The following is a 56,135-nucleotide window of genomic DNA, read 5'->3' on the forward strand; positions in this document are numbered from 1 at the left end:
GTTGGGGCGGAAGCTCCGGCGGCTCCGGCGGTGGCTACTCGGACGAGCCGCCCTTCTAGGGCAGCTCGCACCCCCACTTCTTGATTTCACAGGAGAGACACAATGGCGAAGCCGCCTGTGCGCAAGCCTAAGAAGAAGGTCTGCGCGTTCTGCAAGGACAAGACCGTGTACGTGGACTACAAGGACACGAACATGCTGCGGAAGTTCATTTCCGACCGTGGCAAGATCCGTGCCCGCCGCGTCACCGGCAACTGCACGCAGCACCAGCGTGACGTCGCCACGGCTGTGAAGAACAGCCGTGAGATGGCACTGCTGCCCTACACGTCCACCGCGCGATAAGGAAAGGGTGACCGAATAATGAAGATCATCCTGACCCACGAGGTCTCTGGCCTCGGCACCGCCGGCGACGTCGTCGACGTCAAGGACGGCTACGCCCGCAACTACCTGGTCCCGCGTGGTTTCGCGATCCGCTGGACCAAGGGTGGCGAGAAGGACGTGGCGCAGATCCGCCGCGCCCGCAAGATCCACGAGATCGCGACGATCGAGCAGGCCAACGAGTTCAAGGCCAAGCTCGAGAACGTCAAGGTCCGTCTGGCCACCCGCGCGGGTGACGCCGGTCGTCTCTTCGGTTCCGTCACGCCCTCCGACATCGCCACGGCGATCGAGGCGTCCGGTGGCCCGAAGGTCGACAAGCGCCGCGTGGAGCTGGGCTCCCCGATCAAGACCCTCGGCTCGTACCAGGTCTCCGTGCGTCTGCACGCTGACGTGGCCGCGACCGTCGGCATCGAGGTCGTCGCCGCCTAAGGGCTGCGCATGAAGGGCCGCACCCCTCTGGGGTGCGGCCCTTCTTCGTTGTTTCACGTGAAACAGAGGCGGCGGGCGAGCCCATGTTTCACGTGAAACATCGCCTCAGGGCTGCCCCCCGCCTGCTGACGTCTAGCGTGTGGCTCCCGCGACCAGCCAGCGGCCCGAGCGGGCCCGCAGCTGGAGGGTGACCATCCGCACCAGCATCATCAGGGTCATGGCGCACCAGAGGGCCGTCAGCCCGCCGCCCAGGGCCGGTACGAGCAGGGCGGCCGGGGTGAAGACGGCCAGCGTCAGCAGCATGGCCCAGGCCAGGTAGCGGCCGTCCCCCGCGCCCATCAGGACGCCGTCGAGGATGAAGACGATGCCGGAGACGGGCTGCGAGACGGCCACCACGAGCAGGGCCGGCAGGAGGGCGTCCTCGACGGCGGGGTCGCTCGTGAAGAGCGGGATGAACACCGGGCGGGCGGCGATCACGAGGAGGCCCAGGACGATGCCGGAGACGATGCCCCACTGCACCATGCGGCGGCAGGCGGCCTTGGCCCCCTCGGTGTCGCCCGCTCCGAGGTAGCGGCCGATGATGGCCTGCCCGGCGATGGCGATCGCGTCGAGCGCGAAGGCGAGCAGGCTCCACAGGGAGAGCAGGATCTGGTGGGCGGCGATGTCGGCGTCCCCGAGGCGTGCGGCCACGGCGGTCGCGATCAGCAGGACGGCCCGTAGGGACAGGGTGCGGACCAGCAGGGGCGCACCGGCCTGCGCGCAGGCCCGGATGCCCTCGGCGTCGGGCCTCAGGGATGCGCCGTGCTTGCGGGCGCCCCGGACGACCACGACCAGGTAGGCGGCGGCCATGGCGCACTGGGCGATCACCGTGCCCCAGGCGGAGCCGGCGATGCCGAGGCCGGCCCCGTAGACGAGGGCGACGTTCAGGCCGCCGTTGAGGGCGAAGCCGCCGATCGCGACGTAGAGCGGGGTCCGGGTGTCCTGGAGGCCGCGGATGACACCGGTGGCAGCGAGCACCACGAGCATCGCGGGGATGCCGAGGGTCGAGATCCGCAGGTAGGTGATCGCGTACGGGGCGACGGTGTCGGAGGCCCCGAAGAAGGAGATCAGGGTGGGCGCCGTGGGCAGCACGAAGGCGACGACGGCCGCGCCGAGGAGCAGGGCGAGCCAGATGCCGTCCATGCCCTGCCGGATGGCGGCCTGGAGGTCGCCGGCGCCGACGCGGCGGGCCACGGCCGCGGTGGTGGCGTAGGCGAGGAAGACGAAGATGCTCACGGCCGTGGTGAGCAGTGCGGCTGCGATGCCGAGACCGGCCAGTTGCGGTGTGCCGAGGTGGCCCACGATGGCGCTGTCGGCCATCACGAAGAGGGGTTCGGCGACGAGGGCGCCGAAGGCGGGGACGGCGAGCGCGAGGATCTCGCGGTCGTGTCGTCTCGGGGCAGCCTTCGGCGCAGTGGGGGCCTGTCTCATGTGCTCAATCTAATCTTCCACAGGTAATAGACACAAGGTCTCTAGGCTCCTTACCGATACGCCGATTCGAGCGTTCGTCCCACCTCGTTGGAGGCGATCTTGAGACAGTGGCGAAGAATTTTCTCCCCCACAGCCGGTGGGGGGAAAAATGCCAGGTCAAGTGGGGTAAGGGGGTGGGGCGGGTGATTTTGTCCACAGCGCCGTCCCCCGGTCCGTGCACAGCTTCCGGGGAGTTACCCACAGCATTGGCGCCGTCATCCACACCTCATCCACACAGCCTGTGGATAACAAGATTGGCTGACGTCGCTCGCGGGCCTACCGTGGTGCGTTGTCCGACTCGCCGAGAGCCGATTCGGGTGCCCCAAATGTCAGAGCCGTGTCGTAGAAAGAGTGACACGGCAAGGTCCGCGTTGCGGACGGGAGGAGGCGGCCCGGTGAGCATGTCCGAGCCCATGGACGACCCCTGGGCCGACAGCGGTCCAGGTGACCGTCTGCCCGCCCGTCCGCGCCGCAACGGCGAAGGCCGTGGCCGCGGGGACGAACAGAGCGATCGGGGCCGCGAGGGCGGCTCCTGGGACGGCGGGGGCGGCGGCTTCGAGCGGGTCCCGCCCCAGGACCTCGACGCCGAGCAGTCCGTCCTGGGCGGCATGCTGCTGTCCAAGGACGCGATCGCCGACGTGGTCGAGGTGCTGAAGGGGCACGACTTCTACCGCCCGTCGCACGAGACGATCTACCAGGCCATCCTCGACCTGTACGCCAAGGGAGAGCCGGCCGACCCGATCACCGTCAGCGCCGAGCTGACCCGGCGCGGTGAGATCAGCAAAATCGGCGGGGCCCCCTACCTGCACACCCTGGTCCAGTCGGTCCCCACGGCGGCGAACGCCGAGTACTACGCGGAGATCGTCCACGAGCGGGCGGTCCTGCGCCGCCTGGTCGCGGCCGGTACGAAGATCACGCAGATGGGTTACGCCGCCGACGGGGACGTCGACGAGATCGTCAACAGCGCCCAGGCCGAGATCTACGCCGTCACCGAGCAGCGGACCTCCGAGGACTACCTGCCGCTCGGCGACATCATGGAAGGCGCCCTCGACGAGATCGAGGCGATCGGATCGCGCAGCGGCCAGATGTCGGGCGTCCCGACCGGCTTCACGGACCTGGACTCGCTGACCAACGGTCTGCACCCGGGCCAGATGATCGTCATCGCGGCCCGCCCCGCCATGGGAAAGTCCACCCTCGCGCTGGACTTCGCCCGTGCCTGTTCCATCAAGGCCAATCTGCCCAGCGTCATCTTCTCCCTCGAAATGGGGCGCAACGAGATCGCGATGCGCCTGCTCTCGGCGGAGGCCCGGGTGGCCCTGCACCACATGCGCTCCGGCACGATGACGGACGACGACTGGACCCGGCTGGCCCGCCGGATGCCGGACGTCTCCGCCGCCCCGCTCTACATCGACGACTCCCCGAACCTGTCGATGATGGAGATCCGTGCCAAGTGCCGCCGCCTCAAGCAGCGCAGCGACCTGTCGCTCGTCGTCATCGACTACCTCCAGCTGATGCAGTCGGGCGGCTCGCGCCGGCCCGAGAGCCGCCAGCAGGAGGTCTCGGACATGTCCCGAAACCTCAAGCTCCTGGCGAAGGAGCTGGAGGTCCCGGTGATCGCGCTGTCCCAGCTGAACCGTGGTCCCGAGCAGCGCACCGACAAGAAGCCGATGGTCTCCGACCTGCGTGAGTCCGGCTCGATCGAGCAGGACGCCGACATGGTGATCCTGCTGCACCGCGAGGACGCGTACGAGAAGGAGTCCCCCCGAGCGGGTGAGGCGGACCTGATCGTGGCGAAGCACCGTAACGGTCCGACGGCCACCATCACCGTGGCCTTCCAGGGCCATTATTCGCGGTTCGTGGACATGGCCAACACGTAGCATCCGCCCCATGGATGCCGTATCTGAAGATCTTGTCCTGCTGCCCGCGACCCGGCGTGCGCTGAGCCACCGGATCGCGGTCGCGCAGCGCGAAGGCCGTGCTCCGTCCCTGGTGGCGACCGTGGTGCGGGGTGGAGCGGTGGTCTGGGAAGGGGCCCGGACCATGGTCGAGGGGCACGGTCCCGACGGAAACGTGCAGTACCGGATCGGGTCGATCACCAAGACGTTCACCGCCGTGCTGGTGATGCGGCTGCGGGACGAGGGCCTGCTGGAACTGGGCGACCCGGTCGAGAAGTTCCTGCCGGGAACCGGAGTCGGCGAGGTGACGGTGGGGCAACTGCTGTCCCATACGGCCGGGCTGGCGGCGGAGACGCCCGGCGAGTGGTGGGAGCGCACGGCGGGCACGCTGCGGCCGGAGCTCTCGGACGTCCTGGGAGAGCGACCCTTCCGCTTCGAGCCCGGACGGCGCCACCACTACTCCAACCCCGGCTACACCCTGCTCGGTTCGCTCGTGGAAGCCGTCCGTGCGAGGCCGTGGGAGGAAGTGCTCCGCGCCGAGGTGCTGGAGCCGCTGGGGCTGGAGCGCACGTCGGCGCAGCCGGCGGCCCCGCACGCCGGCGGCTGGGCGGTGCACCCGTGGGCGGACGTGATGATGCCGGAGCCCCTGGAGGACCTCGGGCTCATGGCCCCGGCCGGCCAGCTGTGGTCCACCACCGATGATCTGGCGAAGTTCGCCGCCTTCCTCGTACGGGGCGACGCGCGCGTGCTGAGCGCCGAGTCGGTACGGGAGATGCGGACGTCGGCCACTCCCCCGGAGCCGGGCCTCGCCGATCTCGGATACGGGCTCGGGATGCAGCTGACGCTGAGCGGCGGGCGCCGGCTCGCGGGCCACAGCGGCTCGCTGCCCGGCTTCGTCGCCGGGCTGTGGCTGAGCGAAGCGGACGACGTGGCCGCGGTGGTGCTGGCCAACTGCACCTCGGGGCTGGCTGCTTCGACGCTGGCGGCACAACTGGTGGGCATCGTCGCCGAGGCGGAGCCGCGGATCCCCGAGCCGTGGCTGCCGCTGCGGGAGGCCGATCCCGTCGCGCTGGAGCTGTGCGGCCCCTGGTACTGGGGCACGTCGGCCCAGGCCGTACGGCTGACCTACGACGGATCCCTGGAGCTGGGACCGGTGGGCGGCAGCGGCCGGTCAGCGCGTTTCCGGCCGGAGCCGGACGGCAGCTGGACCGGACTGGACGGCTACTACGCGGGTGAGTCGTTGCGGGCCGTACGGCGTCCGGACGGATCGGTGAGCCACCTCGACCTCGGCTCCTTCGTGTTCACCCGCGAGCCCTACGACCCGCAGTCCCCGGTGCCCGGCGGGGTCGACCCGCAGGGCTGGCGGGGCATCGGCTAGCGGACCGCCCTCACCCCGCTACGAGTTCACGCTCCAGCGGGGTGCGCATGCGCGGGGTGATGCGGGCCTCCCCCACCCAAGTGGTGAGTCGGGCGGCTTCGGCGGCGATGGCCCGCTCGGCTTCGCCGCCGGGGTCGCCCAGTAGCCGGTGGACGATCTCGCCGTCGCCGCGCTGAGCCCAGCCGCCGACGATCCGGCCGTTCCACCACACGGTGGGGCCGATGTTGCCGGCGTAGTCGAAGAGGGCCGGCCGGTGGGCGGGGTCGAGGTGGAAGCCCCGGTCCGCCCAGCCCATCGCGCTCGGATCGAGGGCGGGCAGCAGGGCGGCCCAGGGCTCCTGGTCGGGTTCGGGCCCGGTGTCGCCGGGGCTGACGAGCGCGGTGGTGCCGTCGTCGAGCCGGACCGTGTCGGGGCCGACCGCGGCAAGGGCCTTGCGTACGTCGGTGAGGGTCCAGCCCGTCCACCACTTGAGGTCGGCCTCGGTGGCCGGACCGTAGGACCGGAGCCAGCGGCGGGCCAGCTCGGCGCGGGCCTCGGCCGGGGGTATGGCGGGCCAGGGCTCGGTGTGGACCCAGCGGTACTGGCTGGAGGTCCACGAGCCCCGGGGCCGGTCCCGGCGGATGCGGCCGTCGGCGGCGAGCAGCCGGATGACGCGGGTGGCGACGCCCATCTCCGTCTCGTACTTCTTGCCCCGCTCGATGGTGATCTTCTGGCGCAGTACGGGTACGGCCGCCGAGAGCTGGCTGCCGGTGGAGGGCCCGTGACTGTCCAGCGCGTCGAGCGCGGCGCTCTCCGCCCCGGCGAGCCAGTCGGCATCGAGGCCCTGACCGTCTTCGGCGAGCTGCTTGAGGAAGGTGCGCCGCTCCTTCGCGGCGATGGCCCGCGCGGTGGAGGAGTCGACGTACGGGGCGACTGCGGTGGAAACGGCGAAGAGCGTACGGCGCATGCTGAGTAGCCGTACGAGGCTCACGTCCTCGTACAGGGCCCGTTCGATCACCTCGGGTCCGCCTTCGGCGAGCCGGGCCCGGGCCGAGAGGAAGACCGTCGAGGCATCGGTGGCGTGCAGGCCGATCACGGCGTCCGCGGCCTCGGGCACGTTCGCGGCGCGGGCCGACGGTGCGAGGCGGTGGCGGCGGCCGAGGCGGCGGCGGCGCTCCGCGGCGGTGACGAGGGGGAGGCTGCTCATCCTCCCGATCGTAGGCCGGGCCGCCGACAGCGACCCGGCCCACACGGGGGCTCAGAGCTGGAGCTTGAACCCGACGTGGGAAGCGGTGAAGCCGAGCCGCTCGTAGAAGCGGTGGGCGTCGGTGCGGGTCACGTCCGAGGTGAGCTGGACGAGCGAGCAGTTCTCCGCACGGGACCGCTCGATCGCCCATTCGATGAACCGGGTCCCCAGTCCGCTGCCGCGTTCGTCGGCGTGGACGCGTACGCCCTCGATGATCGAACGGGTGCTCCCCTTGCGGGAGAGTCCGGGGACGATCGTCAGCTGGAGGGTGCCGACGACGCGGCCCCCGCGGACGGCGACGACCACGTGCTGGTGGGGGTCGTCCGTCAGCCGCTTGAGCGCCGCCCTGTACGGGGTGAGGTCGTCGGGGGACTCCCGGGTGGCGCCGAGCGGGTCGTCCGCGAGCATCGCGACGATCGCGGACAGGTCCTCCTCGGTGGCCGGCCGGATGAGCAGGTCGGAGCTGGTGTCGGTCATGGTGCGAGCCTCCTGGCTCAGCCGGCCGCCACGGTGAGCGGAGCCCAGCGGCGGCTCCAGTCACCGGGCAGGGCGGGGATGTCCCGGGTCATCACGGCATTGAAGGCCACGGAGCCGAGACCGCGGTCCTTGAGCCAGCCGAGCAGCTCTTCGTGGCGTACGTCGACATCGGTGCGCAGGGGCCGGTCGGAGGCCGCCGCGAGGGCGGTGACCAGGGCGCGGGCCGTGTCGGTGTCGCGGGCCACCAGCGGTCCGATGACATGGGTCTCCATGTTCGGCCAGATGGCTCCGTAGCCGATCAGCTCGCCGGACGGGTCCTCGGCAACGAGCAGCCGGTCCGTGAAGGCCGGCAGCCGGGTGATCAGATGGGTCCGGTCGACGCCGAAGACCTCGGCGTCCAGCAGCAGGATCCGAGGGATGTCCTCGCCACCGGCGGGCCGGACGCGGACGCCGTCCTGCGCGGGAGCGGCGGCATCCGGGCTGAAGGAGCCCCGGAGCATCTCGGCACGGCCGGTGGTGTCGAAGCCGAGCTCCTCGTAGAGGGGGCGGCCGTACGGGGTGGCGTGCAGGGTGATCGGAACGCCCTTGAGGAGGTCGTCGCAGATGTACGTCATCAGGCGCCGGCCCAGACCCTGGCGGGCGTAGCGCTCGGCGACCAGGACCATGCCGATGGCTGCGAGTTCGGGATCGGCCAGCGGAGGCCCGTAGCGGGTGACCACGCAGACCGTGGCGAGTCCGAGGCCGTCGGGGGCGTCGATGCCGTAGCCGTGTCCGGCGGCGAGCAGCAGCCCCCACTTGTGGTCCTCGCGGGGCCAGCCGCGGTCTTCGGAGAGATCGGCGCAGTGGCGGAGGTCGTCCACGGTCAGTGCGCGGATGGGGAGGGCGGTGAGATGGGGTGGTGTCACGGCCTCAGAGTGGTTCATGGAACCGGGGCCGGTCCAGGGGATTTGGGGCGGATGTTTCACGTGAAACATCCGCCTGCCGCGCGTCTCCCGCCCGTCCGGCTTCTGTGAGCGCGACCCACTGTTTCACGTGAAACGAACGTACTAGCCTCAACGGCTATGACCCTCCTGCACCTGTTCGACCTCGACGGGACCCTGATGTACGGCACGGCCTCGCCGGTCGAGATCTCCCGACAGCTCGGGCTGTCCCGCGAGATCGCCGAGCTGGAGCGGTCCTTCGCCGCGCGGGAGCTCCAGCCGCACCAGTTCGCACTGGCGGCGCAGAAGCTCTGGACGCACCTGACTCCGGCCCACGTCCGGGCGGCGTTCGACGGGGCTCCGTGGCTGTCGGGGATCCGGGAGGTCTGGCAGGAGATCCGGGAGCGCGGGGACTACTGCGCGGTGATCTCGCTGTCACCGTCGTTCTTCGTGGAGCTCTTGCTGGAGTGGGGCGCGCACGCCGCGCACGGTTCGGTCTTCCCGGAAGTGCCCTTCACTCGGCCGGTGGACCTGGCCGGGATCCTGACGCCCGAGGGGAAGGTCACGGTCGCCGACCAGCTGTGCGCGCGGTTCGGCGTGACCCGGGCCGACTGTGTTGCGTACGGGGACTCCAGCACCGACGTGGCGCTCTTCGCGGCGGTGCCGCTTTCGGTCGCGGTGAATGCCCGGCCCTACCTGGTGGAGCGGGCGACGCACGTCTACGAGGGTCGGGACCTGCGCGAGGCATACCAGCTGACAGGGGTGGCACGCACGGGAGTTGAGGCATCTTAAGGGGAAAGTGGGTTCGAAACGCGGATTTCCCGCATTTCCCCGCAGGCTCTGGGGCGGACTGGCACGCTGTGAAACCCGGAACCACGGATTCGAAGGCCGTGGCGTGTGCAGACCTACCGAGATGCTCGAAGCGAGGCACCGCATGGACGCTCCGCCCACCAGATCGGCAAGACGGGGGCCGTCCCGGATACCGTCCGGGGACGGTGCGCCCGAGCCCTCCCCCGATGCCGTTCTCATCCGCCGGACCCTCGCGGAGATCGCACCCGTCGCCGACAAGGTGACCTCCTACTTCTACGCCGTCGTGTTCACGGGACACCCGGATCTCCGGGGGCTGTTCCCCGCCGCGATGGACGTACAGCGCGACCGGCTGTTGAAGGCGCTGCTGACGGCCGCCGAGCACATCGACAACCCCGAAGTGCTCACGGCCTACCTGCGCCGGCTGGGCACGGGGCACCGCAAGTACGGAACCAGGCCCGAGCACTATCCGCTGGTCGGAGAGGCCCTGATCGGGGCGCTGGCCAAGTACGCGGAGTCCACCTGGGGGCCGGAGACCGAGGCCGCCTGGGTCCGGGCGTACACCGCGATCTCCCAGATCATGATCGACGCGGCGGCCGAGGACGAGCCCAAGGCGCCGCCGTGGTGGCACGCGGAGGTGGTCTCCCACGATCTGCGCACCTCCGACATCGCGGTGATCACCGTCCGCCCCGACCAGCCCTACCCCTTCCTCGCGGGCCAGTACACGAGCCTGGAGACCCCGTGGTGGCCGCGGATCTGGCGGCACTATTCCTTCGCCTCGGCGCCACGTGCGGACGGACTGCTGTCCTTCCACGTCAAGGCCGTACCGGCGGGATGGGTCTCCAACGCACTCGTCCGGCACGCCCGGCCCGGGGACGTGCTGCGGCTCGGGCCCCCGACGGGATCGATGGTGGTCGACCACAGCACCGACAACGGAATGCTGTGCCTGGGCGGCGGCACGGGGATCGCTCCGATCAAGGCGCTGATCGAGGACGTGGCCGAGCACGGAGAGCGGCGTCCGGTGGAGGTGTTCTTCGGTGCGCGCAGCGACGACGACCTGTACGACAAGGACACGCTGCTGGGGCTGCAACGCTCGCACCCCTGGCTGTCGGTGCGCCCGGTGGTGTGTGACGAGGGGCTCGCCGGACAACTGCCGCAGGCCGTCGGTACCCACGGGCCCTGGAGCTCGTACGACGCGTTCGTCTCGGGGCCGGCCGCGATGATCCGCAGTGGGGTGGACGCGCTGAAGAGGATCGGGATCCCCGGTGAGCGGATCCGGCACGACGAGGTGGAGGAACTGGCGGGCGTCGCCGGCTGATTCCGGCGGCGGCGCCCGCGTGAGGTGGGTCAGCCCAGGTCGGGGGCGTGCATCGCGCGCACGCCCTCGATGTTGCCGTCGAGGTAGTGGCGCAGGGACAGCGGGACGAGGTGCACCGCGGCGATGCCGACGCGGCTGAAGGGCACGCGGACGATCTCGTACTCGCCCTCCGGCTCGTCGATCTCGGGGCCGTGACGCTGGCTGGGGTCCATGGATTCGAGGTGGCAGACGAAGAAGTGCTGCACCTTGACGCCGGTCACTCCCCCGTCGGCGATGTGCTCGACGGTGTCGACGAAGCAGGGCACGACATCGGTGATCTTCGCGCCGAGTTCCTCGTGGAGCTCTCGGTGGAGGGCGTCGACGACGGTCAGGTCCGAGGACTCCACGCCCCCGCCGGGAGTGAGCCAGTACGGGTCGACGCCGGGTTTGGTCCGCTTGATGAGGATCAGGTCGTCACCGTCGAGCAGGATCGCGCGGGCGGTGCGTTTGACCACTGGACGTTCGGTCATGGGAGAAGAGTGGCCCAGACTTCCGCTTCTGAAACGCGTCCGGGTGAAACCCGCCGGGCGGAGATCCGGGCGGTCCGAGCTGCCGGACGGCGTGCTCGGACCGCCTTCGGCCGGCCGGTCAGCTCTTCGCGGCCGCCAGGTCGAGTGCCCGCAGCACGTCCGCGACCAGGTCTTCGGTGTCCTCGGCCCCTGCGGAGAAGCGGATGAAGCCCTCCGGAACGGCGTCTCCGCCCCACCGCCGGCGGCGCTCCGCGGTGGACCGCACGCCTCCGAAACTGGTGGCGTCCTCGACGAGCCGCAGGGCGGCCATGAACCGTTCCGCGTGTGCGCGGTCGGCCAGGGTGAAGGAGACCACGGAGCCGAAGCCCCGCATCTGGCGCGCGGCCGTCTTGTGGGACGGGTCCGACGGCAGGCCCGGGTAGCGCAGCCCGGTGACGTCACCACGGTCGGAGAGGGCCTCGGCCACCGCGAGCGCGTTGGCCCACTGGCGCTGCGCGCGGAGCTGGATGGTGGACAGGGAACGGTGGGCGAGCCAGGCCTCCATGGGGCCGGGGATCGCGCCGACCACCTTGCGCCAGCGGCGGATGCCCGCGGCGAGCTCGGCGTTGCGGCAGACGACGTAACCGAGCAGCAGGTCGCCGTGGCCGGTCAGCCCCTTGGTGCCGCTGGCCACCGAGAAGTCGGCACCCAGTTCGAGGGGGCGCTGGCCGAGCGGGGTCGCGAGGGTGTTGTCGACGGCGACGAGGGTTCCGCCGGCGTGCGCCGCGTCCACGAGGCGTCGTACGTCGCAGACGTCGAGCCCCGGGTTGGACGGGGTTTCCAGCCACAGCAGCCGGGCCCCGTCGAGCACCGAGAGCTGGGCGTCCTCGCCGGTGGGGGCGGTGCGCACGTGGACCCCGTACGCCTCCAGCTGTTCCCGTACGAGGGGCAGGACCTGGTAGCCGTCGTCAGGCAGGACGACGGTCTCGCCGGCGCGTGCCTGGGAGAGCAGGACGGCGGACACCGCGGCCATGCCGGAGGCGAAGACGACCGTGTCGGCTCCGTCCAGACCGGGGGCCTCCAGCTCCCCGATGGCCCGCTCCAGCAGGGTCCAGGTGGGGTTGGTGTCGCGGCCGTAGGCGTAGGGGCCCTCGACGTCGCCGGGAAGGTGGAAGTGGGCGGCGAAGACGGGGCCGGGCAGCGGAGGCTCGTTCTTGACGGGCTCCGGCAGACCGGCACGGACGGCGACGGTGCCGTCGCCGAGCCGCTCCGCCCTCGGCGGCACGGGGTCGGGGGCGCTCATGGGGTGTGCTCCTTCTCCTTCACGGCTTCGCTTACGGCGGCCAGCAGGCCGGGGCTCGCCGCCTCGACCAGCTGCAGGCACTCCTCGAATCCGTCGAGGGTGCCGTAGTAGGGGTCCGGTACGTCGGTCTGGGCGGCGGAGGCCGCCGGGTCGTAGGACCGCAGCAGCCTGACCTTGGCGGCGTCCTCGGGGGTGGGGGCGAGCGCCCTCAGGTCACGCAGGTGCCCGGCGTCGAGCGCGATGACGAGGTCGAGGCCCGCGAACCAGGAGGCCCGGAACTGCCGGGCCCGGTGGCCCGGCTCGTACCCGGCGTCCTCCAGGACGGCTACGGTGCGCGGGTCGGCCCCGTCCCCCTCGTGCCAGCCGCCGGTACCGGCGCTGTCGACCTCGACCAGGTTCGAGAGCCCGGCGTCGGCCACGTGGGAGCGGAAGACCGACTCGGCCATGGGCGAGCGGCAGATGTTGCCGGTGCAGACGAAGCACACGCGGTACATGGCGCCCGGCTTCAGTTCTTGTCGGGCAGGACCATGTTCGCGGCCCAGGAGACGATGGAGACGATCAGGGCGCCCACGATCGCCGACCAGAAGAAGTCCTCGACGTGGAAGCTGAGGTCGAACTGCTTCGCCAGCCACGAGGTCAGCAGCAGCATCGCTGCGTTCACGACGATGGTGAAGAGGCCGAGCGTGAGGACGAAGAGGGGCAGCGAGAGCAGCTTCACCACCGGCTTGACGGCGAAGTTCACCAGGCCGAAGATCAGCGCGACCAGGATCAGGGAGAGCGCCTGGCGGCCCGTGCTGCTTCCTTCGTCCAGCGTGATGCCCGGGACGAGCCAGATGGCGACGGCCAGGGCTGCCGCGTTGGCGAGGGTCTTGACTACGAAATTCGTCATGTGTCTGATCGTTGCAGAGATGGTCCCGGTGGAACATCAGCTGATCTGCGGATGCTTGCCGGACGAGAGAGCACAAGGGGTACAAAGAAGATGAAGGCCTTCCGGCTGGACGAGCTCGAGGCCGAGCGGGCCGCGAACAAGGGTGCCTACCTGCAGTTCCTGCGCGAACGGAACATGTCGGTCGGGCTGTACGCACTGGACGCCGGACAGAGCGATCCCCAACAGCCGCACGGCCAGGACGAGGTGTACTTCGTCGTGAGCGGCCGGGCCTCGATCACCGTCGGTGAGGAGACGACGATGGTCGCCAACGGGAGCGTGGTCTACGTGCCGGCCGGGGTGCCGCACAAGTTCCACCACATCACCGAGAACCTGAAGGTCATGGTCGTCTTCTCTCCGCCGGAAGGGTGAACGGACCCCCGGGACTGAGGGTTCGGGGCCCCGTCCCCCTAGGGGTCGGATCAGGGGAGTACGGGGGCTCGCGGGCCCCCGCCGGGGGCCGTGGCCTCCTAGCATCGAGAGCAGGAAGTCACGGACTGGATGGACTAGGAAGAAGAGGTCGAGGACATGGAAGGCATCCGAGGGATATTCGAAGGCATGCCCTGGTGGGTCAAGTGGGTCGCCGTTCCACTGCTGGTGCTGTTTGTCTTCGGTGGTGTGATCACCAGCATCATCGGTGCGCTGATCGGCTTCCTCTTCAAGGCGCTGCTCCTCGTGGCCCTCGTCGGAGGCCTGATCTTCGTCGTCAGGAAGTTCAAGGGCACCGAGTCGAAGTCCTCCGCCGGGGAGTGGTAGAACTGGCGCAACCCGGGTCACAGCGGGATTAACCCAGCTGAGGGAACGTGAAGCGCTAAACCGCTCACAGCCCGGGAATCGGCGGATAGAGTGGCAATCTGTGCCGTTCCCTGGGCACCGAACGCTGGTACTACCGCTCTGACCTGCGGTTCTTTATGACAGCCACCGAGCACGACCCCCAGGAGTCACGGCACACGCGGGGGCGGCCCCCGCAGGGCGGGCCCCCCCAAGGCTCGCCGCCACGCCTGGGGGTGAGCTTTGTCTTCGGTTCACAATGCCGGTGTGCCGACTCTGATCGGTTCGGTGCAGCGGGCGCTGAGGCTGCTCGAAGCAGTGGGTTCCCATAGTGAGGGAGCCCCGGCGAAACAACTGGCGCGCGAGGCCGGGCTCCCGCTTCCCACCGCGTACCACCTGCTGCGCACCCTGACGCACGAGGGCTATCTGCGACGGGAGAGCGGAGTCTTCGTCCTGGGGGACGCCGCGGGCCGCCTGGCCGGTGGCGGGCTTCAGCAGAAACGTCGCAGCATGATCCTCGACTCCCTCGCGCACTTCCGCGACGCGGTCGGGGCCCCCGTCTACTTCGCCGTCTACCGCGAGGGTGAAATCGAGGTCGTGGGCGTCTCGGACACCCCGGCGAACCCGGCCTGCGAAGAGTGGGCCGATTTCCGCGAGACCGGCCACGCGCACGCCATCGGGCAGTGCCTGCTCGGCCAGCTCGACGAGAAGGCGCGCAAGGACTACTACGACCGTCACCCGGTCGAGGCCATCACCCCCTACACCGTGCGGGATCTCCGGGCTCTGGAGCAGCGGATCGGCTCCATGGAGCGGATGCAGCCGGTGACCGAGCGGCAGGAATACGCCCTGGGCACGGTGTGCGCTGCCATCCCCATCACGGCCGGCGACACCGCCGCAACGATGGCGATTTCTCTTCCTCTGCACCAAGAACATCGATTGCTGTATGCGGTCGATCGGCTACGGAGTGAAGTAGGCGCGCTGTTGAGCACCCTCTCGTTCTCTATCAGTATCTGAAAACTCACTCCTTGTGATCTGCTAGCGCTTCCACCACTCTTGTCAAGAGGGCCTTGGGGGATCATTCCTGGCCACTTCCACTACAGCGGGGTAGGCAATGCGCGAGTCGGTACAGGCAGAGGTCATGATGAGTTTCCTCGTTTCCGAGGAGCTCTCGTTCCGGATCCCGGTGGAACTCCGGTACGACGCTCGTGACCCCTACGCAGTCCGTCTGACCTTCCACCTTCCCGGAGATGCGCCCGTGACCTGGGCGTTCGGCCGGGAGCTCCTTCTCGATGGCATCAACAAGCCGTGCGGTGACGGTGATGTCCACATCGCCCCGACCGATCCGGAGGAACTGTCCGATGTCCACATCCGGCTGCAAGTAGGTGCAGACCGGGCTCTCTTCCGTGCGAGCGCGGCGCCGCTGGTGGCGTTCCTCGACCGTACCGACCGGATCGTTCCGCTCGGCCAGGAGCGCAACCTCGGGGACTTCGAGGAGAACCTCGACGAGGCGCTCGACAAGATCCTCGCGGAGTCGCAGCAGAACGAGCAGAACGCGGGCTGACGCGAGCCCGGCCGGACGCCTGCTGACCAGGGTGTGCCGGCAATCGTCAACGCACCATCCGGATCAACCTGCATGACGGCACCACCTGCATGACGGCAATACCTGCATGACGGCACCACCTGCACCACCGCAGCTACGCACCACGGCTCAGCGTGCCGACGCGCTGAGCGCTCCACCTTGCCGTTCCTCGCGACCGGCCGCCTGCGCGAACTGACCCCTCGCGCCCGCCGGTCCGCCTTTCAGCGCTTGCGTCGCCGGCCCCGGCCGCCGCGGAGCGGCCCCGAGGCCGCTGTGGCCGCCGGGGATTCCGCGCGGTCCGCGGACACCACCAGCGCGGCCAGGGCCGTCGTCACGGGTACCGAGGCGACCAGTCCGATCGAGCCCACGAGGGTTCGTACGATCTCTTCCGCGACCAGCTCGCTGTTGGCCACCGACCCCATGCTGCTGTTCGCGATCGAGAACAGCAGGAGCAGGGGCAACGCCGCGCCCGCGTAAGCCAGTACCAGCGTGTTGACGACCGAGGCGATGTGGTCCCGCCCGATGCGGATACCCGCCCGGTAGAGCCCGCGCGGGCCCATCGCCGGGTCGGCCTGGTGGAGTTCCCAGACCGCCGAGGTCTGAGTGACGGTCACGTCGTCGAGTACGCCGAGCGATCCGATGATGACACCCGCAAGCAGCAAACCGCTCATGTCGATGTTCGGGTAGAGCCCGTGGATCAGCCCGGTGTTGTCGTCCGTGTTGCCGCTGAGGAACGCCCAGTCGATGAACAGCGAGCCCAACAGGCCGATCAGCAGCAGCGAGATGATGGTGCCGAGGACCGCGACGGAAGTGCGGGCCGTCAGCCCGTGGCACATGTAGAGCGCGATCAGCATGATCGCGCTGGCCCCGACCACGGCCACGACCAGCGGATTCGACCCCTGCAGGATCGCCGGGAGGATGAAGAGGGTCAGCACGCCGAAGCTGACGACGAGTGCGATGAGCGCGAACAGCCCGCGCATCCGCCCGACGAGGACGACCGAAAGGGCGAAGATGCCGGCGAGCAGGGCCATCGGCAGCTTGCGGTTCACGTCGATCACGGAGTACTGGAGGTCCCGGGGCGCGTCCGGGGCGTAGGCGACCACCACGTCCTGGCCGTCCGTCAACTGCCGTGGTGCGCCCGGCTGGACGATCTCGACGAACTCGCGGCCCTTGTCGGGGCCGCTGCCGACCTTGATCGTGGCCTTCTTGCACTCGCCGTTCTGCGCGGCCAGGGCCTCGCGCCCCTCGGGGGTGGAGGTGTCGCCGGTGGGCGGCACCTGCGCGGCGTTCACGGATTTGCAGTCGACGTTCTGGAGGGCGACGACCGTGCCCTGCTGGGTCTGCCGGTCGAAGCCGACCCCGGTGCGCTCGTGGCCCGGCGCGGCGCCGGGCCAGAGCACCACCATGCCGATCACGACGGCGGTGGCGAAGGGGATCAGGACGGCCGCGATCACCTTGCGCAGGTGCTTCGAGACGGGGGCCGCCGGGCCGTGGCTGTGCGCATGGCCGTGGGAGTGTCCGGAAGAGGGGGCGGGCGAGTGACCGGGGTCCGCGTGCGTGTGGCCTGCGTGGCCGGCGTGACCAGCGGGATCCGTGGGTTCGGTGGGGGGCTGCGGCGAGGACGTCACTGACTGATCATCGCAACAGATGAGGGGGCCCACTGTTCAGCACGCCACACATGACGCTAGCGTGGGGGCTACTTTGCACAACGCGGGAGCTCGGAGCACCGGGCTGAGAGGGCGCTGATCACCGTTCGCATTCGAATATGCGTACGGGAGGAGGCTGCGTCGACCGCCGAACCTGTTACCGGGTAATGCCGGCGTAGGGAGATTAGGTCTCATGACCATTCAGGACGCACGCACGCCTGCCGTCAGCCAGGACGCCGACGGCCAGACCGAGCGCCAGCCGGGCTGGCACAAGGGGTACGTGGCGGGCTCCCGCCCCGACATCCGGGTGCCGGTTCGCCAGGTCCACCTCACCAACGGCAAGGACGTGACGCTCTACGACACGTCCGGCCCGTACACCGACCCGCAGATCGAGACCGACGTGCGCCGGGGCCTGCCGCCGCTGCGCGAGAACTGGATCATCAGCCGCGGCGACACCGAGGAGTACGCGGGCCGCCCCGTGCGCCCCGAGGACGACGGCATCAAGCACACCTCGCCGCGCGGTGGTCTCAAGAACCTCGACGCGGTCTTCCCGGGTCGTCCGCGCCAGCCCCGCCGTGGCCGTGGCGGCGCCGCGGTCACGCAGCTCGCGTACGCCCGCCGGGGCGAGATCACCCCGGAGATGGAGTACGTCGCGATCCGTGAGAACGTCTCCCCCGAGGTCGTCCGCGAGGAGATCGCCGCAGGTCGCGCGGTCATGCCGGTCAACGTGAACCACCCCGAGATCGAGCCGATGATCATCGGCAAGCGGTTCCTGGTGAAGGTCAACGCCAACATCGGCAACTCCGCGGTCACCTCCTCGATCGAGGAGGAGGTGGACAAGATGACCTGGGCGACCAAGTGGGGCGCCGACACGGTCATGGACCTCTCGACCGGCCGCAACATCCACACCACCCGCGAGTGGGTGCTGCGCAACTCTCCCGTGCCGATCGGCACCGTGCCGCTGTACCAGGCGCTGGAGAAGGTCGACGGCCGCGCCGAGGACCTGACCTGGGAGATCTACAAGGACACGGTCATCGAGCAGGCCGAGCAGGGCGTCGACTACATGACGGTCCACGCCGGCGTGCTGCTGTCGTACGTGCCGCTGACCGCGCGCCGCAAGACCGGCATCGTCTCGCGCGGCGGCTCGATCATGGCCGCCTGGTGCCTGGCGCACCACAAGGAGAACTTCCTCTACACGAACTTCGAGGAGCTCTGCGAGATCCTCGCGGCGTACGACGTCACGTACTCCCTGGGTGACGGCCTGCGCCCCGGTTCCATCGCGGACGCCAACGACGCGGCGCAGTTCGCGGAGCTGAAGACGCTGGGCGAGCTGAACACGATCGCCAAGCGCCACAACGTGCAGACGATGATCGAGGGCCCCGGGCACGTCCCGATGCACAAGATCAAGGAGAACATCGACCTTCAGCAGGAGATCTGCGAGGAGGCGCCGTTCTACACGCTCGGCCCGCTGACCACCGACGTCGCGCCCGCGTACGACCACATCACCTCGGGCATCGGCGCCGCGATGATCGCCTGGTGGGGCACCGCGATGCTCTGCTACGTCACGCCCAAGGAGCACCTGGGCCTGCCGAACCGCGACGACGTGAAGACCGGTGTCATCACGTACAAGATCGCGGCCCACGCGGCGGACCTGGCCAAGGGCCACCCGGGCGCCCAGGAATGGGACGACGCCCTGTCTGACGCACGGTTCGAGTTCCGCTGGGAGGACCAGTTCAACCTGGCCCTCGACCCGGACACGGCCCGTGAGTTCCACGACGAGACCCTCCCGGCCGAGCCGGCCAAGACCGCGCACTTCTGCTCCATGTGCGGTCCGAAGTTCTGCTCGATGAAGATCTCCCAGGACATCCGCCGCCAGCACGGCGGCGACCTGGGCGCCGAGGAGATCGAGGCGGGCATGGCGGAGAAGTCCGCCGAGTTCGCGGCCGCGGGCAACCGCGTGTACCTGCCGCTGGCGGACTGACCTCCCGCCACCGGCACACACGGACGGCCCGCGACACCGAGGGGGGAGTCGCGGGCCGCCGTTGTACGTCGTGTCAGCCCGGGGCATCGGCCCGGGGCTGGAATCCGGTCGCTCCGGTCAGGCGAAGGCGCGGGAGCCCACGCCCAGCTTGCGCCCTGCGAACTCGAGGTTCGCGAGGACCCGGTCCTGCTGGTCGTCGGGCAGCTTGCCGTCCTGGAGCAGGAGTTCGCAGCAGTCCAAGGACTCCTGGTACTCCCCGGTCCAGTAGGCGGCCACCGCGAGTTCGTCGAGTGCGCGCCAGTCGTGCCAAGCGAACTCGACGAAGAGGATGTCGTCCGGGGGCGGCACCCGTACTGCCTGCCGGGCGAACATGTAGGCGAGGGGCCAACGGCTTTCGAGACGGCAGAGCCGGGCGAGGTCGCCGAGGGCCTCGGCGCGCGAGGGGCGGCTCTCGTGTGCGCGGAGGTAGCGGTCCATCACCTCGGCCGCCGGCCTGTTGAGGGTGACCGCGAGCCGTGCGGCGTAGAGCTGCGCGCAGTAGGTCTCCTCGGCCCAGCCGCCCATGGCCACCCGGCGGTCGTAGGCCTCGAGGGACTTTTCCGGCTCCCCCGCGTCGCGCCAGCTCTGGGCGAGGTAGAACGCGTAACGGGTGTTGTCGGGTTCCTTCGCGAGGCCTTCGGCGAGGACTTCCGCATCGCGCAGGTACTTCGCCCGCTGGCCCTCTTCCCGGAGGCGGGCCCCACCGCCGACGGAGAGGATGTTGAAGCCCTCGATCACGTCGCGGCCGTACTCGATGCCGCAGTCGATGTACTCGTGGAGCACGCCCACGTACCGCCAGGGCAGCCGGGTGGAAACCAGCGCCGGCCGCCAGTGGACGATCGGACCGTCGTGCAGCGCCACCTGGTACGCGTCGAGCGTGAGGTCCGGCATGCGGAACCCGGGCCGGATCTGCATTTCGTCGTCGCCGTCGATGAACAGCAGGTAGTCCGCGCTGGAGCGCGCGAGCTCGATCGCCTCGGTGCGGCTGCCGTCGAAACCCTTCCACGGTCGTTCGTGGAGCGTGCCGGGCAGGTCGGCGAAGCAGTCCCGGATGACGTCCTGGGTGCCGTCGGTGGAGCCCGTGTCCACGATCACCCAGGTGTCGATCAGGGGGCGCACCGACTCCAGGCACTTCCGGATCGTCGGCGCCTCGTTCTTGACGATCATGTTCAGACAGATGGTCGGCCTCACCGCAGCACCCTCTCGTCGGACGGATCGCGGGCGACGTTAGGGAGTGCGGCTGACGATGGGTGGGCGGCACGCCGGTGGCGCTACCACCCGGTGGGTGTGGGCGCATCCGTTCGGAGGCGTCTGATAAGCCGTTGTGCTGATAAATATCCCGGGGATCTCAAGATCTGAGCGGCTCCGTCCGTAAGTCCCAAGGACGTTCGAACTCGCAGCCGGGACGGTACCCGTTCCGGCTCGCATTCCGTTCCTAAGGAGCGCTGCAGATGAGTCGTGAGCACCAGACCAAGCTCCGCCTTGGTCCTGTCCCCCGCAATCGCGCCTGGCTCGCGGGAGGTGCCCTGGCCTCGCTTTCCCTCGTACTCGTGGGCATGGCCAACCCGGTTGTCGCGGCGGTCAAGCCGACGGCCACGGCCGTGAGAGCCACCACTCCGTCGGGCGGAGGAGGAGGCGAGGACTGCGAGCCGCACGACGGCCCGCCACAGGACTGGAACCGGGGCGGCGCGGACGGCGGCGGGGACGACGGCGGGGACGGCGGCGGCTGGGGAGACGACGAGGGGCGCGACCACCACCACGACGACCACGGGTGCCCGCCGGTCGGCCCGACGGGCCCGACGGGGCCGACGGGGCCGACGGGACCCAGCGGTGGCGCGACGGGGGTGACCGGTGCGACGGGGGCGACCGGTGCGACGGGCGCCGACGGTGCGACCGGCGCCACGGGTGCTGATGGTGCGGCGGGTGCCACGGGCGTTGACGGTGCCACGGGCCCGACGGGTGCTGATGGTGCGACGGGCGCCACGGGCGCTGATGGTGCGACGGGTGCCACGGGCGTTGACGGTGCCACGGGCCCGACCGGCCCGACCGGCCCGACGGGCGCCGACGGTGCGACCGGCGCGACGGGCGCCGACGGTGCGACCGGCGCGACGGGTGTTGACGGTGCCACGGGTCCGACTGGCCCGACGGGCGCTGATGGTGCGACGGGTGCCACGGGTGCCACGGGTGCCACGGGCGTTGACGGAGCCACGGGTCCGACCGGCCCGACGGGCGCCGACGGTGCGACCGGCCCGACGGGTGCCGATGGTGCCATGGGTGCGACGGGCCCGACCGGCGCTACGGGTACGACCGGCGCCACCGGTGCCACGGGTGCGACCGGCGCCACCGGTGCCACGGGTGCGACCGGTCCTGTCTCCCAGTGCAACGCCATCGCCAACTTCAAGCCCAGCTCTTCCCGCGAGATCAAAGCGGTGATGATCAACGGGATCGCGTACGTCGGAATCCGTGGTCTCGGGAACCCCAACACGAACTTCGACTGGCACAACTTGACCAACCCCACGCGCAACCCGAACTACCCGTCCGGGGTGGCGTGCGGAATCGCCGTCGACGAGCACGCCAACGGGGCGAACATCGAAATCTCGACCACCACCGGACAGGTCTGGGAGACCTTCTGCGAGGTCGACAACCCCACACCGTCCCTGGACTGCGGGACAGCGGCGATGGGGGATCAGCACCCCTGGGTCCAGGTCGTCCCCGGCCCCCTGACCGCTCCCGCACGGAGCGTCGCCGCCAGGGACATGTTCCTCAAGAAGCCGCAGGCCAAGAAGTCGGCCGCCATGCACACGGTGCCGAAGGGCAACAAGCACCGCGGGTAGTCCCCGAGCCGGTGGGCCCGGTGCGAGTAGCACCGTGACCTGACGGTGAAACCCAAGCGGCCCGGAGTGCCGCCGGACTTCAGTCCGGTCGCGCTCCGGGCCGCCGTACGTCCGGTACCCACAAGAGACTTCGCCGGGGGCTTGTCCTCGAGTGTGCTCCAGCTCCTACAGTGCGGGCTCATGAGCATGCGATACCGAATTCTGGGTGGGACCGGCATAGAGGTCAGCACGCACTGCCTCGGCACGATGATGTTCGGCGCGGTGGGCAATCCGGATCACGAGGAGTGCGCGCGGATCATCCACGCCGCGCTCGACCACGGGATCAACTTCGTGGACACCGCGGACATGTACTCGGCCGGGGAGTCCGAGACGATCGTGGGCAAGGCCCTGAAGGGCCGGCGGGACGACGTCGTGCTGGCGACCAAGGTGCACTTCCAGATGGGTGAGGGCCGCAACCGCAGCGGGAACTCCCGGCGCTGGATCGTGCGTGCCGTCGAGGACAGCCTGCGCCGACTGGACACGGACTGGATCGACCTCTACCAGGTGCACCGGCCGGATCACGGTACGGACGTCGAGGAGACCCTGTCCGTCCTCGGCGATCTGGTCCGGGCCGGCAAGATACGAGCCTTCGGCTGCTCCACATTCCCGGCCGAGGAGATCGTCGAGGCGCACCACGTCGCCGAACGGCGGGCTCTGCCGAGGTTCCGGACCGAGCAGCCGCCGTACTCGATCCTTGCACGCGGGATCGAGAGCAGTGTGCTGCCGGTGGCCCGGAGGTACGGGATGGGCGTCCTGACCTGGAGCCCGCTCGCGTCCGGATTCCTGAGCGGGAAGTACCGGCTCGGCCGCGCCATCGACATGACCTCGGGGCGTGCGGCGCTGACTCCGGCCCGCTTCGACCCCGCGGTTCCGGGCAATGTCGCGAAGTTGGAGGCCGTGGAGCAGCTGGTGGAGCTCGCCGACTCCATCGGCTGCACGTTGCCCGAGCTGGCGGTGGCCTTCCCGCTGGCGCATCCCGCCGTCACCTCCGTGATCACCGGGCCGCGGACCATGGAGCAGCTGGAAGCACTGGTGAAGGGCGCCGGGCTGGTCCTCGACGATGCGACCCTCGACCGGATCGACGAGATCGTGGAGCCGGGCCGGAACCTGTACCACCCGGACGGCGCCTGGCGCTCGCCGGTGCTGACGGATGTCGGGCAACGCCGACGGGGGCTCGGAGACCGGTCCGCCGGCTAAGAGGGCGCACGCTCCGATGTTTCACGTGAAACGGAGACGGGTGTTTCACGTGAAACATGGGGCACGGCAGCAGGCCCGGGGCGGCTTCGAGGCGGTGCCTGTGCTGCACGCCGGGGCGCAGACACGTGTGGACGTGCGGCGGGCCGCCAAGTGGCGGTGTGTGCTGAGCCGTTCCGCTTACGGATGGGCGCGCCGATCGGACTTGCGGAGTCGGGGTCCTCAGGATGGCCCGCGGAGCCCGGTCGTATTTCCGGACTTCGCAGGTCGATTCGATCCGGTGTCTGCGAGGAGCGGTACATGAGTTCTGACAACAAGGCCCGTACCTACCTGGGGCCGTTGCCCCGACGAGCCGGCTGGCTGGCGGGAGGCACGCTCGCCTCGGTGGCGCTGGTGCTGGCGGGCCTGGCGACTCCGGCGGTCGCGCTGGCCGAGGCGCCTGGGGGTCCGGACCACTGCAAGTCCCAGCGCCACAGCGCGGGCACGCCGGCGGCGGCTCACGGCGACGACTGCAAGGTGGGCCCGCGGGGCCCGCGCGGACCCAAGGGCGCGACCGGCCCCCGGGGCGCGACCGGAGCCACGGGCCCGACGGGGCCGCGCGGCTACCCGGGTGCCACCGGCGCTACGGGTGCCACGGGCGCTACTGGTGCGGGCGCTACCGGTGCCACGGGTGCAACCGGTGCCACGGGCGCAACCGGTGCCACCGGTCCCACTGGTCCCACCGGTCCGTGCAGTGACATCGACAGCTTCGCGCCGTCGAACACCGAGGACTTCCACGCCGCGCTCAGCAACGGTCACACCTTCGCGGGCCGGGCCACCACCGTGGGTGGTGTCCCCACCTGGATCGACGTCTCCGGCCTTCCGGGCTACCCCAACAGCGCGGCCACGGGCTTCGCCTGCGGAGTCTCCATCGACGGCCAGGCCACTGCCGCGTACATCAAGGTGCTGACGACCACCGGCCGGGTGTACCAGCTCCACATCACGGTCACCGGGACGAACTTCACCCCGGACCCCGCGGGCTGGCAGGAGCAGACGCCGGCGCCCGCCCCCGTCGTCCGTGCCAAGGGCGTCTCCAAGGAAGAGACCGTGTGGAAGGGGGACCTGGCCTACTCTGGCTCGCCGAACGGCCAGTAGCCGTCACTCCGGCTCGGTGTCCGGGCCGCCGAAGTCCGGACTGGTGAAGTCCGGAGACGTGTAACCGGGACGGGGCCCCTCAGCCGGGGCCCCGGGACTGGTGAAATCGGGCCGGGTGTATCCCAAATTGGGGATGCGCCCAGCTCCCGGCTTCCGGGGGGCGGGGAAGCCGGCCCCCGCGCTGGGATCGGCCAGCGCGTCCCGGAGGAACGGCACGATGCCCCGCTCCAGCAGGGCATTGCGCCAGGCCTCCCGGGCCCGCGACACCTCGTCGGGCACCGCCTCGGTCTCGTCGGCCGCCACCTCGGTGGAACTGTTGCGGACGGCCGTCACGAGCAGCCCGATCACGGCGAAGAGCAGTGCGGCCGCGGTGAGTCCACCGAAGAGCCAACCCGCCGTCAGCATCGTGTCGGCGAAGGCCGGTTCGGGCTCGATCATCTTCAGGATGTAGCCCACCAGCAGGAAGATCAGCATGGCGGTGCCGGCCAGGACCGGCGCGAGGACCGCGACCACGGCGCTGACGCCCGCGCCACCGCCCTGCCCGTCGCCCTCCTCCCCCGTCGTACCGGGGGTGGACAGGATCTCGTCCTGCCGCTCTTTGCGGACCTTCACGTAATGGTCGTACTCGGCTGCGGCCGCGGCCGTCAGCAGCCCGGTGGCCCCCATGGCCATGGTGCGCAGCTGTTCGGCGTTCAGCCGTTCGCCGAGGGCGGCGAGCTCGGGCCGGGCGTTCGCCGTGCGCAGCGCCTCTTCGAGGAGCCGATCGAACTCCGGTCGGTCTTCGGTGAGCAGGTGCGGAGCGCTGGTCATGTGCATCCCCCGATGCTCCGTGGGGACCGGTATGTCCGTGTTGAACGGGGCGCCGGCACAAACGGAGGAGAGCCTGCTACGGATAGAGCGATGGTAGAGCGCCCACGCCGTACGTTGACAGGGGCTTTCCGGAAATACCCAGCTCCGGGAAGCCTCAGTCGTTCAGCGGGAGTTGCACGACGAGCAGTTTGCCCGCCATCGTCACGCCACCGTCCATCGCGATGGCCAGACCTTCCGCGTACACGTGCGGGCCGACGACGGCCTCGGGACCGTGTGCACCGTCACCGTCCTCGGTGCCCACCTCGCCGAGCAGGTAGGGGATGGGGCTGTGGCCGTGCACGACCCGGCTGCCGCCGTAGGTGCCGATGAGCTCGCGTACGGCCTGGGGGCCGGTTCCCTCGTCGCGGAAGGCGAAGCGCTTGGTGAATTTGCGGAACAGGTCCCAGGTGATGTCGGCGTCGTTGCGGTTGAGCAGCTCGTGGATGGTGTCGTTGACGTCCTCGACCGAGTCGCCGTAGTCGAGGTAGGCGGTGGTGTCCGAGTGGAGGAGCAGGTGGTCGTCCACCAGGACCGCCGCGTCCAGCCGGGACATCCACTGGAGGTGGACGTCCTGCAGGCGGTCCATGTCGGTGCGCTGACCGCCGTTGAGGAGCCAGGCGGCCTGGAAGGTGGCGGTGCCGGCGCCGGAGACGACGGGGGTGTCACCGAACCGCTTGGCGCCGATGAGCAGCAGCTCGTGGTTGCCCATGAGTGCCTTGCAGTAGCCGCCCGCGGCGGCGGCTTCGGCCGAGAGCCGCATGACGAGGTCGATGACCCCGATGCCGTCGGGTCCGCGGTCGGTGAAGTCGCCGAGGAACCAGAGCCGGGCATTGCCTGCGGACCAGTTGTGGTCGGCGTCGATGAGCCCCTGGAACTGCAGTTCGGCAACGAGTTCGTCGATGTAGCCGTGGACGTCGCCGACGACGTAGAGCGGGCCGGGGCCCTCGCCCGCGGTCTCCTGGGGGACGTACTGGATCTGAACGGTGTCGCCGGGACCGCCGAGGGCGCCGCGCCCGATGACGGGGAGATCGCGCTGCGTCGGGGTGTACCCGTCGGGGTCGCTCTCCTCGGAGGCGTGGCCCATCGGGCGGCCGGCGGGCTCTCCGAAGGTGCCGGCGGCGCCGTACGGGGTTTCGTGGCCGTACCCGTGCTGCGCGGGGACGGGAGCCGGACCCGCGTCGTAGTACGCGGGGTACTCGCCGTAGACGGGGGCGTCCGCCCCGAACCCCGTGGAGCCGACCGATCCGGCTGCTGCGGCTCCCGGGTGAACGGTATGCGAGGCGGGTTCGGCGACCGGCAACCGGAAGTCCCGCTCGGTGTCCGTCCGCACCGCGGGTCCCTGACCGGCCCCCTGAGTCATCGACCCCTCCACCACCGTCGCGCTGCCGTACACCTGCGGACCCTTCCGCCTCGGGGGCGGAGGGTCCGTGATGTCGTGCGCCCATCATAGGAATGCAGCTCGCGCTCTGTGACGCACCAGGGGTGGTGAATCCTGGTCGGAGCTGGCCCTTCCTGCCGGTTTCTCCCGATATGAGTGTTGCTGAAATCCTCGGCGGGGCCGACGGCCCCGCCGTTGGGCCGGCGTGGTGGTCAGTCCTGCGCCGGGGATCGGGGCGGGCTGACGGTCGTTCGGGGCTGCCTGCGCTGGGACGAGGTACGGATGATCAGCTCGGTCGGGATGACCTGTTCGACGGGTCCGCCCGTGTCGACGCCCTCGATGGCGTCGATGAGCAGTTGGACGACGGCGGTGCCGATGCGGCGCGGTTTGAGGGACAGGGTGGTGATGGGCGGCTCGGTGTTGGCGTACACGGTGGATTCGCTGCAGCACACGAGTAGCAGATCCTCGGGAACGCGCAGGCCGTAGCGCCGGGCGGCGGCGAGCAGGTCGGTGCCGTTGGGGTCGAACAGACCGTAGACGGCGTCGGGCCGGTCGGGCCGGGCGAGCAGCCGGTCGGCGGCGACGGCGCCGGCGCACGGATCGTGGGCGGGGTAGGACTCGTAGACGGGATCTTGGCCCACGCGCTCGCACCAGCGCAGGTAGGCCGTGGTGGAGAGCCGGGTGTAGGTGTCGGTGGTGGTGCCGGTCAGGAGCCCGATGCGGCGGGCTCCTGCGGCGGCGAGGTGGTCGAGGAGGCCCAGGACGGCGGCCTCGTGGTCGTTGTCGACCCAGGCGGTGACGGGGAGTGAGCCGGCCGGGCGTCCGTCGGAGACGACGGGCAGACCCTGGCGGACCAGTTCGGTGACGACGGGATCGTGGTCGGAGGGGTCGATGACGACGGTGCCGTCGAGGGCCACGTTGGACCAGACGTCGTGTCGGGAGGTGGCGGGGAGGATGACGAGGGCGTAGCCGCGAGCGAGCGCGGCGGAGGTGGCGGCCCGTGCCATCTCGGCGAAGTACGCGAATTCGGTGAAGGTGAAAGGTTCATCCCCGTACGTCGTCACGGTCAGGCCGATGAGGCCCGACTTGCCGGTACGGAGGGTGCGGGCCGCCGCGGAAGGGCGGTAGCCCAGCCGGTCTGCGACCTCGCGAACGTGGCGGCGGGTGGCGTCCGGCAGCCGTCCCTTCCCGTTGAGGGCGTCGGAGACGGTCGTGATCGAGACGCCCGCCGCGGCGGCCACGTCCCTGATGCCGGCCCGGCCTTGTCGGCCGGCGGCCCGCCGGGTGGTCTCGGTCCGGCTCACCTGATGCTTCCCTGCTGCTGTCATGGCGAGCCGATAGTAGGGCTCGGTGGGCAGCGCGGTCCGGATGCATATGCACGCGTTGACAGGCACGATTCTGCACGGTTCGCCACCCCCAATGACCTTGGAAATGAAGGTGTTTGGTCACTGGGAGTGTCTGGTGTCCTTGTCGACGGGACCGTGCATGCCAAAACGGTGCGCTCTCGGGCTCTGCTCAACTCACCTGTACGAGGGACGCGCGCCACGGCGCAGGCCACCGGCGCACGCATATATGCGTGCGCTCTCCCGCATTCCAGGCGCCTGCCATTCTCGGATCGACGTAATCCTCATAAGGTGAGGAGTATTGAGTCGACGGCGACGTCGTACGGGATGGTCGAGGAGGACCTGCGGTGAGCGAGAAGAGCCCGAAGCTGCGCGCCGAGCTGGACGGCATTCCCACCTACAAGCCCGGGAAGCCCGCTGCTGCGGGCGGTCCGGTCGCGTTCAAGCTGTCCTCGAACGAGAACCCGTACCCGCCCCTGCCTGGGGTGCTGGAGAGCGCGGTCGCGGCGGCCGGCCACTTCAACCGGTACCCGGACCTGGCGTGCACGGGTCTGGTGAACGAGCTCGCCGAGCGCTTCGGGGTCCCGGTCGAGCACATCGCCACCGGCACCGGCTCGGTCGGTGTCGCCCAGTCGCTGATCCAGGCGACGGCGGGTCCGGGCGACGAGGTCATCTACGCCTGGCGCTCTTTCGAGGCTTATCCGATCATCGTTCAGATCTCGGGTGCGACGTCGGTCCAGGTCCCGCTGGCCGAGGGGGACGTGCACGACCTGGACGCGATGTTCGAGGCGATCACCGAGCGGACCCGCCTGATCTTCGTCTGCAACCCCAACAACCCCACCGGCACCGCCGTGCGCCGTGCCGAGCTGGAGCGGTTCCTGGACCGGGTGCCCTCCGACATCCTCATCGTCCTCGACGAGGCCTACAAGGAGTTCGTCCGCGACGTCGAGGTCCCGGACGGCATCGAGCTCTACCGCAGCCGCCCCAACGTCGCCGTGCTGCGTACGTTCTCCAAGGCGTACGGGCTCGCCGGCCTGCGCGTCGGCTTTGCGGTCGCGCACGAGCCGGTGGCCGCTGCGCTACGCAAGACCGCGGTGCCCTTCGGCGTCAGCCAGCTCGCCCAGGACGCGGCGGTCGCCTCGCTGCGGGCCGAGGACGAGCTGATGGGCCGGGTCGGGTCACTGGTGGGCGAGCGCGCCCGGGTCTACGGGTCGCTGCTGGCCCAGGGCTGGACCGTGGTGCCCGAGTCGCAGGCCAACTTCGTGTGGATGCGGCTCGGGGAGCGCACCTCCGACTTCGTGGCGGCCTGCGAGAAGGCCGGCGTGGTGGTCCGGCCCTTCGCGGGCGAGGGCCTGCGGGTCACGATCGGCGAGCCCGAGGCGAACGACGTCTTCCTGCACACGGCGGAGGCGTTCTTCAAGGAGATGTAGTGCTCCCGGGACTGGTGTCAGGCCAGTTCCACGCGGATGGGGTCACCGTCGCGGACGGTGGCCAGCAGGCGGGGGTCGCCGTCGAACGAGCCGAGGACGTTGCACGGGCTCGCCAGGCGGCTCTCGCCCCCGCGGGAGATCGGGGTGGGGCCGTAGGGCAGCGCGAGCGCGTCGCCCTCGGTCCAGAACGCGACCGTGCCGGGCTCGACGACCTGCCGGGCGTCGTGCTCCAGCGCCACGGAGACGCCGGTGTCGAAGTAGACCTCCTCGCCCCAGGTGTTGGCGGAGGCGGAAATGGGGAGCGCGCCGGCGAGCGCCTTGGCCGTCGGGGTCTCGGCAAGCGTTGCGGTGAGCTGGCCGGCGGGCCAGAGGAATCGAATCTTCATGGGTCGCATTCAACAATCTGTTGAATTTCTTCGCTAGGGGGACCCCCCTGAAAGATGCCGACAGCAGTGCGACATAATGCTTGTGAATGTGAACGCGTTCACAAGCGTGTCCTGCTTCCTCCCGGATTGAGTGGGATACAAGAGGCAAACTGCGGCTGTGACCACGGCGAAACGAAGGAGACGATGACGTGGACCTAGCTTTGGCGCCAGAGACCCTGGCGCGATGGCAGTTCGGTATTACCACCGTCTATCACTTCCTCTTCGTTCCCTTGACGATCTCGCTGGCCGCGCTCGTCGCGATCTTGCAGACCGCCTGGGTGCGTTCGGAAAAGGAGAAGTACCTCAAGGCCACCAAGTTCTGGGGCAAGCTCTTCCTGATCAACATTGCGATGGGTGTCGTCACCGGCATCGTCCAGGAGTTCCAGTTCGGCATGAACTGGTCCGACTACTCGCGGTTCGTCGGTGACATCTTCGGAGCCCCGCTGGCCTTCGAGGCGCTCATAGCCTTCTTCTTCGAGTCCACCTTCATCGGCCTGTGGATCTTCGGCTGGGACAAACTGCCGAAGAAGATCCACTTGGCCTGCATCTGGATGGTCTCGATCGGCACCATCCTGTCCGCGTACTTCATCCTCGCGGCCAACTCCTGGATGCAGCACCCCGTCGGCTACCGGATGAACCCCGAGCGCGGCCGGGCCGAGCTCACGGACTTCTGGCTGGTGCTCACGCAGAACACCGCGCTGACCCAGTTCTTCCACACCATGACGGCGGCCTTCCTGGTGGGCGGCGCGTTCATGGTCGGCATCGCGGCCTTCCACCTGGCCCGCAAGAAGCACATCCCCGTCATGCGGACCTCGCTGCGACTCGGCCTGATCGTCATGATCATCGCCGGTCTGGGGACCGCCATCAGCGGAGACCTGCTCGGCAAGGTGATGTTCAAGCAGCAGCCGATGAAGATGGCCGCCGCCGAGGCGCTCTGGGACGGCGAGGCGCCGGCGCCCTTCTCCGTCTTCGCCTACGGAGACGTCGAAAAGGGCCACAACACGGTCGCCATAGAGATTCCCGGCCTGCTGTCCTTCCTGGCCAACGACGACTTCAGCTCGTTCGTCCCGGGCATCAACGACGTCAACAAGTCCGAGCAGGAGAAGTTCGGGCCCGGTGACTACCGGCCCAACATCCCCGTCGCCTACTGGGGCTTCCGGTGGATGATCGGCTTCGGGATGGCCTCGCTCGGCGTCGGCATGCTGGGGCTCTGGCTGACCCGCAAGAAGTTCATGCTGCCGCCGGGGCTGCGCACCGGAGAGGCAGAGGTCCCGCACTTGGTCCTCTTCAAGAAGGCGCTGAGCCCCAAGTTCACCAACTGGTACTGGATCATCGCGCTCTGGACCATGGGCTTCCCGCTGATCGCCAACTCCTGGGGCTGGATCTTCACCGAGATGGGCCGCCAGCCCTGGGTGGTCTACGGGGTCCTGCGCACCAGGGACGCGGTCTCGCCGAACGTCTCCCAGGGCGAGGTGCTCACCTCGATGATCGGCTTCACGCTGCTCTACGCCGTGCTCGCCGTGATCGAGGTCAAGCTCCTCGTGAAGTACGTCAAGGCCGGCCCGCCCGAGCTCACCGAGGCCGACCTCAACCCGCCGACCAAGATCGGCGGGGACGACAAGAACCCCGACCGGCCGATGGCCTTCTCGTACTGAGGCTGAGGAGACCACACCATGCAACTCCACGACGTCTGGTTCGTGCTCATCGCCGTTCTGTGGATCGGCTACTTCTTCCTGGAGGGCTTCGACTTCGGAGTCGGTGTCCTGACCAAGCTGCTGGCCCGCAACCGCACGGAGAAGCGGGTCCTGATCAACACGATCGGGCCCGTGTGGGACGGCAACGAGGTCTGGCTGCTCACGGCCGGCGGCGCGACCTTCGCTGCCTTCCCCGAGTGGTACGCCACCCTCTTCTCCGGCTTCTACCTGCCGCTCCTGCTCATCCTGATCTGCCTCATCATCCGCGGGGTCGCCTTCGAGTACCGGCACAAGCGGCCCGAGGACAAGTGGCAGACCAACTGGGAACACGCGATCTTCTGGACCTCGCTGATCCCCGCGTTCCTGTGGGGCGTGGCCTTCGCCAACATCGTGCGCGGAGTGAAGATCGACCAGGACATGGAGTACGTCGGAAACTTCTTCGACTTGCTCAACGTCTACTCGATCCTCGGCGGCCTGGTCACCCTGACCCTGTTCACCTTCCACGGCGCGGTGTTCACCTCGCTCAAGACGGTCGGTGACATCCGGGACCGCTCGCGCAAGCTGGCCACGCAGCTCGGGGTGGTGACCGCCGTGCTGGCGCTCGCCTTCCTGATCTGGACCCAGGTCTCGCGCGGTGACGGCTGGAGCCTGATCGCCATGATCGTGGCGGTACTGGCCCTGGTCGGGGCCCTCGGCTTCAACCTCGCGGGCCGGGAGGGCTGGTCCTTCGGCCTGTCGGGCGTCACCATCGCGGCGGCCGTCGCGATGCTCTTCCTGACGCTGTTCCCGAACGTCATGCCGTCCTCGCTGAACGATGCCTGGAACCTCACGGTCACCAACGCCTCGTCCAGCGCGTACACCCTGAAGATCATGACCTGGTGCGCGGCGGTGGCGACCCCGGTCGTCCTGCTCTACCAGGCCTGGACGTACTGGGTGTTCCGCAAGCGCATCGGCACGCAGCACATCGTCGACGTGCACTGAGACGTGCACCGAGTCGACTCCGTCGACTCGCTCCGTCCGCTCCTGCCTGGGGGATGTTTCACGTGAAACCGATCGACCCGCGCCTGCTCCGGTACGCCCGTTCCACCCGTCTCTTCCTGGGGGCGGTGGTGGCCCTCGGGCTCGCCGGGGCGGGGCTGGTCGTCGGCCAGGCGATGCTGATCGCCGAGATCGTGGTCGGCGCCTTCGAGGACGGACTGGACGGCGCAGCCCTGCGGACGCCCCTGCTGCTGCTCGCGGCGGTGGCGCTCGGCCGCGGCCTGGTCGCCTGGCTGACCGAGCTGGCCGCGCACCGGGCGAGCGCGGCGGTCAAGTCGGAACTGCGCGGCCGGCTCTTGGAGCGTGCGGCGGACCTCGGGCCCGGCTGGCTGAGCGGACAGCGGACGGGCTCCCTGGTGGCACTGGCCACCCGGGGAGTGGACGCGCTCGACGACTACTTCTCGCGGTACCTGCCCCAGCTGGGGCTCGCGATCGTCGTCCCCGTGGCGGTGCTCGCGCGGATCGTCACCGAGGACTGGGTCTCAGCGGCGATCATCGTGGTCACGCTCCCGCTTATCCCCCTCTTCATGATCCTGATCGGCATGGCCACCCAGTCCCGGATGGACCGCCAGTGGCGGCTGCTGTCCCGGCTCTCGGGCCACTTCCTGGACGTGGTGGCCGGCCTGCCGACGCTCAAGGTCTTCGGCCGCGCGAAGGCTCAGGCGGAGTCCATCCGCAAGATCACCGATGACTACCGGCAGGCGACGATGCGCACGCTGCGCATCGCGTTCCTGTCCTCGTTCGCACTCGAACTGCTGGCGACCCTGTCGGTGGCGCTGGTCGCCGTGACCATCGGCATGCGGCTCGTCCACGGGGAGCTGGACCTCTACACCGGGCTGGTCATCCTGGTCCTGGCGCCCGAGGCGTATCTGCCCCTGCGTCAGGTCGGGGCGCAGTACCACGCGGCCGCGGAAGGACTGGCTGCCGCGGAAGAGATCTTCGAGGTGCTGGAGACCCCGGTCGCCGCATCGCAGGGGACGGCCTCCGTCCCGGTCTCGGACCTGCGGATCGAGCTCGACGGGGTGGCCGTCCGGTACGAGGGACGGGGCGAGGACTCCCCCGGACCCGTCTCGCTGACGGTGGAACCGGGCGAATGCGTGGCCCTCACCGGGCCGAGCGGCGCGGGCAAGTCCACACTGCTGCAGGTGCTGCTGGGCTTCGTGACGCCGAGTGCGGGCCGGGTCCTGGTCGGGGGCGCGGACCTGGCCGGGCTGTCGCCCGAGCAGTGGCGGGAGCGGATCGCGTGGGTCCCGCAGCGGCCGCACCTGTTCGCGGGCACGATCGCGGAGAACGTACGGCTGGCGCGGCCCGGCGCCGCCGATGCCGAGGTGACCGCCGCGCTGGTGGACGCCGGGGCGTGGGAGTTCGTACGGGCCCTGCCCCGGGGGGCGGACACCCTCCTCGGCGAGGGCGGGGTCGGGCTGTCCGCCGGACAGCGCCAGCGCCTCGCGCTGGCCCGGGCGTTCCTGGCGGACCGGCCGGTGCTCCTGCTCGACGAGCCGACGGCGGCCCTGGACGGCGAGACCGAGGCCGCCGTGGTGGAGGCGGTACGCCGCCTCGCGGTCGGCCGGACCGTCCTCCTGGTGGTGCACCGGCCGGCGCTGCTGGCGCTGGCCGACCGGGTCGTGCGGGTGGGGGCCGGCCCCGCCGGGGCCTCCGCCGCCGCTCCGCTTCCCGCGGTGCGGGCGGGGCAGCCCGCGCCGGGACCGGCGCCGCGCGATCCCGGCGAGTGGATCCTCGGGGACGCTGCGGAGCGGGCCGGCTCCACGGGCGGCGGCGATGCCGGCGGGGGCGATCCGCTCCGGCGGGTACGGGGCGTGGCCAAGGCCTGGCAAGGACGGTTCAGGCTGGGGCTGTTCCTCGGGGCACTGGCCGTCGGGTGCAGCGTCGGGCTGATGGCCGTCTCGGGATGGCTGATCTCGCGCGCCTCCGAACAGCCGCCCGTGCTGTACCTGATGGTGGCCGTCACCGCGACGCGGGCCTTCGGCATGGGCCGGGCCGTCTTCCGCTACGCGGAGCGGCTCGTGTCCCACGACGCGGTCCTGCGGATGCTCGCGGACCTGCGCGTTTCGGTGTTCCAGCGGCTGGAGCGCATCGCGCCCGCCGGACTGCGCACCCAGCGGCGCGGGGATCTGCTGACCCGGCTCGTGGCCGATGCCGACGCCCTGCAGGACTACTGGCTGCGCTGGCTGCTGCCCGTCGGCACCGCGCTGCTCGTGGGCACCGGCTCGGTGGCGTTCACCGCCTGGCTGCTGCCCGGGGCCGGGGTGGTGCTCGGCGTCGGGCTGCTGGCCGCCGGGGTCGGCGTACCGCTCGTCAGCGCGGTCTGCGCGCGCCGGACGGAGCGCCGGCTCGCGCCCGCCCGGGGAGAGCTCGCCACCCGTGTGGCGGATCTGCTCACCGGAACCGCGGAGCTCACCGTCGCCGGAGCACTCGGTGGGCGCAAGGCCGCCGCGAAGGAGAGCGACCGCACACTGACCGGGATCGCGGCCCGCGCGGCCGCCGTCACCGGGCTCGGGAGCGGGCTGTCCGCTTTCCTGACCGGACTGACGGTGGTGTGCGCGGCCGCCGTCGGGGCGAACGCCGTCGCCGGGGGCCGGCTGTCCGGGGTGGCCATGGCCGTGGTCGTCCTGACCCCACTGGCCGCCTTCGAGGCCGTCAGCGGGCTTCCGCAGGCCGTCCAGTACCGCCAGCGGGTCCGGCGCAGCGCCGAGCGGGTCTACGAAGTCATCGACACGCCCGTCCCGGTCACCGAGCCGGAGCGGCCCGAAGCCCTGCCCGCCTCGCCCTTCCCGCTCCGGCTGAGGGGACTCGCCGCCCGGCACCCCGGGCAGGAGAACGACGCGCTGAGCGGGCTCGACCTGACCCTGGAAGCGGGCCGCCGGATCGCGGTCGTCGGGCCCTCGGGAGCCGGCAAGACCACGCTGGCACAGGTCCTGCTGCGCTTCCTGGACCAGCACGAAGGCTCGTACACCCTGGGCGGGACCGACGCGCGCGCCCTCGACGGGGACGACGTGCGCCGGGTCGTGGGCCTGTGTGCCCAGGACGCGCACATCTTCGACAGCTCCGTACGGGAGAACCTGCGGCTGGCCGCCCCGGGGGCGAGCGAGGCGCGGCTGCGGGAGGCCCTCGCCGCGGCCCGGCTGCTGGAGTGGGCCGAGGGACTCCCGGACGGGCTGGACACGCTGGTCGGTGAACACGGCGAGCGGATCTCCGGTGGTCAGCGCCAGCGTCTCGCCCTGGCACGGGCGTTGCTCGCGGACTTCCCCGTCCTCGTGCTGGACGAGCCTGCCGAGCACCTGGACCTGGCCACCGCCGACGCGCTGACCGCGGACCTGCTGGCCGCGACCGAGGGCCGTGCCACCGTGCTGATCACGCACCGGCTGGCCGGTCTGGAAGAGGTCGACGAGGTCCTCGTCCTGGACGGCGGCGCGGTGGTCCAGCGCGGTGCGTACGCGGAGCTGGCGGCGACCCCCGGTCCGCTGCGCGGACTGCTGGAGCGGGAGCGGGAAGCGGACGTGACGGGCGACACCGCACAGACTCGACTTTCCTCGCCAAAGGGGACTAACTAGGCTCAAGGGCATGTCAGCGCAGGAGTCCCAGGAATCGCCCGAGTACCCGCCGGAGTCCTCGCCGGAATCGCCCGACCCGATGGAGGCCGCGACCGCCGCCACCCGGAGTCTCCAGGGGCTGTCCACCGAGCTCACGGCCCGGGTGCCGCAGTTGCTGGAAGCCATGCGGTCGGTCGGTACAGGCCTCGAACTGCACTCCACGCTGGACCGGATCTGCGAGACGGCCGCCGAGCTCGCGGACGCCCGCTACGCGGCCATCGGCGTGGTCGACACCGAGGGCCCGGGGCTCTCGGACTTCGTCACCTTCGGGATCAGCGACGCGCTGGCCAAGAAGATCGGGCACCGCCCGGACGGGAAGCGCGGCCTGCTCGGCGCGCTGATCTCACACCCCGACACGGTGCAGCTCGCCGACCTGACCAAGGACCCGCGCTCGGCGGGCTTCCCCGCCCATCACCCGCCGATGAAGACCTTCCTAGGCGTTCCGATCCGGGTCCAGGGAGAGATCTTCGGGAACCTCTACCTCGCGGAGAAGAACGGTGGCGGCGCGTTCAACGACTACGACGTCCACATGGTCCGGGTGCTGGCCACCGAGGCGGGCATCGCCATCGGCAACGCCCGGCTCTACGAGGCCGCCACCCAGCGCGAGCGCTGGATCGACGGCTCGGTGGCCGTCACCACGGCCCTGTTGTCGGGCGGGGACGCGGACGACGCGCTCGCGGTCGTCGCCGAACAGGCCCGCCGGCTCGCCGATTCGGCCGCCGGGATCGTGATGCTCCCGGCCGAAGAGGGCGGGATGGAGATCGTCGCCGTCTCCGCGGAGAACCCGGCGACCTCGCTCGGCATCGTCATCCCGCCCGAGAGCCCGGTGGTGGCCAGGCTGCTGGAGGGCGAGCCGGTCTTCGTGGACGACGCCGCCTCCGACCCGCGCATGATCAGCCGCCTTACCAGCCAGTACGGGGCCTGCATGATGCTTCCGCTGCAGAGCGGGGGGCGGGTGCTGGGGGCCCTCGTCACGCCGCGGGCGCGCGGAAAGCGGCCGTTCACCGAGGCGGAGCGGACCTTGGCCACGCAGTTCGCCTCGCAGGCGGCCCTGGCGCTGATGATGGCGGAGGCGCAGCGGGACCGGGAGCGCCTCGCGGTGTTCGAGGACCGCGACCGGATCGCGCGCGACCTGCACGACCTGGTCATCCAGCGGCTCTTCGCCACCGGGATGATGCTGGAGGGCGCTCAGCGCCGCTCCGTCGTCCCGGAGGTCCGCGACGGCGTCGGCAAGGCCGTGGACGAGCTCGACGTGACGATCCAGGAGATCCGCACCGCGATCTTCGCGCTCCAGCAGGGACCGGCGGAGGCCCCCTCGGGGCTGCGCACCCGAGTGCTGCGGGAGATCAACATGGCTGCCGTGCCGCTGGGCTTCAAGCCCGCGCACCGGTTCCTCGGACCGATCGACGCGGTCGTCGGCGAGCTCGTCGGCAAGAACCTGATCGCCGCCCTGCGCGAGGCGCTGTCGAACGCGTTCCGGCACGCGGAGGCGTCCCGGATCGAGGTGGTGCTCGACTCCACCGTCAGCCTGGCCGACGGGCGGCCCGGGGTCCGGCTGGAGGTGGCCGACGACGGGGTGGGCATCCCCGAGGGAGGCCGGCGCAGCGGGCTGCGGAACCTGCGCCGGCGGGCCGAATCGCTCGGCGGCTCCAGTTCGTACGGCCCCGGCCTCGGCGAGGAGGGCGGCGGGACCACCCTGGTGTGGGAGGCCCCGCTGTAGCTGCTGCGCTGTGACTGCCGCGCTGTAGCTGCCCCGCTGCGGCTGCTCCGCTGTGCTTACACCTCGGTGCGGGCGGTCCGTTCGGCCAGGATGCGCTCGATGACCAGGGCGACGCCGTCCTCGTTGTTGGCGACCGTACGGCCCGACGCGGCCGCGATCACATCCGGATGGGCATTGCCCATCGCGTACGAGGTGCCGGCCCAGCCGAGCATCTCCACGTCGTTCGGCATGTCGCCGAAGGCGACCACCTCCGCCGGCGAGATGCCGCGCTCCTCACAGCAGAGCGCCAGGGTGCTCGCCTTGGAGACCCCCGGGCCGCTGATCTCCAGCAGGGAGGTCGGGCTGGAGCGGGTGATCGAGGCGTACGCACCGGCGACGGAGCGGGCCAGGGCCAGGAACTCGTCCGGAGCCAGCTCGGAATGGTGCGCGAGCACCTTGAGCACGGGCGCCGAATCGTCGTCCGTGGCCTCGTGGAGCAGGTTCTCTGCGGTGGCGACGTTGGCACCCGGGTCCTGGAAGAACGGCGGGTACTGCGGTTCGTAGTTGATGCCGGTGGTCAGCTCGACGGCGAAGGAGGTGCCGGGGGCGGCGGCCCTCAGAGCCTCCACCACCTTGAGCGCGGTGATCCGGGGCAGCGGCCTGACCTGAACGAACTCCCGGCCCGAGGGCTGCCGGTCGGCGGCGTCCTCGTCGGTGGCGTGCCGGTCGATGGCATGCAGGTCGACGACGGCGGCGCCGTTCGCGCAGATGGCCAGGCCGTGGCCCTGGACGTGGTCGCTGACCACTCCCATCCAGCGGGCCGGGCGTCCGGTCACGAAGAACACCGCGATGCCGGCCTCCTCGGCGGCGGCGAGTGCGGCGACGGTGCGCTCCGAGACGGATTTGTCGTCACGCAGCAGGGTGCCGTCGAGGTCGGTGGCGATGAGCCGGGTCGCGGGGGTGGGCCCGTCCGGGCACTGGGGAGCCGAGGTCACGGCTCCATCTTCGCCCATGCCGGCGGTCGGCGATGTTTCACGTGAAACATCGCCACATGGTTGTCAGTGGGTGGTGGAAGGATCTTCTCGCCGGCTCCGCTGCCGTTCGGGCCGCCGGCACGGTGCCGGTTCCGACGACGTCACACGGGGGCGACGTGCTCATCCCTTCAGCCCGCACACCGGACTGCGCCGCCTGTGGCGGCCCGCACGCCACCCGGGTCGTGAGCCTGGCGATGGTCCTGTGCACGGCGTGCGAACGAGCGAGCACCCACCACCCGGAGCGAGAACCGGTGCTGGTGGGCAAGGTTCTGGCCGACGCGGCCGACGCCCTGGCCCACACCGCCCGCACCACGACTCCGGCCCACCCCTACTCCGCCGTCCTGCTCGCCCTGTGGCGGGCCAGGGCCCAGCGCGGGACATGACGGCGTCCGGGGCGGCGGTCGTAGGCTCTGGTCATGACTCTTCGCCTGAGCACCGTGATCCTTCCCGTCCACCGGTGGAACGAAGGGGGACGTGAACGCTGGCAGAGGGCCGAGGAACTGGGGTTCCACGCGGCCTACACCTACGACCACCTGTCCTGGCGGACCTTCCGGAGCGGGCCGTGGTTCGGCGCTCTGCCGACGCTTACGGCCGCCGCGACGGCGACGGAGCGGCTGCGCCTCGGCACGCTCGTCACCTCGCCGAACTTCCGCCACCCGGTGACGCTCGCCAAGGAACTGATCTCCCTCGACGACATCTCGGGCGGACGGATCACGCTGGGGATCGGCGCCGGCGGCAACGGGTTCGACGCCACCGTGCTCGGACAGGAGCAGCCGTGGACCCCCAAGGAGCGCGCCGACCGGTTCGGGGAGTTCCTGCCGTTGCTCGACCGGCTGCTCACCGAGGACTTCGTCTCGCAGCGGGGCACGTTCTACTCGGCCGAGGAGGCCTTCAACATCCCCGGGTGCGTCCAGCGGCCTCGGCTGCCCTTCGCCGTCGCCGCGACCGGCCCGCGCGGCCTGAAGCTCGCCGCGCGGTACGGGCAGGCGTGGGTGACGACCGGTGATCCGAAGATCTTCGACGAGGGGACCCCGGAGCAGTCGGTGCAGGCCCTGCGCGGCCAGATCGAGAAGCTCGGCAAGGCGTGCGCGGAGACCGGCCGGGACGTGGCCGAGCTGGACAAGGTCCTGCTCACGGGCTTCACCCCGGACCGAGGGCAGCCGCTGGAGTCCGTGGCGGCCTTCGTCGACTTCGCGGGCCGCCACCAGGAGCTCGGCTTCACCGAACTCGTGATCCACTGGCCGATCCCCGACTCCGACTTCTCCGCCGACCAGGGCGTCTTCGAGCGGATCGCCACCGAGGCGCTCGCCCAGCTGGGCTGAGGCGGATAGCTGCCGCTGCCGTCGCCCCGGGGTTCGGAGCGACGGCAGCGTGCGTCCTCAGGGCGAAGTGCGCAGCAGGTGCTCCGTCGTGCGTTCGGCGCTTTCCAGGAGCCACTCCGGGGCCACGCCCTCGGGCAGCGCGCGCACCTCGGCCGCCAGTGCCGAGACCCGGGCGGCGCCGGCTTCGGGCCGGCCCAGCTCGTGTTCGGTCCAGGCGGCGTTGTTCACGCACTGCAACCGGGCCTGCAGATGCTCCGGGCCGAGCTCCGCGTGGAGGGCGGCGGCCCGCTCCCAGAGCAGGATCTCCTCCAGCCGCAGCGCCTCCAGCTCCGCCGCGCCCAGGGGTTCGGCGGGCCCTGAACCCCGGCCCTCTTCTCCCGGATCGCCTTCCTCGTCCGCCTCCTCGTCCGCCTCCTCGCGCGCCTCCTCGTCGGCGCGGACCCGGCGGTCGAGGACCTGGGCGAGCTGGTTCCAGGTCTCGGCCAGTTCGGCCCGTGTCTCGGGGTCCTCGGGGGCGTCCGCCAGCGCGGTGGTCAGGACCTCGGCCGCCTCGTCCATCCGGGCCCGGGCCCCCGCGACCGCCGCGTCGGTGACCTCTTCGCGCAGCCCCAGCCAGGCCAGGGACCGCAGGATCCGTACCTCGGCAACCGGTGTGTCCTTCGACCGCCTGCGCAGTTCGAGGGCCCGCTCGTAGGCGGCGACCGCCTCCGGCACCAGACGCGCCTCGGAGAGCTGATCGGCGGCAGCCTGGGCGAAGTTCGCCTGCGGACGCGGGTCCTCCCAGTCCTCGGAGAGCTCCGCCGCCAGCAGGTACTGCTCGGCCGCGCCCCGGGGGTCGTGCAGTTCGCGCAGCAGGTCGCCCAGGAACTCCCGTACGGAGACGGCCTGGCCCTCACCGTGCTCCAGCAGGTCCGGCAGCGTCGACTGCAGCACCTCGGCCGCCTCGGCGGTGTGGCCCTCGCGGGCCCGGCACCGGGCGAGCAGCAGCCGGGCCTGTGCCCCGCCGTCGGCGGTGAGCCCCGCCTGGTCGAACCAGTGCGCCGCCTCCAGAGCGTGCCGCGCGGCCTCCGCATCGGCCTCGCCGCGCCCCAGCAAGATGTCGGCGAGGGTGAGCCGTACGACGCCCTGCGCCTCGGTGTCGGTCACCTCGGCGGCATGTGTCAGCCCGGCTCGGGCCGACTCCTCGGCCTCCGCGGCACGGTCCAGCGACATCAGCACTCCGGCCCGCAGCACGAGCGGGTCCACGGCGAGCCAGGGCCGGCCCGCGGCCACCGAGCGGTCGGCGGAGCCGGCGAGCAGCGTCACGGCACGCTCCGGGTCGCCCTGCGAGAGGGCGAGCCGGCCCAGCATCTCCTCGGCCTCCGCCACCACGTCGGGCAGGGCTGCGGCGTAGGCATCGGCGAAGGCGGCGAGTTCGGTGGCCAGCTCACCGTGCCCGTGCCCGTGCTCCTGCTCGTGGCCGTGCCCGTGCCCGTCGCCGTGCCCGTGTTCGGGGTCCTCGGTTGCCTCGACCGAGCGCAGGTACGACTCCACCCGGATCCCGGTCAGTTCCGCGAGGGCGATCCGCCGGGTACGCAGCGGCTCGTCCGCGTCCAGCGCCTCGGCGGCGCGGAGGGCGACGGCCAGCAGCTCGCGCAGCTCCCCCGGCTCTGTGCCCGACTGTGCGGCCACGGTCGCCAGCCGCAGTTCGGCCAGGGCGGCGCGCTCCGCGATCCCCAGCTCCCGGTAGCGGTCGCGTACGCCGGCCAGCAGTTCCGGCGCGTTCGCGGCGCCGGCCCGAGCGGCCGCCAGGGCCCGGTGGTCCGCCACATCCGCGGCGGCCAGCGGATCGGACCCGGCCGTCGTCTCGGGGTGCAGGGCCACCTGCTCCCAGAGGGCGTCCGCGCCGGGATGCCCGAGGTCGCGTGCGGCCCGGGCCCGTTCCACGAGTTCCGCGAAGCCCTCGGCCGGGGCAGCCACGAGGGCCGGGGTCGGGCTCGGCTGCGGGAGCGCCGCGAGTGCGGAGCTTCGTACGCCCAGCGGCAGCACCGCGGCCACGGGGGCCGCGCCGATCCGCGCGAGGAACCGCTCGGAGACCCGGGTGGAGCCGTTGCGCGCGTCGAACCGCCGGGCGATGTCGAGGGAGCCCGCGCGCAGGGCCTCGTACAGCTCGGACACGGTGCACGGGCTGCCCTCGTAGGGGACGGCCGGGCTCTGCCCGTGGCCCAGCTCCGTCAGCCGGCGCAGCAGGACGAGGATTCCGCCGTGGAAGGCCAGCTGGTCGGAGAGGTTGGCGAGCGGGGCCACGTGCGCCGCGTGCTCGGCGAGGATCTCCAGGCCCCGGGACTCGTTCCCGGTGAGCGCGCAGAACTCGATGTGCCGGCCCACCGAGGGCAGCAGGCTCTCCTTGCCCCGGGCCATCCGGTATCCGCGCAGATGGGCCGAGCGGGCTTCGTCGAGTCGGCCGAGGCGCACCAGCGGCAGCAGTGAGGCGGCCAGCACCCGGTGGGGTTCCTCGGCGCAGGTCTGCTCGCCGGACAGCACCGGCTGCCAGACCTCCAGGGCCTCGGCGTCGTCGCCGCGCAGCATGGCGTAGTGGCCCTGGCTGTTGAGTTCGCAGGCGTGGCAGTCGCTCATGTCGTCGCGGTCGGCGGCCTGCCAGCGGGCGTACGCGCGTCCGGCCCGCTCGTCGTCGGCGGTCGCGTCGGCGAGCCACAGTTCGGCCTCGCGCACGGGGCGCTCGCTGTAGCCGGCGATCCGGTAGCGGCGCTCCATCTCGTCCAGCCAGCCGGCGGCGGACTCCAGCGGGATCTCGGGCGAGTGGCCGATGGCGCTGGCGACCCACTTGAACTGCCAGAACAGGGAGTGGGCGTCCCACTCGTCGAAGGCACCGGGGTCCTTGTCGTACTCCTGGAGCAGCCGGGCGAAGGGCACGAGCATCTTCGGCGACTCGGAGCTGTACAGGTAGGCGTTGATCAGGTTGTCCAGCGCCGCACGGAACAGCGGCCGGTCCCCGGTCGCTTCGGCGGCGGCGGACAGGGCCTCGGCGTGGGCGTTGCGTGCGGCCCCGCCCGGAGCCCGGCGGTTCTCGGCCAGTCCGCGCTCGATCTCCTCGCCCGTCATCGTGCTCACTTCTGCTCCCCCTGGGTGTCGGTGCTGTCCGTGCTGTTCGTACTGGTGACGGAGTGGGTCGCCCATTCCAGGAGCCCGAGGAAGGCCCGGTTGAGCAGGGTGGTGTCGGCCGCGCGCAGGGGTCGCTGGGACCTCAGCAGGGCCTGGCCGTACAGCGATTCGACGGCCGTGGCGGTCAGCGCCTCGTCGGGGAGGGCGGCGATCCGGCGGATGAGCGGGTTGTTGTGGTTGAGCACGAGGCGGGCGCGCGGGGCGGAGCCGCGCAGCGAACCGAGGATGCCGCTCCACAGCGAGTCGGCGGTCTCGAGGGCGGCGGTGCGGTCGCGCTCCTGCCGGGCCTGGCGGTCGTCGAGGTAGAGCGCGGGGACGTTGGCGGGCTGGAAGGCGCGCAGGACGACGTCGCAGCTCTGGGGTTCCAGGCGGGTCCGGGCGGTGGCCAGGAAGGGGGCCAGGGCCAGTTCGGCGGAGGTCGGTACCGGGTCGAGGCGTTCGGTGACGGCTCCCGCGTCGAGCTCGGTGACCTTGAGCTCCGGCCGTACGGCGGGCAGCAGGGCCAGCAGGTCGGCGTCGTAGGTGTAGCCGGCGTTGATGACTCCGAGGCCGTGGGCCGCCGCGATCGGGGCGATCTGGCGGAACTCCTCCACGGTCCGGGTGAAGTGGATCTCGGTGTGCGCGGCGGCGAACTCCTCCAGGTTCATCGAACCGTCGCTGGTCTCGAACGGCAGCCAGGGCAGCATCAGACCGAGCAGCTCGGCGTCGTGCCGGGCCAGCGACTTGACCCCGAGGTGGTGGACGCTCAGGAAGGCGGCCAGCCGCTCGGGTTCGCTCGTGGCGAGCTCGGCGAGCCAGGCGCGGACGCGGGCGCCGAGGGCCTCGCGCACGGCGGCGAGCGTTTCGTCGTCGTACAGGTTTTCGCGGGAGGCGGTGGGCCGCAGGGTGTCGGTGTCGAGGACGGCGCGGACGAAGAACGCCCAGTCGGGCAGCAGGTTGTCGGCCTTGTCGGTCAGCAGCATGCCCTTGAGGTGGACGCGGTGTCCGGACCGGTGGGCGGGGCTGGTCGGCTCGGGCAGGACGTACGCGACTCCGCGCACTCCGGCCACGGGAAGGTCGAGGTCGATGCTGTCGAGCGGGGTGAAACCGAAGAGCTGCGCACAGTGCCCGGCGAGCGCGACGCGGCGGGCCGCGGGGGTGGGGAAGGGCCGGTCCCAGACGGCGGGCCGGTCGGTGACCGGGCGGGGCCCGGCGGCGGAGCCGTCGTCGAAGGTGATGTCGTAGGGCAGCAGGGAGCCGTAGTCGCGGGCCAGCTGCTCGACCTTGGCCGGGACGGTCCATTCCTCGGCGCCCGGGCGGGCCTCCAGGACGACGGTGGTGCCGGGCTCCGGGCGGGCGTCGGAGGGCAGTTCGCGCACGGTGTACGAGCCGTCGTCCGTGGCCAGCCACTCGACGGGCGCGGCCAGCGGATCGCGGGCGGAGCGGGTGACCACGCGGATCTCGCGGGCGACGACGAAGCAGGCGAGCAGACCGATGCCGAACTGGCCGAGGAACTCCTGACGGGTGGTTTCCAGGCCGTGCGGGCCTCCGCGCTTGGAGCTGCGGCCGATGGTGGCGAGGAGGGAGTGGGCCTCGTCGGCGGTCAGGCCGATGCCGCTGTCCTCGATGGTCACCCGGTTCCCCGAGGCCGACAGGCGGATGCCGATCTCGGCTTCGGGATCGAGGGCGTGGCGGGCGGTGACCGCGTCGACGGCGTTCTGGAGGAGCTCGCGGACGTACACGCGGGGGCTGGAGTAGAGGTGGTGGGAGAGCAGGTCGACGAGGCCGCGCAGATCGACCTGGAAGGTGTTCGGATGAGGTTCTTCAGAGATCATGGGGCGTCACCTCGCGTGCTGGTACGGGTTGTTCGGCGACCGCGAGGTACCCCCCTCACAGATCCCGGAGTGAGGAACAGAGTAGGGGGATGATCTGACAATCCCTCGGTGAATTCCGGGTCCACCGGGGCTTCTCAGGGGTTTCTCGGGGGCTTCCCCGGTTTATTGGAACCGCAGGAATTGCGGCGGCACGGAGTCAACCAGCCACACCCCATTGGCGCTGATCCGAAAGACGTGCCCCGCGGCGCGCATCGCCCCCGCGTCCACGGCGAGGACGACCGGCCGGCCGCGCCGTGCGCCGACGCGGGTCGCGGTCTCCCGGTCCGGGGAGAGGTGGACGTGGTGGCGGGCCATCGGGCGCAGTCCCTCGGCGCGGATCGCGTCCAGGGCGGCGGCGACGGTGCCGTGGTAGAGGTACGCGGGCGGTTCGGCCTCCGGCAGGTCCAGGTCCACGGGGACGGTGTGCCCCTGGTTGGCGCGGATCCGGCTGCCGTCGACGGCGAACCGCTGCTTGTCGTTGGCGGCGACCACGTGGTCGAGCTCGGCCCGGCTGATGGGGAAGCCGTGGGCGGCCGTGGCCCTCAGAAGATCGTCGATCTCCACCCAGCCGTGCGGGTCGAGCACCAGTCCGATGCGTTCCGGCTGATGGCGGAGGTGTTTCGAGACGTATTTGGACACCTTGACGGTGCGCTTGTCATCCATTCGCCCAGCGTGACGGCTCGGCCGGGTCCTCCGCAGCGATTTTTCGCCGCTCTCTCGAACCTGGACTCCCTCTATCGCGTTTCCAAGATACGGAATACATTTTCCGCTGAAGTGCCACTCAAGGGGAAGAAAAGTATGACAAATAGTGCGTCTCTGTCGCGGCGTGCGACCGCCGAGCTCGTCGGCACCGCCGCCCTCCTCGTGGTCGTCATCGGATCGGGAATCCAGGCCGCGGCGCTCACCCCCGATACGGGGGTGGCCCTGGTCGCCAACTCGCTCGCCTCGGCCATCGGTCTCGGGCTGATCATCACGCTCTTCGGACCGCTCTCGGGCGCCCACCTCAACCCGGTAGTCACCCTCACGGCCTGGTGGGGTCGGCGCACCGGCGGCGAAGGGCTCGAAGGCCGGGAAGCCCTCGTCTACGTGGCGGCCCAGACGGCCGGGGCCATAGGCGGCGCGGTCCTCGCGGAAGCGATGTTCGGCCGCATCCCCGGAGCCTTCTCCACCCAGGTCCGCGACGGCGGGCACCTGCTCGTCGGCGAGGTCGTGGCCACCGCCGGACTGGTCCTGGTGATCCAGGGCCTCGGTCGCATCGGCCGGCCGAAGCTGATCCCGGCCGCGGTCGCCGCCTACATCGCCGCCGCGATCTGGTTCACCTCCTCCGGGTCCTTCGCGAACCCGGCCGGCACCATCGGGCGCAGCTTCAGCGACTCCTTCACCGGCATCGCCCCGCAGTCGCTGCCGGGGTTCGTCGCCGCCCAGCTCGTCGGCGGGATCCTCGGCCTGGTCCTCGCGGCCGTGCTCTACGGGAGCACCCGCCGGGCAGCCGCCGACACCACCGGCACCGTTGTTGCCGCCGACACCAACGACACCGCCGGCCCGGCCGGCATCGCCGGCACCATCAGCTCGGTGGCCGAAACCAGCACGCCCGGACCGGCGTTCCAGGCCGTCGGCTGACCCTCCGGGCCGGGTTCCCCACAGGTCGGTCGGAGTTGTCCACAGCCCTTTGCGCCGGTTTCGGCGGCAAAAGCGTGATCCGGCCTGTGGACTACTGAGCGAGCACTACCGGCCGCCCCGACTGGCCAGATCGTTCATCGTCCGGGCCTGCAACTCCCGTTCCGTGGCGGCCCGGACGAACTCCGCCACGTGGTCGGGCCCTACTAGCTCCTGCACTGCCCGCACGGTCTCCGCGGGCAGCGCCACCGGGGCCGGCCCGGACGGCTGAGGGGTCCCGGCGGCCCCGAGGTGCTGCTGCAGGTGCCGGGTGGCGAAGAGGCGCATCGCCCGCGCCAGCTCCGCGTCCACCGTCTGCTGGGCCAGGGGCCGCAGCCTTCGTACCATCGTCGCCGCCTCGGCCGCGTCGGAGTCCGTCGGGGGGACGGCCCCCAGGTACCGGGCGAAGACGTGCTCCGTGGTGAACTCCAGGAAGCGCGAGGCGATCAGCTCAACCTGGCCGCGCAACTCCCGCAGATGACCGGTGATCGCGGGCAGCGGGACCCCGGCGGCGTACAGCTCGGCGGCCACGGACAGCTCCTGCGGGGACGGTACGAGGAACTGGTCCGGGCGCCCCGGGATCCGCTCCAGCACGCCCAGTTCGCACGCCTCGCCGACGGCTTCGTCGTCGGGCTTGCCGCCGAACCGTTCGTTCAGCTCGTCCCGGCTTATCCGGGCCGCTTCCTCGTCCGTCCACGGCCCGTGCACCTCGGCCACCAGCCCGAGCACACCGCCGAGCCCGCGGCCCGCGTCCCAGGCCTCCAGAAGTTCCTTGATGGAGGCCAGGGTGTACCCGCGGTCCAGCAGGTCGGCGATCTGGCGCAGTCGCGCCAGATGCGTGTCCCGGTAGACATTGGAACGGCCTCGCCGCTCCGGCTTCGGCAGCAGACCGCGGTCCTGATACGCCCGGATCGTGCGGACGGTCGCACCGCTGTGGTGCGCCAGATCCTCGATCCGGTACTCGGCTACTGCCTGATCGGACAATCCCGGCTCCCTACGACATGGCGGCTCTGCCGACCGCGCCCGCAGCTGACCGGGCGGCAGGTGAAGCCGCGAGGTACTCGACCGCCCTGCGCAGCGAGCCCTCCTGCGAGGGATGGTACGACCGCCGCAGGTAGCGGGGTATGGCCATGCCGAGCTCTCTCCAAGTGGGCAGCAGACCCTTGGCCACGGCCCGGTTGTGCTCGCGCAGCGAATAGCGGGTCCGTCCGCGCAGTTCGGGGTCGTTGCGCAGGAGGTACGAGGCCCCCGCGATCCACATCCAGCCCATGATCGGCGCGACCACGGCCATGCCCTCGATGCGCCGGAGGTAGCGGGGCAGGCCCGCGCCGCCGCAGTGCTGGTACATGTCGAAGGCGACGGACCGGTGCTCCACCTCCTCGGCGCCGTGCCAGCGCAGCAGGTCGAGCATGACCTCGTCGGCGCCGGCCGCGTCCAGTCCCTCGGCGCCGAGCACCCAGTCCCCGAGGACCGCCGTGAACTGCTCGATCGCGGCGACCAGCGAGAGCCGGAAGCGCAGCCACTCCTGCGCCGTGATCGGGGCCCCGAACGGCGGGGTCTCCCCCAGCAGCTTTTCGAAGAGGAAGTCCACGTACTTCGTGTACGCCTCGGTGGGCAGCCGCTGTTCGGCGAGGTGGTCCAGTACGTAGGAGTGCTGCACGCTGTGCGTGGCCTCCTGGCCCATGAACCCCTTCACGTCGCTGCGCAGCTTCGGGTCCGTGACCAGGGGCAGGCCCTCTTTGAAGACCTTCACGAACCACCGCTCGCCGGCGGGCAACAGCAGGTGCAGCACGTTGACGACGTGGGTGGCGGTGGGCTCGTCCGGTATCCAGTGCAGCAGGGTGGTCTTCCAGTCGAAGGCCACCCGGCGCGGCGCGATCGCGTACCGGGCAGCCCTGCCCGCGACCGCCCCGCTCACAGCTTGGGCTCCAGTTTCGCGAACCGCCGCAGGGTCCCCGGCGCGAACCGGGACATCCACAGGGCGCCCTTGGACTCGGGGGTCACCGGGACCACGGCCTGGTTCTTCACGACCGCGAGCAGGATCGCGTCCGCGACCTTCTCCGGCGGGAAGTTGCGCAGCCCGTAGAGGCGCGAGGACTTCTGCTGGCGCCGCTTCTCCTCGGCCTCGTCCACTCCGGCGAAGCGGGAGGTGGCGGTGATGTTGGTGTTGACGATGCCGGGGCAGATCGCCGACACCCCGATCGACTTCGACGCCAGCTCGGCCCGCAGGCACTCGCTGAGCATCAGCACCGCCGCCTTGGAGGTGCTGTACGCGGGCAGCGTCTTGGACGGCAGGTAGGCGGCGGCGGAGGCGGTGTTGACGATGTGCCCGCCCTGGCCGCGCTCGGCCATCTGCTTGCCGAAGAGCCGGCAGCCGTGGATGACGCCCCACAGGTTGACGTCGAGGACCTTCTTCCAGTCCTCGGCGGTCGTGTCCAGGAACGGGCCCGACAGGCCGACCCCGGCATTGTTGACCAGGACGTCCACGATCCCGTACTCGGAGGCGACCTTCTCGGCGAGCTTCTCCATGGCCTGCTCGTCGCTGACGTCGACGCACTCGCCCCAGGCCTGCGGCGAGCCGACCAGGCGCGCCATGTCGGCGGTGCGGGCAGCGCCGTCGGCGTCCCGGTCCACGCACACCACACGGGCGCCGGCCTCGGCGAACGCGAAGGCGGTGGCCCGGCCGATGCCGCTGGCGGCTCCGGTGACCAGGACCAACTGGCCGCCGAAGCGGTCCGCGTACCGGCCCGGAGCCTTCTGCTCCGGCGCCCGCGTGGCGGGCTCCTCCCGGGAGGTGACGAACTCGGTGATCCACGCGGCCAGCTGGTCGGGCCGGGTCCGCGGGATCCAGTGCTTGGCCGGCAGGGTGCGCCGCACCAGGTCCGGGGCCCACAGCTCCAGATCGTCGTAGAGCCGCTCGGAGAGGAAGGCGTCCCCGGTGGGGGTGATCAGCTGCACCGGTACGTGGGCGTAGGCGTCGGCGCGCGGTCGGCGCATCCGGGGCCGGACGTTGTCCCGGTAGAGCCAGGCGCCGTGGGCGGCGTCGGAGGGCAGGGAGGCCGTGGGGTAGTCCCCGGCCGGGACCTGCTCGATCCGCTCCAGCATCTTCGGCCAGCGCTTGCCGAGCGGTCCGCGCCAGGCGAGCTCCGGCAGCACGGGCGTGTGCAGCATGTACACGTACCAGGACTTGGCGCCCTGGTTCAGCAGCTGGGCCGCCCGCCGCGGGGTGGGCCGGGCCAACCGCTTCTTGATCCAGTGCCCGAAGTGGTCCAGGGAGGGCCCCGACATCGAGGTGAAGGAGGCGATCCGGCCCTCGGTCCGGGCGACCGTCGAGAACTCCCAGCCCTGTACGGAGCCCCAGTCGTGGCCGACCAGGTGCACCGGGCGGTCCGGACTGACCGCGTCCACGACCGCGAGGAAGTCGTCGGTCAGCTTCTCCAGGGTGAACCCGCCGCGCAGCGGCTGCGGGGCGGTGGAGCGCCCGTGTCCCCGTACGTCGTAGAGCACGACGTGAAACTGGGAGGCCAGCCGCTCGGCGACCTGCGACCAGACCTCCTTGCTGTCCGGGTACCCGTGCACCAGGACGACCGTCGGCCGCTGCGCGTCGCCGAGTTCCACGACGCACAGCTCGACCCCGCCGGTGCTCACCCAGCGCTCGCGCCCGCCCGCCAGGCCCGCGTCCGTCATTGCGCTCATGCCGCCTTCTCCTCAGCCCAGCGCCGCACGTGCGGCAGATCGTCGTCCAGCCAGTACGCGCTCTCCTCGGGGTCCCGGGAGTCGGTGACGACCAGGATCTCCTCGAACTTCGCGCCGGTGCCCCGGAAGCCCAGGTGCGGCTCCACCGCCCACAGGCCGGGCTGGGGCGGGTGGTCGGAGAAGCGGTACGGGCTCCACAGCGGGGACCAGCCCTCGCGATGGCCGCGCAGGGCATCGGAGGCCAGCCCCTTCAGGGCCTGGGTGCCGAAACCGAACGCGGTCGGTGCCCAGCTCCGCTCCTTGACCCGGTCTATCTTGTGGGCGATGACGCCGAAGGGGTAGGCCCGGTGCCGGTTGGTGTACCCCTGGCCGATCATCAGCCGCTCGACCTCCTCGTAGATGTCGCGCAGGGAGCGCCGCTCGCGGACCTGGTCGAGGATCAGCGCGCGGTGCGCCTGCAGATCGGACATGAGCCGGTCCTGCACCGGGTTGAGCCCGAGGCTGCCCGAGTACCCGATGTCCGCGGTGTGGCCCTTGTAGACCGGGGCCATGTCGAGGATGAACGGCATCCCCGGCTCCAGGGCCCGGTTCGTCGGGAAGAACTGCAGGGGGATCTTGAAGCCGGTGAAGGCGGTCCGGTCCCCGAACCACGCGAACGGCATGTGGAACCAGTCCCGCACCCCGCGCTCGCGCAGCCAGTCGCGCTGCATCCGCGCGGCCTCGCGCTCGGTCACGCCGGGGCGCAGCTGCGCCGCGACGGCCTCCGCGCACTCGTAGGAGAGGCGCTGCACTTCCTTGAACCCGCGCAGCTCGGCCGAGAGCTCGGTGGTGCGTCGCTTCGTGCGTTGCCTGGTGTCCCCAGCCATGCCAGCCATCCGTCCATGTAGCCGTACGCGCCCGTAACTTGACACTGATGAATGTGACAATGACCGGAGATCACGTCAAGGCCCGTGCACGGACCTGTGGACAAACTTGTCCGGTACGCATCAGCCCTACGTCAGCCTTATGTCGGGGTCTGTAGTCCTGAAGGCGGAGAAAGGATCGAGCTCCAGGTCTGACGATCCGGGCCCGGCGCGCCACTAACGTCGTTCACGTGACTGTCATCGCGACCGAAAGCCTGAGCAAGCGGTACCCCCGAGTGACCGCCCTCGACCGGCTCTCCTTGGACATCGGCCCCGGAGTTACCGGGCTCGTGGGCGCCAACGGAGCCGGCAAGTCCACGCTGATCAAGATTCTGCTGGGACTGTCCCCCGCCACCGAGGGCACCGCCGCCGTGCTCGGACTCGACGTAGCCACTCACGGCAGCGCGATCCGCGAGCGCGTCGGCTACATGCCCGAACACGACTGCCTGCCCCCCGATGTCTCGGCCACCGAGTTCGTCGTGCACATGGCGCGCATGTCCGGGCTCCCGCCGACCGCCGCCCGTGAGCGCACCGCGGACACCCTGCGCCACGTGGGGCTGTACGAGGAGCGCTACCGCCCCATCGGCGGCTACTCCACGGGCATGAAGCAGCGCGTCAAGCTCGCCCAGGCGCTGGTCCACGACCCGCAACTGGTGCTCCTCGACGAGCCCACCAACGGCCTCGACCCGGTCGGCCGTGACGAGATGCTGGGCCTGATCCGCCGCGTCTACACCGACTTCGGGATCTCGGTCCTGGTCACCTCCCACCTGCTCGGCGAGCTGGAGCGGACCTGCGACCACGTCGTGGTCGTCGACGGCGGCAAACTGCTGCGCTCCAGCTCCACCAGCGACTTCACCCAGACCACCACGACCCTCGCGGTCGAGGTCACCGACTCCGACGCCCACCCGGACGGCACCGCCGCCCTGCGCAAGGCGCTCACCGAGGCGGGAGTGACGCTGCATGCGGGCGAGGAGGAGGGCCTGCCCGGAGCCGGCCACATCCTCCTCGTCGAGGCCACCGGCGAGGCCACGTACGACACCGTCCGCGACACGGTGGCCGATCTCGGCATCGGGCTGGTCCGCATGGAACAGCGCCGCCACCACATCGCCGAGGTCTTCCGCGACAGCGACGCGGCGGCCGCCCGGGCCGAGCAGTTCGCAGCCCAGTCCGCCCAGGCCACCGCCTGGGCCGCCACCCAGCAGAAGGGAGCCGGTTCCGATGGCGCCTGACACCTCGACCCAGATCCACAACATCGGCTACCGGTCCTACGACGGCCCCCGCCTCGGCCGCTCCTACGCCCGCAAGTCGCTCTTCGCGCAGTCCCTGCGCGGCGCCTACGGACTCGGCCGTTCGGCCAAGTCCAAGGTGCTGCCGATGCTGCTCTTCGCGGTGATGTGCGTTCCCGCGCTGATCCTCGTCGCGGTCGCCATCACCGTGCCCGGCTCCACCGCCCTGCCGATCAAGTACACGACGTACGCGATGACCACCCAGGTGATCGTCTACCTCTACCTCGCCTCGCAGGCACCGCAGTCCGTCTCGAGGGACCTGCGCTTCAAGACGGTGCCGCTCTACTTCTCGCGGCCCATCGAGCGCGTCGACTACGTCCTGGCCAAGTTCGCGGCCATGGCCTCGGCACTGTTCATCCTCACGGCCACCCCGCTGCTGATCATGTGGATCGGCTCGCTCCTGGCGAAGTTCGACTTCGCCGACCAGACCAAGGGATTCGGGCAGGCACTGGTGTCGGTACTGCTGCTGTCGCTGCTCTTCTCCGGCCTCGGCCTGGTCATGGCCGCGCTCACCCCGCGCCGCGGCTTCGGCGTCGCCGCCATCATCGCCGTGCTCCTGATCCTCTACGGCGCCGTGTCCGCCGTCCAGGCCATCGCCTACGAGACCGGCTCGACCGGCGGCATCGAGTGGCTGGGCCTGTTCTCCCCGATGAGCCTCATCGACGGCCTGCAGACCGCCTTCCTCGGTGCCGACTCCGGCTTCCCCGGCAGCGAGGGCCCCTCGAGCGCCGTCGGCTTCGTCTACCTGCTCGTCATCCTCGGCCTCATCGCCGGCTCCTACGCCGCCCTGATGGCCCGCTACCGGAAGGCCGGGCTGTGAGCATCATCGACATCGACCACACCTCCCGCTGGTTCGGGAACGTCGTCGCCGTCAACGACGTGACCATGCGCATCGGTCCCGGAGTCACCGGCCTGCTCGGCCCCAACGGCGCCGGCAAGTCCACCCTCATCAACATGATGGGCGGCTTCCTCGCCCCCTCCACGGGCACCGTCACCCTCGACGGCACCCCGATCTGGCAGAACGAGCAGGTCTACAAGCAGATCGGCGTCGTGCCCGAGCGCGAGGCCATGTACGACTTCCTCACCGGCAAGGAGTTCGTCGTCGCCAACGCCGAACTCCACGGTCTCGACGAGGCGGCCGCCCAGCGGGCCCTGGCCACGGTCGAGATGGAGTACGCGCAGGACCGCAAGATCTCCACGTACTCCAAGGGCATGCGCCAGCGCGTGAAGATGGCCTCCGCCCTGGTCCACGACCCGTCCGTGCTGCTTCTCGACGAGCCCTTCAACGGCATGGACCCGCGCCAGCGCATGCAGCTCATGGAGCTGCTGCGGCGGATGGGCGACGACGGTCGCACCGTGCTGTTCTCCTCGCACATCCTGGAGGAGGTCGAACAGCTCGCCTCCCACATCGAGGTGGTCGTGGCCGGCCGGCACGCAGCCTCCGGCGACTTCCGCAAGATCCGCCGCCTGATGACGGACCGCCCGCACCGCTACCTCGTCCGCTCCTCCGACGACCGGGCCCTCGCCGCGGCCCTGATCGCCGACCCGTCCACCGCCGGGATCGAGGTGGACCTCAAGGAAGGCGCCCTGCGCATCCAGGCCGTCGACTTCGGGCGCTTCACCCAGCTGCTGCCGCGGGTCGCCCGCGAGCACGGCATCCGGCTGCTGACGGTCTCGCCTTCCGACGAGTCCCTCGAGTCGGTCTTCTCCTACCTCGTCGCGGCCTGAAGGAGCTGGCACTCATGTACAACCCCACCGTTGCCCGGCTCACCTACCGGGCCCTGCTCGGCCGTCGCCGCGCACTGATCCTCTGTGCGCTGCCCGTCCTGCTGATCGCCATCTCCATCGCCGTGCGCGCCTTCACCGGCCTCGACGACAAGGTCGCCGCCGATCTCCTCGGCGGGTTCGCCCTGGCGACGATGGTCCCGCTGATCGGCGTCATCGCCGGCACCGGCGCCATCGGCCCGGAGATCGACGACGGCTCGATCGTCTACCTGCTCTCGAAGCCGGTGAAGCGCCCGACGATCATCCTGACGAAACTGACCGTCGCGATCGCCCTCACCATGGTCTTCTCCGCGATCCCCACCCTGATCGCCGGCTTCATCCTCAACGGCAACGGCCAGCAGATCGCCGTCGCCTACACCGTCGCCGCCCTCGTCGCCTCGGTCGCCTACAGCGCCCTGTTCCTGCTGCTGGGCACCGTCAGCCGGCACGCGGTCGTCTTCGGCCTGGTCTACGCCCTGATCTGGGAGTCGCTCTTCGGCAGCCTCGTCGACGGCGCCAAGACCCTCAGCGTCCAGCAGTGGTCGCTGGCCCTCGCCCAGAAGGTCGCGGGCGAGGGGTACGTGGACGCCACCGTCGGGCTGCCCACCGCGGTGATCCTGCTCGTCGCGGTCACCGTCGGCGCCACCTTCTACGCCGGACAGAAGCTCCGCCGCCTGACCCTGGCGGGCGAGGAGTAGGACGTCCGCACCGGCGTCCACGGGGGCGCCGGCAGCGGATGTTTCACGTGAAACAGTGCCCCGCCCGGCCCACCGGCCAGGCGGGGCACAGCTTTGCGCGAGATCATCGGTGCATGATCGAGTACACCGAGCCCGAGCCGTCCAGGCCAGTGCGGTCCTGGATACGCTCCGCGCCCGGCACCCACATCTGGCTGCTGATCATCGTGGTCACCAGCATCGTGGTCGTGATCGTGCCCGACCATCTCGAACACGTCCTGCTCCACCGCAACAGCAGCAATATCCACGAGCTCGCCCGGCACCCCATACGGGCGCTGCTCAGCAGCGCGTTCTGGATCGAGGATCCCGCCTCGCTCCCGCTCTACTGCGTCCTCTTCGAGATCTTCCAGGCCAACGTCGAGCGCTGGCTCGGCACCCTGCGCTGGCTCTTCATCATCGCGACCGGACACATCACGGCCACGCTGATCAGCCAGAAGCTGGTCCTGATGGCCATCCAGGACCACCGCGCCCCGCGCAGCATGGTCCACGTCGTCGACATCGGCGTCAGCTACGGACTCGCGACCGCCGTCGGGGTGCTGACGTACCGACTGCCCGCCCCCTGGCGCTGGTTCTACCTGGCCGGCTCCGTGGCCTTCTTCGGGCTCCCGCTCGTCAGCGACGGCACCTTCACCGACTTCGGCCACGCCATCGCACTCGCCGTCGGCCTCCTCGCCTGGCCGCTGACCCGGCACCCGAAGCCGCGCCGGAATCCCGGCTGACGGACGGAAATTCACTGGTACGAGGCGTGCGGCGGGGGCAGAGTGAGCCGTGCGGGGAGAAACAAGAAGGTCCGGAACGGCCACTTCGAGCGCGCCTGGCGGCGCGGGCCGTTCCGGACCTTCCGTTCGTCTTCCGCTCGGTTACGCGGCGCCCAGCAGACGCTCCAGGACCACGGCGATGCCGTCCTCCTCGTTGGAGGTGGTGACCTCGTCCGCCACCGCCTTGAGCTCCGCGTGCGCGTTGGCCATCGCCACTCCGTGCGCGGCCCAGCCG

The 56,135-nt window shown here is 70.6% G+C and carries 51 protein-coding genes and 1 riboswitch (2 of these 52 only partly in view); of the genes, 28 read left to right on the forward strand and 23 right to left on the reverse strand.

What is annotated here, in order from left to right:
• The 3 genes in view from ACFVX6_RS09815 to rplI are tightly spaced (at most 43 nt apart) and all read left to right on the forward strand, a layout consistent with a single transcriptional unit that may run on beyond the window.
• Positions 1 to 59, forward strand: partial view of a single-stranded DNA-binding protein gene (locus ACFVX6_RS09815; protein ID WP_389689713.1) — the 3' portion only. It extends 547 nt beyond the left edge of the window; 59 of the gene's 606 nt are visible here — the last part of the coding sequence; its start codon lies beyond the left edge, outside the window; the stop codon is at positions 57 to 59.
• A 43-nt stretch (positions 60 to 102) separates the two neighbouring features.
• On the forward strand, positions 103 to 339 hold the full coding sequence (rpsR, locus tag ACFVX6_RS09820; RefSeq protein ID WP_003956534.1) for a 30S ribosomal protein S18: 237 nt from the start codon (positions 103 to 105) through the stop codon (positions 337 to 339).
• An 18-nt stretch (positions 340 to 357) separates the two neighbouring features.
• On the forward strand, positions 358 to 804 hold the full coding sequence (gene rplI / locus ACFVX6_RS09825) for a 50S ribosomal protein L9 (protein WP_243331152.1): 447 nt from the start codon (positions 358 to 360) through the stop codon (positions 802 to 804).
• Positions 805 to 936: 132 nt separating this feature from the next.
• Here rplI and ACFVX6_RS09830 read toward each other — a convergent pair whose 3' ends face one another.
• A complete protein-coding gene (locus ACFVX6_RS09830; RefSeq protein ID WP_389689715.1) occupies positions 937 to 2,274 on the reverse strand; it encodes an MATE family efflux transporter in 1,338 nt (445 codons plus the stop codon).
• A gap of 452 nt (positions 2,275 to 2,726) precedes the next feature.
• Here ACFVX6_RS09830 and dnaB point away from each other — a divergent pair, with 452 nt between their 5' ends.
• Together dnaB and ACFVX6_RS09840 are read left to right on the forward strand one after the other, a co-directional pair.
• Complete coding sequence (gene dnaB, locus ACFVX6_RS09835) at positions 2,727 to 4,190, forward strand: replicative DNA helicase (RefSeq protein WP_382977853.1); 1,464 nt, start codon at positions 2,727 to 2,729, stop codon at positions 4,188 to 4,190.
• 10 nt (positions 4,191 to 4,200) lie between these two features.
• The gene (locus ACFVX6_RS09840; RefSeq protein ID WP_389689717.1) at positions 4,201 to 5,586 is read left to right on the forward strand and encodes a serine hydrolase domain-containing protein; all 1,386 of its coding nucleotides are present in this window, start codon (positions 4,201 to 4,203) and stop codon (positions 5,584 to 5,586) included.
• 10 nt (positions 5,587 to 5,596) lie between these two features.
• Here the strand turns inward: ACFVX6_RS09840 and ACFVX6_RS09845 are convergent, their stop codons facing one another.
• From ACFVX6_RS09845 to ACFVX6_RS09855, 3 genes are read right to left on the reverse strand one after another with little or no spacing between them, the layout of a single operon-like run.
• The gene (locus ACFVX6_RS09845; protein ID WP_389689719.1) at positions 5,597 to 6,772 is read right to left on the reverse strand and encodes a winged helix DNA-binding domain-containing protein; all 1,176 of its coding nucleotides are present in this window, start codon (positions 6,770 to 6,772) and stop codon (positions 5,597 to 5,599) included.
• A gap of 51 nt (positions 6,773 to 6,823) precedes the next feature.
• Positions 6,824 to 7,288 (reverse strand): GNAT family N-acetyltransferase, encoded by a 465-nt coding sequence (locus ACFVX6_RS09850; RefSeq protein ID WP_389689721.1) that lies wholly within the window; start codon positions 7,286 to 7,288, stop codon positions 6,824 to 6,826.
• Between the two features lie 17 nt (positions 7,289 to 7,305).
• Entirely contained in the window at positions 7,306 to 8,193 is an 888-nt protein-coding gene (locus tag ACFVX6_RS09855) for a GNAT family N-acetyltransferase (RefSeq protein ID WP_389689723.1), read from the reverse strand.
• 156 nt (positions 8,194 to 8,349) lie between these two features.
• On the opposite strand from ACFVX6_RS09855, the gene ACFVX6_RS09860 reads away from it, so the two are divergent.
• Complete coding sequence (locus ACFVX6_RS09860) at positions 8,350 to 9,000, forward strand: HAD family hydrolase (RefSeq protein WP_389689725.1); 651 nt, start codon at positions 8,350 to 8,352, stop codon at positions 8,998 to 9,000.
• 121 nt (positions 9,001 to 9,121) lie between these two features.
• Positions 9,122 to 10,333 carry a globin domain-containing protein gene (locus ACFVX6_RS09865; RefSeq protein WP_389689727.1) on the forward strand — a complete coding sequence of 404 codons (1,212 nt, stop codon included), beginning with the start codon at positions 9,122 to 9,124 and terminating at the stop codon, positions 10,331 to 10,333.
• Between the two features lie 29 nt (positions 10,334 to 10,362).
• On the opposite strand, the gene ACFVX6_RS09870 is transcribed toward ACFVX6_RS09865, so the two are convergent.
• The 4 genes from ACFVX6_RS09870 to ACFVX6_RS09885 form a co-directional block, all read right to left on the reverse strand.
• Entirely contained in the window at positions 10,363 to 10,842 is a 480-nt protein-coding gene (locus ACFVX6_RS09870) for an NUDIX domain-containing protein (RefSeq protein WP_389689729.1), read from the reverse strand.
• Between the two features lie 118 nt (positions 10,843 to 10,960).
• Positions 10,961 to 12,124 carry a cystathionine gamma-lyase gene (locus ACFVX6_RS09875; RefSeq protein ID WP_389689731.1) on the reverse strand — a complete coding sequence of 388 codons (1,164 nt, stop codon included), beginning with the start codon at positions 12,122 to 12,124 and terminating at the stop codon, positions 10,961 to 10,963.
• On the reverse strand, positions 12,121 to 12,618 hold the full coding sequence (locus ACFVX6_RS09880) for a low molecular weight protein-tyrosine-phosphatase (protein WP_389689733.1): 498 nt from the start codon (positions 12,616 to 12,618) through the stop codon (positions 12,121 to 12,123). Before ACFVX6_RS09880 ends, ACFVX6_RS09875 begins: the two co-directional genes overlap by 4 nt.
• 11 nt (positions 12,619 to 12,629) lie before the next feature.
• On the reverse strand, positions 12,630 to 13,013 hold the full coding sequence (locus tag ACFVX6_RS09885; protein WP_389689735.1) for a phage holin family protein: 384 nt from the start codon (positions 13,011 to 13,013) through the stop codon (positions 12,630 to 12,632).
• A gap of 90 nt (positions 13,014 to 13,103) precedes the next feature.
• Between ACFVX6_RS09885 and ACFVX6_RS09890 the strand changes: the two genes are divergently transcribed.
• From ACFVX6_RS09890 to ACFVX6_RS09905, 4 genes are all read left to right on the forward strand, one after another.
• Complete coding sequence (locus tag ACFVX6_RS09890; protein ID WP_250738593.1) at positions 13,104 to 13,421, forward strand: cupin domain-containing protein; 318 nt, start codon at positions 13,104 to 13,106, stop codon at positions 13,419 to 13,421.
• 165 nt (positions 13,422 to 13,586) lie between these two features.
• Positions 13,587 to 13,805, forward strand: a complete 219-nt coding sequence (locus ACFVX6_RS09895) for a DUF5326 family protein (RefSeq protein ID WP_243331368.1) — start codon at positions 13,587 to 13,589, stop codon at positions 13,803 to 13,805.
• A 291-nt stretch (positions 13,806 to 14,096) separates the two neighbouring features.
• Positions 14,097 to 14,834, forward strand: a complete 738-nt coding sequence (locus ACFVX6_RS09900; protein WP_389689805.1) for an IclR family transcriptional regulator — start codon at positions 14,097 to 14,099, stop codon at positions 14,832 to 14,834.
• 97 nt (positions 14,835 to 14,931) lie between these two features.
• Positions 14,932 to 15,381, forward strand: a complete 450-nt coding sequence (locus tag ACFVX6_RS09905; protein ID WP_243331178.1) for an SsgA family sporulation/cell division regulator — start codon at positions 14,932 to 14,934, stop codon at positions 15,379 to 15,381.
• 239 nt (positions 15,382 to 15,620) lie between these two features.
• On the opposite strand, the gene ACFVX6_RS09910 is transcribed toward ACFVX6_RS09905, so the two are convergent.
• Positions 15,621 to 17,027, reverse strand: a complete 1,407-nt coding sequence (locus ACFVX6_RS09910; RefSeq protein ID WP_389689737.1) for a YibE/F family protein — start codon at positions 17,025 to 17,027, stop codon at positions 15,621 to 15,623.
• Positions 17,028 to 17,099: 72 nt separating this feature from the next.
• Positions 17,100 to 17,244: riboswitch (TPP riboswitch) on the forward strand.
• On the opposite strand from ACFVX6_RS09910, the gene thiC reads away from it, so the two are divergent.
• Positions 17,239 to 19,026, forward strand: coding sequence for a phosphomethylpyrimidine synthase ThiC (gene thiC, locus ACFVX6_RS09915; protein WP_389689740.1), 1,788 nt, complete (start codon positions 17,239 to 17,241; stop codon positions 19,024 to 19,026). It overlaps the preceding riboswitch by 6 nt.
• Before the next feature lie 117 nt (positions 19,027 to 19,143).
• Here thiC and ACFVX6_RS09920 read toward each other — a convergent pair whose 3' ends face one another.
• On the reverse strand, positions 19,144 to 20,256 hold the full coding sequence (locus ACFVX6_RS09920) for a glycosyltransferase (protein ID WP_389689742.1): 1,113 nt from the start codon (positions 20,254 to 20,256) through the stop codon (positions 19,144 to 19,146).
• Positions 20,257 to 20,516: 260 nt separating this feature from the next.
• On the opposite strand from ACFVX6_RS09920, the gene ACFVX6_RS09925 reads away from it, so the two are divergent.
• From ACFVX6_RS09925 to ACFVX6_RS09935, 3 genes are all read left to right on the forward strand, one after another.
• Entirely contained in the window at positions 20,517 to 21,899 is a 1,383-nt protein-coding gene (locus ACFVX6_RS09925; protein WP_389689744.1) for a hypothetical protein, read from the forward strand.
• Positions 21,900 to 22,085: 186 nt separating this feature from the next.
• Positions 22,086 to 23,135, forward strand: coding sequence for an aldo/keto reductase (locus ACFVX6_RS09930; protein ID WP_389689807.1), 1,050 nt, complete (start codon positions 22,086 to 22,088; stop codon positions 23,133 to 23,135).
• Positions 23,136 to 23,432: 297 nt separating this feature from the next.
• Complete coding sequence (locus tag ACFVX6_RS09935; protein ID WP_389689746.1) at positions 23,433 to 24,266, forward strand: hypothetical protein; 834 nt, start codon at positions 23,433 to 23,435, stop codon at positions 24,264 to 24,266.
• 3 nt (positions 24,267 to 24,269) lie between these two features.
• On the opposite strand, the gene ACFVX6_RS09940 is transcribed toward ACFVX6_RS09935, so the two are convergent.
• The 3 genes from ACFVX6_RS09940 to ACFVX6_RS09950 all read right to left on the reverse strand — a co-directional run bounded on the left by ACFVX6_RS09940 (position 24,270) and on the right by ACFVX6_RS09950 (position 27,821).
• Positions 24,270 to 25,082, reverse strand: coding sequence for a hypothetical protein (locus tag ACFVX6_RS09940; protein ID WP_389689748.1), 813 nt, complete (start codon positions 25,080 to 25,082; stop codon positions 24,270 to 24,272).
• A gap of 148 nt (positions 25,083 to 25,230) precedes the next feature.
• Complete coding sequence (locus ACFVX6_RS09945) at positions 25,231 to 26,490, reverse strand: metallophosphoesterase (protein WP_389689809.1); 1,260 nt, start codon at positions 26,488 to 26,490, stop codon at positions 25,231 to 25,233.
• Between the two features lie 215 nt (positions 26,491 to 26,705).
• A complete protein-coding gene (locus ACFVX6_RS09950) occupies positions 26,706 to 27,821 on the reverse strand; it encodes a LacI family DNA-binding transcriptional regulator (protein ID WP_214954921.1) in 1,116 nt (371 codons plus the stop codon).
• Positions 27,822 to 28,183: 362 nt separating this feature from the next.
• On the opposite strand from ACFVX6_RS09950, the gene hisC reads away from it, so the two are divergent.
• The gene (hisC, locus tag ACFVX6_RS09955) at positions 28,184 to 29,266 is read left to right on the forward strand and encodes a histidinol-phosphate transaminase (RefSeq protein ID WP_389689750.1); all 1,083 of its coding nucleotides are present in this window, start codon (positions 28,184 to 28,186) and stop codon (positions 29,264 to 29,266) included.
• Positions 29,267 to 29,283: 17 nt separating this feature from the next.
• On the opposite strand, the gene ACFVX6_RS09960 is transcribed toward hisC, so the two are convergent.
• Positions 29,284 to 29,652: a cyclophilin-like fold protein gene (locus ACFVX6_RS09960; RefSeq protein ID WP_389689752.1), complete on the reverse strand. Its 369-nt coding sequence runs from the start codon at positions 29,650 to 29,652 to the stop codon at positions 29,284 to 29,286.
• 188 nt (positions 29,653 to 29,840) lie between these two features.
• Here ACFVX6_RS09960 and ACFVX6_RS09965 point away from each other — a divergent pair, with 188 nt between their 5' ends.
• The 4 genes from ACFVX6_RS09965 (at position 29,841) to ACFVX6_RS09980 (ending at position 37,754) form a co-directional block, all read left to right on the forward strand.
• On the forward strand, positions 29,841 to 31,346 hold the full coding sequence (locus tag ACFVX6_RS09965; RefSeq protein ID WP_389689754.1) for a cytochrome ubiquinol oxidase subunit I: 1,506 nt from the start codon (positions 29,841 to 29,843) through the stop codon (positions 31,344 to 31,346).
• A gap of 18 nt (positions 31,347 to 31,364) precedes the next feature.
• A complete protein-coding gene (gene cydB, locus ACFVX6_RS09970; RefSeq protein ID WP_389689756.1) occupies positions 31,365 to 32,366 on the forward strand; it encodes a cytochrome d ubiquinol oxidase subunit II in 1,002 nt (333 codons plus the stop codon).
• A gap of 53 nt (positions 32,367 to 32,419) precedes the next feature.
• Complete coding sequence (gene cydD, locus ACFVX6_RS09975) at positions 32,420 to 35,995, forward strand: thiol reductant ABC exporter subunit CydD (RefSeq protein WP_389689758.1); 3,576 nt, start codon at positions 32,420 to 32,422, stop codon at positions 35,993 to 35,995.
• Positions 35,996 to 36,074: 79 nt separating this feature from the next.
• Entirely contained in the window at positions 36,075 to 37,754 is a 1,680-nt protein-coding gene (locus ACFVX6_RS09980) for a GAF domain-containing sensor histidine kinase (RefSeq protein WP_389689811.1), read from the forward strand.
• 56 nt (positions 37,755 to 37,810) lie between these two features.
• On the opposite strand, the gene ACFVX6_RS09985 is transcribed toward ACFVX6_RS09980, so the two are convergent.
• On the reverse strand, positions 37,811 to 38,746 hold the full coding sequence (locus ACFVX6_RS09985) for an HAD hydrolase family protein (protein WP_389689760.1): 936 nt from the start codon (positions 38,744 to 38,746) through the stop codon (positions 37,811 to 37,813).
• 137 nt (positions 38,747 to 38,883) lie between these two features.
• On the opposite strand from ACFVX6_RS09985, the gene ACFVX6_RS09990 reads away from it, so the two are divergent.
• Both ACFVX6_RS09990 and ACFVX6_RS09995 read left to right on the forward strand, forming a co-directional pair.
• Positions 38,884 to 39,150 carry a hypothetical protein gene (locus ACFVX6_RS09990; RefSeq protein WP_389689762.1) on the forward strand — a complete coding sequence of 89 codons (267 nt, stop codon included), beginning with the start codon at positions 38,884 to 38,886 and terminating at the stop codon, positions 39,148 to 39,150.
• 33 nt (positions 39,151 to 39,183) lie between these two features.
• Complete coding sequence (locus tag ACFVX6_RS09995; protein ID WP_389689764.1) at positions 39,184 to 40,089, forward strand: LLM class flavin-dependent oxidoreductase; 906 nt, start codon at positions 39,184 to 39,186, stop codon at positions 40,087 to 40,089.
• Between the two features lie 57 nt (positions 40,090 to 40,146).
• Here ACFVX6_RS09995 and ACFVX6_RS10000 read toward each other — a convergent pair whose 3' ends face one another.
• The 3 genes from ACFVX6_RS10000 to ACFVX6_RS10010 all read right to left on the reverse strand — a co-directional run bounded on the left by ACFVX6_RS10000 (position 40,147) and on the right by ACFVX6_RS10010 (position 45,767).
• Positions 40,147 to 43,200: a tetratricopeptide repeat protein gene (locus tag ACFVX6_RS10000; RefSeq protein ID WP_389689766.1), complete on the reverse strand. Its 3,054-nt coding sequence runs from the start codon at positions 43,198 to 43,200 to the stop codon at positions 40,147 to 40,149.
• Positions 43,197 to 45,065 carry an HSP90 family protein gene (locus ACFVX6_RS10005; protein WP_389689768.1) on the reverse strand — a complete coding sequence of 623 codons (1,869 nt, stop codon included), beginning with the start codon at positions 45,063 to 45,065 and terminating at the stop codon, positions 43,197 to 43,199. Before ACFVX6_RS10005 ends, ACFVX6_RS10000 begins: the two co-directional genes overlap by 4 nt.
• A gap of 162 nt (positions 45,066 to 45,227) precedes the next feature.
• Positions 45,228 to 45,767, reverse strand: coding sequence for an RNA 2'-phosphotransferase (locus ACFVX6_RS10010; RefSeq protein ID WP_389689770.1), 540 nt, complete (start codon positions 45,765 to 45,767; stop codon positions 45,228 to 45,230).
• Positions 45,768 to 45,902: 135 nt separating this feature from the next.
• Here ACFVX6_RS10010 and ACFVX6_RS10015 point away from each other — a divergent pair, with 135 nt between their 5' ends.
• Complete coding sequence (locus tag ACFVX6_RS10015) at positions 45,903 to 46,724, forward strand: aquaporin (protein ID WP_389689772.1); 822 nt, start codon at positions 45,903 to 45,905, stop codon at positions 46,722 to 46,724.
• 105 nt (positions 46,725 to 46,829) lie between these two features.
• Here ACFVX6_RS10015 and ACFVX6_RS10020 read toward each other — a convergent pair whose 3' ends face one another.
• The 4 genes from ACFVX6_RS10020 to ACFVX6_RS10035 are packed head-to-tail and all read right to left on the reverse strand — an operon-like array spanning position 46,830 to position 51,322.
• Positions 46,830 to 47,744, reverse strand: a complete 915-nt coding sequence (locus ACFVX6_RS10020; RefSeq protein WP_389689774.1) for a MerR family transcriptional regulator — start codon at positions 47,742 to 47,744, stop codon at positions 46,830 to 46,832.
• Between the two features lie 10 nt (positions 47,745 to 47,754).
• A complete protein-coding gene (locus ACFVX6_RS10025; RefSeq protein WP_389689775.1) occupies positions 47,755 to 48,678 on the reverse strand; it encodes a metal-dependent hydrolase in 924 nt (307 codons plus the stop codon).
• Positions 48,675 to 50,456 carry an SDR family oxidoreductase gene (locus ACFVX6_RS10030; RefSeq protein ID WP_389689777.1) on the reverse strand — a complete coding sequence of 594 codons (1,782 nt, stop codon included), beginning with the start codon at positions 50,454 to 50,456 and terminating at the stop codon, positions 48,675 to 48,677. Before ACFVX6_RS10030 ends, ACFVX6_RS10025 begins: the two co-directional genes overlap by 4 nt.
• Positions 50,453 to 51,322, reverse strand: a complete 870-nt coding sequence (locus tag ACFVX6_RS10035; RefSeq protein ID WP_375949808.1) for a M24 family metallopeptidase — start codon at positions 51,320 to 51,322, stop codon at positions 50,453 to 50,455. Before ACFVX6_RS10035 ends, ACFVX6_RS10030 begins: the two co-directional genes overlap by 4 nt.
• A 227-nt stretch (positions 51,323 to 51,549) precedes the next feature.
• On the opposite strand from ACFVX6_RS10035, the gene ACFVX6_RS10040 reads away from it, so the two are divergent.
• From ACFVX6_RS10040 to ACFVX6_RS10060, 5 genes are all read left to right on the forward strand, one after another.
• On the forward strand, positions 51,550 to 52,587 hold the full coding sequence (locus tag ACFVX6_RS10040) for an ABC transporter ATP-binding protein (RefSeq protein WP_389689780.1): 1,038 nt from the start codon (positions 51,550 to 51,552) through the stop codon (positions 52,585 to 52,587).
• Positions 52,577 to 53,464, forward strand: a complete 888-nt coding sequence (locus ACFVX6_RS10045; RefSeq protein ID WP_389689782.1) for an ABC transporter permease subunit — start codon at positions 52,577 to 52,579, stop codon at positions 53,462 to 53,464. Before ACFVX6_RS10040 ends, ACFVX6_RS10045 begins: the two co-directional genes overlap by 11 nt.
• Complete coding sequence (locus ACFVX6_RS10050; RefSeq protein WP_250738573.1) at positions 53,461 to 54,372, forward strand: ABC transporter ATP-binding protein; 912 nt, start codon at positions 53,461 to 53,463, stop codon at positions 54,370 to 54,372. The genes ACFVX6_RS10045 and ACFVX6_RS10050 overlap by 4 nt, the downstream gene beginning before the upstream one ends.
• 14 nt (positions 54,373 to 54,386) lie before the next feature.
• Positions 54,387 to 55,106: an ABC transporter permease gene (locus ACFVX6_RS10055; protein ID WP_389689784.1), complete on the forward strand. Its 720-nt coding sequence runs from the start codon at positions 54,387 to 54,389 to the stop codon at positions 55,104 to 55,106.
• A 113-nt stretch (positions 55,107 to 55,219) separates the two neighbouring features.
• The gene (locus ACFVX6_RS10060) at positions 55,220 to 55,861 is read left to right on the forward strand and encodes a rhomboid-like protein (RefSeq protein WP_389689786.1); all 642 of its coding nucleotides are present in this window, start codon (positions 55,220 to 55,222) and stop codon (positions 55,859 to 55,861) included.
• Positions 55,862 to 56,002: 141 nt separating this feature from the next.
• On the opposite strand, the gene ACFVX6_RS10065 is transcribed toward ACFVX6_RS10060, so the two are convergent.
• Positions 56,003 to 56,135, reverse strand: the final stretch of a protein-coding gene (locus tag ACFVX6_RS10065) for an HAD family hydrolase (RefSeq protein WP_389689788.1). Its footprint extends 680 nt past the window's final position; only the last 133 of its 813 coding nucleotides appear in the window; its start codon lies beyond the right edge, outside the window; the stop codon is at positions 56,003 to 56,005.

The sequence above is a fragment of the Streptomyces sp. NPDC058289 genome (genome assembly GCF_042880975.1).
Classification (GTDB): domain Bacteria; phylum Actinomycetota; class Actinomycetes; order Streptomycetales; family Streptomycetaceae; genus Streptomyces; species Streptomyces stoeckheimensis.

Bases quoted from the DNA above. Each gene is read 5' to 3' on its own strand.
- ACFVX6_RS09935 (WP_389689746.1), top strand. From the start codon at position 23,433: ATGAGTTCTGACAACAAGGCCCGTACCTACCTGGGGCCGTTGCCCCGA.
- thiC (WP_389689740.1), top strand. From the start codon at position 17,239: ATGACCATTCAGGACGCACGCACGCCTGCCGTCAGCCAGGACGCCGAC.
- ACFVX6_RS09860 (WP_389689725.1), top strand. From the start codon at position 8,350: ATGACCCTCCTGCACCTGTTCGACCTCGACGGGACCCTGATGTACGGC.
- ACFVX6_RS09995 (WP_389689764.1), top strand. From the start codon at position 39,184: ATGACTCTTCGCCTGAGCACCGTGATCCTTCCCGTCCACCGGTGGAAC.
- ACFVX6_RS09985 (WP_389689760.1), bottom strand. From the start codon at position 38,746: ATGGGCGAAGATGGAGCCGTGACCTCGGCTCCCCAGTGCCCGGACGGG.
- cydD (WP_389689758.1), top strand. From the start codon at position 32,420: ATGTTTCACGTGAAACCGATCGACCCGCGCCTGCTCCGGTACGCCCGT.
- dnaB (WP_382977853.1), top strand. From the start codon at position 2,727: ATGGACGACCCCTGGGCCGACAGCGGTCCAGGTGACCGTCTGCCCGCC.
- ACFVX6_RS10030 (WP_389689777.1), bottom strand. From the start codon at position 50,456: ATGAGCGCAATGACGGACGCGGGCCTGGCGGGCGGGCGCGAGCGCTGG.
- ACFVX6_RS09980 (WP_389689811.1), top strand. From the start codon at position 36,075: ATGGAGGCCGCGACCGCCGCCACCCGGAGTCTCCAGGGGCTGTCCACC.
- ACFVX6_RS09905 (WP_243331178.1), top strand. From the start codon at position 14,932: ATGCGCGAGTCGGTACAGGCAGAGGTCATGATGAGTTTCCTCGTTTCC.
- ACFVX6_RS09865 (WP_389689727.1), top strand. From the start codon at position 9,122: ATGCTCGAAGCGAGGCACCGCATGGACGCTCCGCCCACCAGATCGGCA.
- ACFVX6_RS10055 (WP_389689784.1), top strand. From the start codon at position 54,387: ATGTACAACCCCACCGTTGCCCGGCTCACCTACCGGGCCCTGCTCGGC.
- ACFVX6_RS10015 (WP_389689772.1), top strand. From the start codon at position 45,903: ATGACAAATAGTGCGTCTCTGTCGCGGCGTGCGACCGCCGAGCTCGTC.
- ACFVX6_RS09950 (WP_214954921.1), bottom strand. From the start codon at position 27,821: ATGACAGCAGCAGGGAAGCATCAGGTGAGCCGGACCGAGACCACCCGG.
- ACFVX6_RS09930 (WP_389689807.1), top strand. From the start codon at position 22,086: ATGCGATACCGAATTCTGGGTGGGACCGGCATAGAGGTCAGCACGCAC.
- ACFVX6_RS09885 (WP_389689735.1), bottom strand. From the start codon at position 13,013: ATGACGAATTTCGTAGTCAAGACCCTCGCCAACGCGGCAGCCCTGGCC.
- ACFVX6_RS09960 (WP_389689752.1), bottom strand. From the start codon at position 29,652: ATGAAGATTCGATTCCTCTGGCCCGCCGGCCAGCTCACCGCAACGCTT.
- ACFVX6_RS09875 (WP_389689731.1), bottom strand. From the start codon at position 12,124: ATGAGCGCCCCCGACCCCGTGCCGCCGAGGGCGGAGCGGCTCGGCGAC.
- ACFVX6_RS10045 (WP_389689782.1), top strand. From the start codon at position 52,577: ATGGCGCCTGACACCTCGACCCAGATCCACAACATCGGCTACCGGTCC.
- ACFVX6_RS09845 (WP_389689719.1), bottom strand. From the start codon at position 6,772: ATGAGCAGCCTCCCCCTCGTCACCGCCGCGGAGCGCCGCCGCCGCCTC.
- ACFVX6_RS09830 (WP_389689715.1), bottom strand. From the start codon at position 2,274: ATGAGACAGGCCCCCACTGCGCCGAAGGCTGCCCCGAGACGACACGAC.
- rpsR (WP_003956534.1), top strand. From the start codon at position 103: ATGGCGAAGCCGCCTGTGCGCAAGCCTAAGAAGAAGGTCTGCGCGTTC.
- ACFVX6_RS10035 (WP_375949808.1), bottom strand. From the start codon at position 51,322: ATGGCTGGGGACACCAGGCAACGCACGAAGCGACGCACCACCGAGCTC.
- ACFVX6_RS09870 (WP_389689729.1), bottom strand. From the start codon at position 10,842: ATGACCGAACGTCCAGTGGTCAAACGCACCGCCCGCGCGATCCTGCTC.
- ACFVX6_RS09880 (WP_389689733.1), bottom strand. From the start codon at position 12,618: ATGTACCGCGTGTGCTTCGTCTGCACCGGCAACATCTGCCGCTCGCCC.
- ACFVX6_RS10010 (WP_389689770.1), bottom strand. From the start codon at position 45,767: ATGGATGACAAGCGCACCGTCAAGGTGTCCAAATACGTCTCGAAACAC.
- ACFVX6_RS10005 (WP_389689768.1), bottom strand. From the start codon at position 45,065: ATGATCTCTGAAGAACCTCATCCGAACACCTTCCAGGTCGATCTGCGC.
- ACFVX6_RS09925 (WP_389689744.1), top strand. From the start codon at position 20,517: ATGAGTCGTGAGCACCAGACCAAGCTCCGCCTTGGTCCTGTCCCCCGC.
- cydB (WP_389689756.1), top strand. From the start codon at position 31,365: ATGCAACTCCACGACGTCTGGTTCGTGCTCATCGCCGTTCTGTGGATC.
- ACFVX6_RS09850 (WP_389689721.1), bottom strand. From the start codon at position 7,288: ATGACCGACACCAGCTCCGACCTGCTCATCCGGCCGGCCACCGAGGAG.
- ACFVX6_RS09940 (WP_389689748.1), bottom strand. From the start codon at position 25,082: ATGCACATGACCAGCGCTCCGCACCTGCTCACCGAAGACCGACCGGAG.
- ACFVX6_RS09840 (WP_389689717.1), top strand. From the start codon at position 4,201: ATGGATGCCGTATCTGAAGATCTTGTCCTGCTGCCCGCGACCCGGCGT.
- ACFVX6_RS10060 (WP_389689786.1), top strand. From the start codon at position 55,220: ATGATCGAGTACACCGAGCCCGAGCCGTCCAGGCCAGTGCGGTCCTGG.
- ACFVX6_RS09890 (WP_250738593.1), top strand. From the start codon at position 13,104: ATGAAGGCCTTCCGGCTGGACGAGCTCGAGGCCGAGCGGGCCGCGAAC.
- rplI (WP_243331152.1), top strand. From the start codon at position 358: ATGAAGATCATCCTGACCCACGAGGTCTCTGGCCTCGGCACCGCCGGC.